The sequence below is a fragment of the Desulfovibrio sp. JC022 genome (assembly GCF_010470665.1).
In the GTDB taxonomy this organism is placed as follows: Bacteria; Desulfobacterota; Desulfovibrionia; order Desulfovibrionales; family Desulfovibrionaceae; genus Maridesulfovibrio.
This window is the reverse complement of the sequence record NZ_VOPZ01000003.1, coordinates 173015-230685: the sequence shown is the minus strand read 5'-3', so window position 1 is coordinate 230685 and position 57671 is coordinate 173015. Positions and strand designations below refer to the sequence as shown.

Sequence of the window (57671 nt, the reverse complement as noted above, 5' to 3'; positions counted from 1 at the left end):
CAAGACGAATTTTCTTTCGAACAACCATGCTCACGTGCCCATTCAACTATCTTTCCGGCACTCAAAATAACCCAAGGAGTACTGCCAAGGTTATCTACAAACTCAGGGTCAACCTCAAAAGAATCCACTTCGAGTTGAATCAAAATATCTGCAATGAATTCTGCATCAACAACAATATGACTCATCTTCTCTGACCTCTGAACAATATCAGAAAAGATATCGTTAACAGTCTTGGCTAAAGACCTGTTAAAAAGAAGCCAAACCGCCTCCTCTAAATTAACAGCAACAACATTTGAGTACATTCCGCTGATTGCATCTTTTATGTCTTTGGGACTCAAACTTGCTGTAGCAGCGGCAATATCAATCACACTCTTTTTCAAAGAAGACAGAAACTGCTCACCTGCTCGACTACGTAAAGAACGAGGGCGACACGCTAGAATCTTCCCATCACTCACTAAAACCATATCTCATCCCAATAGTTTAAGGACTTAATCACCAAATGGATACTCAACACCAAATATCAAATAACAAAACCTACATAAAAAACGCAAGTAAGGATTAGCTCTCCAGTTGCAAAACTACACTAAGTGACAACTCCCCATTTTACTTAGATAAACCCAATTTAGCTGCTTCCGTTTCCCAAATTACAACAGCATTCCATTTTACCACCCACCCCCTACCGAACTTCCCCGACAAGTCTTTTTCTCTTTTAACAGCTCAACAAGCAATCCTCCTTTACGAAAATCAGGATTGATATTAAGTTACGCCATTATTTTATTTACCGGACAACCTTAATAACAATATTTCTGAACCAGTTGCTTCTATGAATCTGACTGATAAGCTGCTTCGAAAAATACAGACCGCATTAATGCTGTCCCTACTTTGCGTCTTCTCCATATCCGTTTCCGCACATGCGCAGAACGGAACAAAGACGCAGGTGAACAACGGCATCCTGACCCTGTCCATGGACGAGGTGGTGCGTCTGACCATCCGCAATAACTCCAATGTTGCCACCAACTATCTGCAACGGGTTACTGAAAAATTCGACCTTGAAAAAGCGGAAGCCAAATTCGAACCGGTTATCAATATCGACGGTTCCTTTAATGCCGAGGCCTTTCAGCGCAATATGCGTATTTCCGACAACGGCACCCAGACCCCGGCCTCAAAATGGAACGCCGGAGCCAAGGCCTCCATTACCCAGAAGATTCCCACCGGCGGAGAGCTTTCCTTTGTCTGGGACAATAATTACTCCGAAAACAGTGCCGGAACTCTGGAATACGACGGGGATTCATCAGTCTCACGCACCCAGACCTACACCCGTGAATCATCTTCCAAATGGCGTATTGAACTGACCCAGCCTCTGCTTAAAGGGGCCGGGATGGATTACAATATGGCCTCCATCCGGCTGGCCCGCATTACTGACAAACTCAATATTCTTACCCTGCGCGACAACCTGAGCACATTAATCAGCAACGGCCTCAACTACTATTTCACCTTCAAGCAGGCCAAAGAAAATCTGGAAATACAGAAACAGGCCCTTGAACGCTCGGAACGACTGCTGGAAGTAAACAAATTCAAACAGAAAATGGGACGCATGTCCGCCAGTGACGTGGTTCAGGCTGAAGCAGATGTGGCTTCGGGCAGGCTCTCCCTTGAAGAAGCTTTGAACAGTCTTGATAAAGCCCGCCGCGACCTGCTCAATCATCTTGAAATGGACCCTGGTCTTGAAATTGACCCGATCGAGGACGATATACAGGATGTGGAACCGGATTATGAACGCTGCATGCAGGTAGCCCTGAAAAACAATCAGGCCTACATGGGCAAAGTCTTTGCGGTCACTCAATCGGACATCAACGCCATGATGACTGAGAACGAACGAGAATGGCAGCTGGACCTCAAGGGCGGATACGAAGAAACACAGACATTAAAAAACACATATTCCGCGTCCACCAGTGAAGATGAACTTTCCGCGGGTATAGAACTGAAGGCTCCTATTAATTTATGGGGGGATGACCAGCTGGAAAGAAAGAAAAAGCTGCTCACTGCCAAGGTCAACAAACGCAAAGCCAGACTTGAGCTTAAAAGGGCTGAGACCGACTTGCAGACCAAAGTGGCCAATGCCGTGCGCGATGTAAAAATGCGCTGGAAAATGATTGGACTGGCTAAGAAAAATACCGAACTCAAAGCTTTGCAGCTGGAAAATGAAAACACCAAGCTCATGGTAGGGCGCACAACTAACTTCGAAGTTGTCTCCTACCAGAACCAGCTTGTGCAGGCCCAGCTCGCGGAAACCTCAAAACATATTTCATATATTCAGGCCCTGCTGACCCTTGATCAGATTCTGGGCACAACCATGGAAACATGGCATGTTAAGTTCAAACATGATGACAAACAATTGGAAGAAGATCTTAATAACGAAATCCGCCCCCTGATGTGGACATGGTGGTAGGGAAAATCATGGACAAAATGCTCATCACCCCTTTCCGGGAAACAATATTCCAAGTCATGAATGACGGGGTCATGATCCTGAACAACAAAGGGATTGTGACCGGGGCCAACCCCTCGGTGGCCAAAATGCTGGGTATTTCCGGGGATGAGCTTGAAGGCATGCCGCTCATGGCTGTAGTCCCCCCGGTGGAAGAAAATGATGAATTCATGCAGGCCCTGCTGGATTCCGTCTACAAAGACTGCATCATCAGCAACCGGGCAACGCCCTATTACAAAGAAGATGGGGAAAAGCTTTACCTCTCGGTCAGTGTTTCCCGCATGCGCGACAAAGACGGCAACATTGGAGGCGCGGTACTGGTCCTGCGCGATGTTACCGAAATTGAAAAGCTGCGGCAGGAAGAACAGCAACTCAATCATGACCTGACCCGGGCCATGCGTGATGCGGATGAATCCAACAAGGCTCTGAAAGCATCGCTCACCCAAGGAAAGAAAATCCGCTTCATGCTCATCATTGCCGTATTCTGTTTTTTCTGCGGCGTGGGCGGCTTCTTCTGGTTCAATCCGACTTTTGTGGAAATACCCGAGACCTTTAAATCAAGTCCTGAGCCAAGTGCTGAAAAAAAATACCAGAGTATTACGGTCACCCCCCGCCCGTTCTCCCGCTCCATCTCCCTTTCCGGGGTTGTGGCTCCACTGGAGGAACTGACCCTTGTGGCTCCGTTTAATGGGATTGTCACCAAAACCGACTTTTTCTACGGGGAACGCATCCCCCGCAACCAGACCATCATAACACTGGATACTTCCGAGATCGCCAGCAAAATGCGTTCTGCATTTACCGAGTACATCAAGTCCCGCAAGAAATTTTACGAGCTGACCAATTGGAAAAAAACCTCCGAAGTCCTAAAAGCCCGGCGGGAACTGGAACAGGCCAGACGGACCCTGAACAGCTCCAAGGCCAAGGCTGATGAGGACAAGATGCTCTATGAAAAAGGCATCATCCCCAAAAACCAGTATGACACCTCGGAACAGGAACTAAAAAACAACGAATCCCGGCTCATTTCCTGTCAGGAAAACTACCGCGATGTACTCAATAAAGGGGACAAGGAATATGTAGAGATTGCCCGCATGGAACTTGCCAATGCTGAGACAAATTACAAAACCCTGAAAGACAAAATGTCCCGGGCCATGGTCACCGCCCCGGTTTCAGGCGTGGCCCTGCGCCCCAATTCCAAAAAAGCCGATGCCAAGGAAGTTACCAGCGGCATGAGTGTGACCGAAGGCCAGCCGCTGCTCTCCATTGCCAGCCTTGAAGGCTTATCCATTTCCGCAAAAGTTGATGAATTGAACATTAACAGCCTGCAACTGGGCCAGCCGGTCACAGTTACCGGGGATGCTTTCCCGGACCACAAACTCAAAGGCGAGATCGCCATGATCTCCTCACAGGCGGGGGGTGAAGGCAAGGTTCCGACCTTCGAGACCACCATCCGTCTGCCCCACCTGCCCAAAGATGTAAGCAAGAACGTGCGCATCGGCATGACCGCCAACATGCAGGTGGAAACATACTCTAACAATAACGCGCTCATGGTCCCCTTTCCGGCCATCAACAGGTCCGGCGGCAGAACCTTCCTGAAAATAAAAGAAAAAGACGGGACCATCCGTGAAGTGGACGTTGAAACCGGATACACCACCATCACCGAGGTGGAAATCCTCTCCGGCATTGAGCCCGGCGCAACAATCCTGCTAAGCACGGAAGACTTCTAATGCTCTGCATCAAGGACGTACATAAATCCTATCTGCTGGGCACCGTTGAAGTGGAAGTCCTCAAAGGGGTGAACCTCAATGTGGCTGAAGGAGAACTTGTAGCCATCCTTGGATCATCTGGCTGCGGTAAATCCACACTCATGAATATTCTGGGATTTCTGGATCAGCCTACATCAGGCGAATACCGCTTTAACGGCAAGCTGGCCGATAAAATGAGCGATGATGAGCTTTCCTCCATCAGGAACCATGAAATCGGCTTTGTCTTCCAGCAATTCCACTTACTGCCCAAGTTGAGCGCCCTTGATAATGTCTGCCTGCCCCTGCTCTACCGGGGAGTACCCAAAAAAGAACGGGAAAAACTCGCCAAAGAAATGCTCACCAAAGTCGGCATGGGTGAACGCGGAACCCACTGTCCCAATGAACTTTCCGGCGGACAGCAGCAAAGGGTGGCCATTGCCCGCGCCCTATGCGGAGGCCCTTCGCTTATTTTGGCAGACGAACCTACCGGGGCACTGGATACAGCCACCGGAAAGGACATCATGGACCTTTTCCTGAGCCTGAACAAAGAAGAAGGGATTACCGTGATCATCATCACTCATGATCCCGGTCTGGCAAAACGATGCAAACGATCCATCCGCATGCGGGACGGCAGACTGGAGGGCGCATGATCTTAGGTGAAAACATCAGGGAATCATTACGCTCCCTTATGGGTGCCAAGCAACGTTCATTGCTGGCCCTGATCGGTATTGTTATCGGCATCGGCTCGGTAATCGCCATGGTTACTGTGGGCCAGATTGTTGAAAACGAGGTTATCCGCCAGTTCAAGGAAATGGGCACTGATGTCTGCTCCGTGCAGCAGGAATACAGCAGCAAAGGCAGCAATCAAGGCTTCAACCTTCAGAACGTACTCAAAATCCCGCAGGGTTGTTCCACAATACGCACTGTCTCGCCCTATGTATCATTTTATAATGATCTAAAATTTTCAGGCCAGCGGACATCCTGTCCCGCACTGGGTGTTACCGAAGAATTCGCACGGCTCTATAAAATCCCCATCAAAGCGGGTAGATTCATTTCCGACCTTGACGGGCATGCAGCCTTCTGCGTTCTCGGCAGCAGTAAAGTAAAATGGCTCAGAGAAAACGGCGAAAAAAATCCCGTGGGCAAGGAAATAATATTTAACGAACGTATCTACACTGTTATCGGCACAGCGGAGGCCGTGCCCATGGGAACGTTCACGCCCTACGAAATAAACGAGGGGATCATGATCCCCATCAAGACCGCCATGCGCAGTCAGGACCGCCCCCAGATCAACACCTTCGGAGCCAGAATGGTGGAAAGCGGCATCAGTGAACAGGCGACTCAGCAACTCAAAAATTATTTCAAACTCACATCTAAAACTGAAATCAGGGTCACCAGCGCGGAAGAACTGGTAGCGCAGATGAAAAAACAAATGCGCATGTTCACCGCCCTGCTGGGGGCCATCGGCTCCATTTCCCTTATTGTCGGCGGTGTGGGAGTCATGAATGTCATGCTGGTTTCGGTATCCGAACGCAAAAAAGAAATTGGCATCCGCCGGGCCATCGGGGCAAGACGAAAGGATATCCAATTCCAGTTTCTGGTAGAATCCATCATCCTCTCTTTCATCGGCGGGCTGGTCGGAACGGCACTGGGAGTCGGAGCCACGGCCATCATCTGCAACTTTGCCAGCTGGTCCTTCTTCGTCTCAGAAGAAGCAGTCATGCTGGGTGTAGGGGTTTCAGCAGCGGTCGGTATCTTTTTCGGTTACTACCCGGCAAGGCAGGCATCAGCTCTAAGCCCAATTGATGCTTTGCGCTCCTGATGACATTATTCAAACCATTCCTAATTAGAAAAAGGGTTTGCAGCATTAGCCGCAAACCCTTTTTCAATTGGATGTGGAGATGGAAATTTTAATACGCCTTACGTTTGTTAATATTCTGTCCAATGACGTTGAAAGTGTTTTCAACCACAAAGATGGCTTCAGGGTCAATATCAAAAACCACCTGCTCAAGGGAACGTAAACGCAGGTTATCGGTAATGGAATAAACCATATCGATGCGCTCACCGGAATAACCGCCCTTGCCGGGAATGATGGTGGCGTGCATCTTTTTGGACCGGGTCAGCTCATGAACAATTATTTCGGCCTTGCGGGAAATAATACGCACGGCTTTGCGCTGGTTGAAAAGCGAAAGCACGTACTCGGTCAACACCGAACTGATAAAAAGCATGAGCAGCGATGCGATGATCTTGTCCGGGGTAAAACGACTCAGGGCAAACCCCATGACAACGGCGTTGACCATAAAATAAAACGGACCGAACCTGATCCCGTAACGCTGGTTGAGAATAACCGCTACAACGTCAAGCCCGCCCCCGCCTCCGTAGGTCCGCAGGATAATTCCGCACCCGGCTCCCATCATGGCACCGGAAGCAATGGCAGCGTACATTTCGTTACGGATTCCAAGGTCAATATGCACATAGGAAGTAAGCACAGTGACCGTAGCCATGGTCAGCAGATTAAGAAAAAAGAATCTGCGGCTTACACCTTTCCAAGCCAGAATGAACAATGGAAGATTCAAAAGAAGATACCACCGGGACAAAGTTAGTTCCGGTGATATCTTCTGCACAACAACAGCAAGACCGTAAAGGGCTCCGGGTACAAAATTATGATGTGCGGCTATGCCGTTGTACCCGATGATAAAAACAAACGCCCCGGCCATGAGCAGGAAAATATTCCAGATCAACGAATCGCTGACCTGCCTGATTTTATTATCCATAGTTTGGTGCCTTACGCCTCATAAAACGGAGGGAGCCACCGTATAATCCAAAAATAATTCCGGATAGAATTATCAGACCGCTGAAGACCTGATTAAGATTTACCGGTTCGTGAATAACGAACCAGGCCACCACAGCACTTGCAGGGGGAAGGGTATAATAAAACAGAGCTGCCTTGGAAGCTCCGATAGCCTCAACAGCCATATTCCAGAACAGGTAGCAAAAAATGGAGGCAAACACAGAAAGGTAAATGAGTGAAACAACGAGGTTGTAGGTAAATTCAGGCATCACAACCTGCCCCCCGGTTTCCCAGAAATACAGGGGAATAATGTACAGGGTACCGAATAGGCAGCAGGACATGAGCAAAGTGGTCTGGCTGATCTTTCCGGCCACTTTATTTACAACAGTGTTGTAAATTGCGGACATCATGGCCGTACAGAGAATTAGCAGATCGCCCTTGGCGAGATGCATGTTCAAAAGGACATCGAGACTACCGTCAGTAACCAACAGGGCAACTCCGAAGGTGCTGACGGCAATCCCGGCATACATGCTCGGCTTGAGCTTTTCCTTCATGAAAAACTGGGCAATCAATGCAGTAAGCAAAGGGGACAAAGTTGAAATAAGGGACATGTTCAACGCTTCGGATGTCTCCCCGGCAATGAAAACAAGGGTATCGTAAAGGGAGATACCGCAAAGGGCGATAACGGAAAGCTCTTTCCAGTAGCGGGCCACCAGATGACGTTCTTCAATAAAAGCTTTGAGACCGAAAGGAAGAAAAACCAGCGTAGCCAGCACCCAGCGCAACAGATTGAGTGTTGCGGGATCAATGGTCCCGGCCAATCCACGGGCAGCAACAAAATTACCGCTCCAGTTAAGAATACCAAGGATAATAAAGAGGTATCCCGCCTTTTCAGTTTTTTTGAATTCACTCCAATTCATAGTCCAGCTCCTAAAATATTATGATGGCCCGCCCGCTTCTAAGCGGGCAGGCCTAAACCTCTTTGTGGGGAAATATGCCGATAGGAAATTTCCATACTTCAAGGATGTCGGTTCAAATATCTCGTTACCGGACAAGCTCTTGGAAAGTGGGACTGGTGACGCTTCTGGCGGAAACCGGACTTCATTGCGTTGAGGAGTCCGGCGGAAAAGATGCTGCAACCAAAGAGATAAATTTTTTGCAGTATCCCGAAGCATAAAGACCGTGGGTCCAACGGTTGCCACCCTTAATGCACCCTGTAGCTTTCCAAGAGCTTTTACTCGATCAAGGCTTATGTCTTGTTTCGATAAAAACCGGTAGCACAATCAATCTGCCCTAAAGCATATGGTGTGCCACTCTATTAACATACTGATATATTTAATCTTTATAGACACTACAGTGTATAAAAGCGAAAGAAGGCGACATTACTGTCGCCTTCTTTCGCTTTTATTGCGTAAAACGCCTTAATTTATGTGATTTTTTAATTTACGACAACATTGTCGCAACGCGCTACAGTTGTCGTATTTTACAGCTAATTAAAGCCCGTATTTTTTAAGCTTTCGCTGCATGGTACGCATATTTAAGCCAAGTTCTGTGGAAGTGGCACCTTTTTTCCAATGATTACGCTCAAGTGCTTTAAGCAAAACATGCCTTTCAAAGGCTTCAACAGATTCAGAAAAAGTTGATCCGGACTCGAACATCTTAACAGCTTCCCCCACATCCGGGCCTGATTCTGGTGCATGTATGCCCAAATCGCTGAAAACCATTTCACCAAAAGTAAGGTAACGCTCCAGCACGTTCTGCAATTCGCGGACATTGCCGGGCCAATGATGATGGTCCATGGCTGCCCGTATTTTACCGGGAATGCGCGGCAGGGAATCTGTCCGGCCCAGATAGCGGGACATAAATTCATTAATGAGCAGCGGTAGATCGTCAATCCTTTCCCGCAGGGGCGGAACATGGATGGGCAAAACATGCAAACGGAAAAAGAAATCCGAACGCATCAACCCCTGCCGGACCAACTCGCTGAGGTCCCGGTTTGTAGCGGCAATGAGCCTGAAATTTGAAGAACGCGGCTCGGTTCCGCCCACCGGGGTATAAAGTCTGCTCTCAAGAGCGCGCAACAACTTGACCTGCAAGGCGAGATCAATCTCCCCCACTTCATCAAGAAACAGGGTCCCCCCGTCAGCAGCAGCCAGATAGCCTTGGCGATCGGAGGTTGCGCCGGAAAAAGCACCTTTCACATGGCCGAAAAATTCACTTTCCATCAGATTGGCCGGGATAGCCCCGCAGTTGACCGGGACATAAGTCCCCTCGGACCCACTCTGTTCATGAATGGTCTGGGCCACCAGATCCTTACCGGTCCCGGTTTCACCGAAGATGATCACATTGGAGTCGCGCTTGGCAGCCTTCATGATCAGCTTGAAAACCTCGCGCATGCCGTTGCTTTTTCCGATGATGCTCCCGAACTTAAAACGATCCTCAAGGGTCCCCCGCAAATTCTGGTTTTCCTGCATGAGTTCGTATTCACGTAATTTCTGGGCACTGACATCAACCATGATCCCTTCAAGAACGGAAGGATTACCATCTTCATCATAAAGGCATTCGCCCTGATCCCAAATCCACTTCTGGCGATCTGAATCAAGACAGACCCGGTAAAGAAGCTTGTAGGATCGATGGTTCAGGATGGCGGCATTCTGCTCTTTACGCATAGAGGAAAGGTCATCCGGATGGGCCAGAGTTTCCATGACATTGGTATGCTGATCTGTAAAAAATTCCGGTGCGACTCCGAAAAGATCACTGCTCCCCTTGCTGACAAAATCGAGTGTCGGATGGTTATTATCGTCAAGTGAACAACGGTAAACCATTCCCGGAAGGTTGTTAAAAAGGCGGGTCAGTTGCAGTTTACTTTCCTGCAACTCTTTCGCTGTTTCTCTGGAAATTTTGATCTGCTCCTCAAAACTGCGGCATTGCTCAAGAAGCTCATCATATGTCGGTTTGCTCATGCTAACCCCTCCACCTACAGGACTGCACGACAGTTGTGTCGTTGTTTTGGCGACACTTATGTCCCAAAGCAGTTTAGTGCAAGTAAAAAAAGCATACACTAATGTACGCAATATAATAATCAAAAAGGCGGCTGACTCTTTAATGAAGTCAGCCGCCTATAACTATTGCGCTTTATGAAGCTTATCCAATCCGTATTCTGAAATACGGTATACGGATACCAGCTCACCACCATCATCCACATAGGACCCTTCCTCATGAAGAAGACCTACGGCTTTCAGGGATTTAAGATGCTCGGCAATGGTACTCACAGAACAATACTTTTCACCGGGATAATAGGCGCTGACCAGTTCATGAATCCCTTTTACATCAAGGGGTTCGCCGTTACCGAAAAGATCGGCAATGTACAGCTTAAGCGGCTTCTGAATCTGCATATTCATATCAATTCTCCTTAGTCCACGTTACGGAGGTTAACCATGTCTTTGGGATTCCCCACAACCATGACCATACCGATGGTGATGATGGCCGCCCCGATAAGCAGGGATGTAGTAATTTCAATCTCGGTAAGCAGGGCACTGAAAAAGATGCCCCACAGGGAATAGGTGATGTTGATGGCCATGGCCCGGCTAACCCCAGTCATGTTCATGGCCCGGTACCAGCAGAGATAGGAAAGGGCACCGGAAAATGCGGCCACCGGAAAAACCCATGAAACTTCGCTGGTCAAAGCAGGCACAATCATGTCCCAGCCTCCGGCAAGGGGCAGGACCACACCGAGGAAGACACATGCGGAAGTAATCTGGCGCACGTTGAGGGCAACAGCGGGATCAAGGAAGTCCATGCTGGAAGTGGCCAGCACGCCTTCAATGCCCCAACCGAAAGTAGCCACCAGCGCGAGCATGATGCCGAGGTAGAATTCAGAACCCACCGCACCTTCAGGCGGGGTGTAGCCGATTACGATACCGCCCACGATACACATGACCAGCCCAACCCAGGCCCTTTTGCAGATGCGTTCTTTAAGAAAAATGGAAGCAAAAACGGAAGCAACAGCCGGATAAAGAGCTGTGATGGGCATCACGTATGCAGCCCCGGCAAATTTAGCTCCCAGAAAGTAACAGGACATAGCCACCGGGCCTCCGAAAAGCGCACCGAGCATGACCAGCCGTGCGGACTTACTGCGCAGGGTCCGGCCCAGTTCCTTCATACGTCCGGTAATAATATTGTAGATAAAAAGCCAGAAAGCGGAAAAGCAATCATGCAGCCCGGCCACGGTCAGCGGGGCCAGCAGCCAGACACTTTCATCGGCAAAAGCGGCAATGCCGAAAGCCATGGCCAGAACAACCCCGTCAAATCCCCAGGTGATCCCGGAAAGCAAGGCCCAGAAAAGGCCTTTTTTTGCAAAACCGAGGTCCTGCTTAAGTTTCAACCCTTCAAGAGTTGCTGCGGTCGCAGTACTCATAAATTCACCCCTCGTTACCGTGGACACACCCCTGAGTTCACGGCAGTTATCTAAATATTACAAGAGGGCCGGAGTACTCCGGCCCTCTTAAACTCTTCGAAACATGCATCCTAGGCTGTCGAGAAAGCGTCAGATGCAAGGCGCGCACCCCACAGGGGTAAGATCTTGTAAGCTCGAAGACTCGCTAACAATTCACTTTACGCAGCAGATGGTGCTTTATAGGCTGGCTGCCTAGGCGCAGTCGTGCTTGTCCCAGGGCTCGCGGTTGTCACGCTGCAGAGCAACTTCCATACGTGCGAGAGCTTCTTTGAGCTTGGTTACTTCCTTGATCTTCATGTTGGGATCTTTGAGAACCTGATAGAGGACGGAGCCGGTGCAGTCTGCGGGAACGAGCAGGTCGGCAACGTAACAGATGGTTGCGATGATATCAGCAGCAGTAGCGGAACGCTCAACTTTGCCTGCTTTTTTGTTGATGCCGAGGCCTGCGAAGTAGAGACCTTCGTTGCAAGCAAGGACGATCAGGGTGCGGCGGTCAGCAGCATCGGAAATCTGTGCAACAGCGGCTTCAAGAGCAGCACCGTCTACATCGCCGAGATCAACAACAGCGTATGCGCCGTCTTCTTCGAATACTTTTGCGATGCCTTCGGGAGCAACAACAGCTGCGCCTTCAATTGCAGAAGCTGCAGCAACAACGCCGTCGTTGTCAAAAGAAGCAACGGTTGCGGTCTTTTTCATGAATTTCTTGAGAGCTGCGCCGTCTGCGTCAACTGCTGCACTGCCACAAGCCACGAGGATTACTTTTTTATCTGCCATTTTATTTTCTCCTAAATTTAAACTTACTTATATTTTAATTACTAAACAGCTACCATGGACAGGTTGTAGTCCACTTCCATGCCTTCCTCGAGAGAGTAGGTAAGCAGGGAACCGTTAAGCATATTGTCTTTTACGGTTTCGAAGATTTCGCGATCCTTTTCTTCAAGGCCCACTTCGAAATTAATTTCCAGTTCGGTGTAGCGGGTACGCATGACTTCGTCTTTATCCTTGGAGGCTTCAGCAGAGCCTTTCATGGATTTTACGACTGCGCCGTTACGCTCAAGGGCGTTGATAAATGTGTTGGAAAAGCAGGCCAGTGCAGCAACACAGAGCATGCGGGAGCCCATGCTTTCCTGATTGCGTTCTTCGGGGGTGATGCTGGAGAAATCCATAATGATTTCAGGAACAGCTTTGGCACCGACCTTAAAAGAATCGCGATTTTCATCGAGACGTTCAAATTCTACTTTGGACATATTCCTTCCCTCAAATTCTTTTAGAAATAGTTGACGGTTTCGAAGTCTTCACACATCTCGGCAACTTCTTCGGCATCAATGACTTCAACGCCATCCACCAGCGCATCTTCATCGATACCGCGCTTCTCGAGATCTTCACGAATACAAACGACTTCGCCGTCTTCGCCGATGAAATCATTGATCATGGAAGTGTGGTAGCCGGGATTTTCAGTCAGACACCAGACGCCTTCTTCAGAGAAGACCAGCTTGCATTCAAAGCCGTTCTGGTGGCAGGCCCATGCGGTGCGGATACCGAGAGCGGAAAGCTCCACACCAAGGGGTTTGGATACGATCAGACATGCGGAATTGATCATGATCTTCCTCCTAGTGACCGATGGACAGCATTACGTCCGAGGTCATGAGATATTTGGTGAAAGAGCCGCCGACATCGCCCCATTTAACTCCGTCAACGTATTCCTTGGATTCAATGCCGCGGGCATGCTCGTTGGTATGGCAGGTGGAAATATCCGCACCTTTTTCAGTCAACCGGGCAATGCGTTCGAAATTCTTTGTCGGTTCAATGTGATCAACAAGTCTGGGTGCGATATGCAAATCGCCTTCGATGGGCACTTCCTGTTTAGAAATATTTACGGCATTGCCGAAAAGATACATCTGGACTTTGTGACCTTTTTCAAGAGCCGCTTCTGCGAGATTTGTTGCAAACTGGGCGTCTTCGTTCTCAGCGGAACCGGACATAAGCATGATAGTCAGGGTCTTGGACATCTCACATTCTCCTTAAAGCGATACGACTTTTTCATCACTGCCCAGCAGCAGGTCGACCATTTCGCCGTAATCCACCACTTCACAGTTGTCGCTGAGTTCGATGTTGCGTCCATCCACGGCATCTTTAGCCACGTAAATGTCTTCCACATCCATATCTTCGAGTTTTTCTTCCCAGTGGGCAGTGCCGAAGGTTACGGCATCACCGACCAGAAGCAGGGCCTTGTCCTCATCGCCACCGACAAGCGCGATGCGCTCAAGGACTCTCTCTTCAGGCTTGTTTACGAAAAAGAGCATTATGCTGTTCTCCATTTATTTTACCCGCACCTTGCTCAGCAAAGTCACGGGCTGTTTTAAGATAATGAACCACCTTCTTCCGGGGTCCGTGCCGAACGGGCCGAAGTTCCGTTGACTCCGGGCCCCGCTGGCGGTGTGGTTTATTACTAGGAGGCTAAACCACACCGCTTAAGCGGAATCAGGTGTGAATGACCCATGGGGGGTCAAATATTATTTATCTTCGAAGATCTGGTAGCAGATTGCACCTTCGGTATCTGCGGGAACCGGGTTGCCGGTTGCGTGGCAGAAAGTAGGTACAACGTCGGCCAGCCAGCGGGGACGGTCGTAAACATAACCCTGCTTAACGCCGGGGCCACGCCACATCATGACGTTCTTCAGGGAACCGCATCCGGATTCACCGGTGGGGAACCCGTAGCCGTGCTCAGCCATGTATTCAGGCTTGAGAACGTATACAACGTCACCGGCCTGCTCGCCGCCCATGCCGAAGACTTTCGCGTCTTCTTTGGGGATGGCGCACATAACCGGACGCTCACCGGTTTCGGGGTGTTTGTAGTCGTAGAGAGCATCAATGATTTCGTTACGTACTTTTTCGTAATCTTCGTCCTCAACAATACCGCCGGGGTACTTGGATTTGAGGTTTACGTAGACGAACATGTAACGCTGGGGCACAGCCTTGGATTTCTCAGGGATGAGTTCGTAGTTGAAGCCTTCGGACTCATCAAAGAAGTTACCGTCGCCTTCACGAGCTTCATAAGCGGTCAGGCCGGCCTGTTTCAGTGCTTCTGCTGTGTTGAGGATCGGTCCGATAGGTGTTGCACCGTGGTCGGAGATCAGGCAGGTCAGCGTATCTTCGGGCATAGCTTCCATCATGATGCCGAGGTATTTGTCCTCGATCTGGTAGATGGCACGCTCAAGGTTCATGGCATGTTCGCGAACTGCTTCGTCATCGCTGTCCATCTGGTCGAGGAAACCGTGGTAGAACCAGTCGATGAGGTGGGTATGCATGTAGACCAGATCCCAATCCGGGTTATCCTTCATGAGGGTAGTCAGGACTTCGGTGAGCCATTCGGAATGGAACTGAGCAAGTTCAATGATGGTTTCATCATCGATGATACCGTTAGCGTGACCGACAAAACCCATGTCATTGGCGAGGATGTTTTTGGTGAAGTCTACGTTCTTGAGAGCGTCTGCGGGTGCGCAGTAGCCCTTGGTTCCGTTGATACCGGAAATGTAGAGTTTGAAATCATCACCGTCATCGGAGAGTTCCATCAGCTTGCAGCGGAAGTAACCGGGCTCGATGCGACCGTCAGATTCAATGGGGAACTGATGCTCAACAACATCACTCCACTCTTTCAACTTGATGGTGAAGAATGCTTTAGAGAAATCTTTTTCAGGACAAAGTGCGAAGATGTCATAACCGTCATCATCGGATTCCCAGGTCAGGCCGTACCAGGTCTGAGGCTTGAGGGGATCCATGGCATGGCCGAATTCCATGGGAATGACCATTTCCAGAGGTTCCTGATCTTCAACTTCTTCAGGGATGTTTTTCCAGCCTTCAGCTTCTTCGAAACGGGCCTGAACGCCGATGGGGTAAAAATCGGTAGCTACGCAGGATTCAGCACAGAGCCATTCCTTGTGTTCGTAACCTTCGATCTGCCAGCGGTGCTCAGCAGCGGAAAGGCCTTCACCCTGAACCATGATGCCGTTTTCCATTTTGGAAGGCCAGGAGGTGGGGTAGTTGACAACAATAGACTTTTTACCGGCCTTATCCCATGCATCCCAGATAGTCTGGGCTGTCAGCATTTCGGAACCGAAAGCCTGAACGCACTTGGAGAAGTGAAGGGACTCACCTTCGTTGTAATAGTAGTAGTCCTCTACGCCGTGAGTGCGGGGGAACGCGCCGGTGCAGATGGTAGCCCAGGAAGGAGGGGTAACTGTGGGCATGTTATACCCTTCAGTCATATAAGACCCTTCAGCCTTGAACTTTTTAAAGTTGGGCAGTGCGCCTTCCTCGATAAGAGCTTCGAGTCTCTTGGGGATTGCGCAGTCAAATCCGAGCAGTGCTACTCTTTTAGCTTGGTCTGCCATTTTCTTTCTCCTTTTATTTCAACTACTTATGATTTTTCTCTTGCGCAAGGGGAGACCCCTGAGAGGTTACTCCGTCAGGACTCGAGGGGGCCTTCCCTTTGCTACGCGAGGTTGTTTATTTCTTTGGTGTGCAGCACATTAGAAGTGCATTGTCATCCTTGACCATCTTAAACCATGCAGCCACGGCAAATCCGATGGGGATAAGCATAAGCGCGCCGGCAAAGTTCGCAAAGATCTTAACCGGTCCAAGACCGCCCATGGTGATTGCCGCCAGTGCTAGACCAGCCTGAACAGCAGCCCAGTAGAAGCGGTGACCTCTGGTGGGTTCGTGTCCGGGAACCAGTTTGGTGGTTGCTGCGCAGGAGATGATGTATGCGCAGGAGTCAACACTGGTTGCCAGGAAGATGGTAGAGAACACGCAGTAACCGATGAGTACAACGGAACCTGCGGGCAGGGTGCTGAGAACCGCAACCAGAGCTGCGGGACCGCCGCTGGCCTTGAGTACGCCAACAGCATCAACAACACCATTAAGCTGAGCCCACATGGTGTAACCGCCGAATACGGCATGGATCATGTAAGAACCGGCGATACCACCGGCCAGCCCCATACCGACAACATTTCTTACAGTACGTCCGCGAGAGATACGGGCGATGAACAAGCCCATGAAAGGACCGTAGGAAGCCATCCACAGGGCATAGAAGATTGTCCAGTCCTGCGGGAAGGAGCCGTCGGTGTAAGGATCGGTCCAGAAAATCATGGACCAGAAGTTACCCACCATATTCCCGAAGGAGTTGGTGAAGTTGTCCATAATAAATACGGTAGGTCCTGCAACGAGGCAGAAGAAAACCATGGAAAGGGCGATGACAACGTTGGTGTCGGAAAGGATCTTAATACCTTTCTTCAGACCCATGGAGACACTGGCGGTGAAGATAACAGCACTCACGGCAAGAATGCACATTTCCATGGTGAAGCTCGGCTCGATGCCGAGAGTCTTAGCCAGCGCATGGTTAACAATAGGAACGGAAACGCCCATAACCGCGGCATTGGAGAACATGAGACCGATGATGAAGAACACCTCGATTCCCTTGCCGATGCCGCCGTTGACTTTTTCGCCGAGAACAGGCTCTGCAGCGGCACTGATACGCAGAACAGGCTTCTTGCGCTTGTAGAACATGTAGCAGATGGGCAGTGCAGTAACCATATACCAGGGCCAGGTTACGGGGCCCCAGTGCAGCAGGACGTAGGACATGGCCCACTCAAAAGACTCCCTGCTCAGGGGTTCTGCGAATTTTGGAGGATAAGCCAGGTTGAACAGAGGCTCAACAATGGACCAGAACATAACCGCACCGGCAACACCGGAGCAGAACATCATGGCGATCCATGAGAAGTTATTGAATTCAGGCTTCTCATCCTCTTCTCCGAACTTGATGTTGCCGTAGCTGGAGAACATGAAGAAAGCGCAGAGGAACATCATACCTACGGTAACCCACAGGTAGATGGTACCAGTGTTGCTGGCAAAAGCGCCATACGCAGCCTTGAGAACTTTTTCACTTGTTTCGGTAAACAAAATGGAGCACGCGATAATTGCGAACAGCACCAGCGTTGCCGGAACAAGAATTTTTAAATCCGGACGAAGGTCCGCCCCTTCGTTCTTACTACTTGTAGCCATACTTCCTCCCTTAAGTCAGTACGCTTGCAACTCTTTTATATAACTAACTTTTAACTAAAGAGCATATGTTGATTGTGCTATTTTGCAACTGCCGGTCATCCGGCAATCACCCCTTGGTGCATGAGATTCATGCTAATGCGTCTGCAGCCGCATTGTGTTCGCTTTGAGCAATAAACGGGCCAAAATAGTAAGGACTCACCAAAACCTACGCACAGCTTGTGAAAGTTAGCGCAATAGCACAGTTTTACATTTCCAGCTGTATGCGACGATAGTGTCGCAAAAAACAGCAATACGGACAAATCCCCCGGATTATCAAGGGTCGAGACGCTTTGCGACAACATTGTCGCCATGACACAAAAAGTGTCACTTATTATTGATTCCCCGCAGAAATCATACTCCACAAGTCTATTTCCAGTCTATGATAAGTAACAAAGTAACAAGAGCAGTCTTATTTGCATGCAGACTTCCTCAAAAAGCATTGTGATATACGGATGCAGCATACATATTTATTCTCCCCGGTTGATCTTTTCCATTCTGTGCCGTAAAAATTAAAATTAATTGTAAGCCATCTCTATATCGGCAAATGCCCACAGCATACCAACCAATTTATCCAAACAATAATATCAGGAGATACAAAATGCTGCACGAAAAAGACAAAATAAGGGAAGCACTTATGGATGATGTATATGCTTCATCCGATATGGCCCAGACCATGCCCAAATATAAATTCCCTCAACAGGAGCATCTTCCAAGGGATGTATATCAGGTAGTTCATGATGAGTTGATGCTCGATGGTAACTCCCGCCAGAATCTGGCGACCTTCTGCTCCACATGGGTAGACCCTGAAGTCCACCAGCTCATGGACGAGTGTCTGGACAAAAACATGATCGACAAGGACGAATATCCCCAGACAGCGGAACTGGAAAGCCGCTGCGTGCATATGCTGGCCGATCTCTGGAATTCCCCGGATGCGGCAAACACCCTCGGCTGCTCCACCACCGGATCATCCGAAGCCGCCATGCTCGGCGGTATGGCCATGAAATGGCGTTGGCGTGAAAAAATGAAAGCGCAGGGAAAATCCACAGATAAACCGAACATGATCTGCGGACCGGTACAAATCTGCTGGCACAAATTCGCCAAGTACTGGGATATTGAATTACGCGAAATTCCCATGGAAAAAGACCGTTTAATCATGAGCCCCGAAGAGGTGATCAAACGGTGTGACGAAAACACCATCGGCGTGGTTCCCACTCTCGGGGTGACCTTCACCTGCGACTACGAACCGGTCAAAGAAGTATGCGAAGCACTGGATAAACTTCAGGATGAAACCGGACTGGATATCCCCGTCCATGTTGACGGAGCAAGCGGCGGATTCCTTGCCCCGTTCTGCGACCCGGACCTTGAATGGGATTTCAGGCTTGAACGGGTAAAGTCCATTAACACTTCCGGCCACAAGTTCGGCCTTTCCCCGTTGGGCGTAGGCTGGATCATCTGGCGCGACCGGGAACACCTCCCGGACGACCTTATTTTCTGGGTCAATTATCTGGGCGGCAACATGCCCTCCTTCGCCCTGAACTTCTCCAGACCCGGCGGCCAGATTGTGGCCCAGTATTACAACTTTTTGCGTCTGGGCAGGGAAGGTTACCGTAAAATTCATCAAGCCTGCTACGACACCGCCGCCTATATTGCAGATGAAATCGAAAAGCTGGGCGTATTCGACATCGTATACAACGGCAGAGGCGGCATTCCCGCAGTATCATGGTCACTAAAAGAATCAGTAACAGGATTCAACTGCTACGACCTTTCAGACAAACTGCGCTCCAGAGGCTGGCAGGTTCCGGCCTATTCCATGCCCGCCCACCGCGAAGATCTCGTGCTGATGCGTATTCTGGTCCGTCACGGAGTCAGCCGGGACATTGGATCTCTGCTCATTGAAGACATGAAAAGATGTCTGGATTACTTTGAGAAGAATCCGGTAGCCAATTCCCTTGGAGCTGAATACGGTGGGTATTCGCATAGTTCTTCCAAATAAATAATTAATCCCGGACAATCTCAGGTTTATTCTGAGATTGTCCGGGATCTTTATCCTTCATCGAAATAATGGGGGGTCAACTATCTTTTACCCCGTTCAGCACACTCAATAATCCCTTCTTAAAAAGCATGGATACTTCCCTGCTCTCCTTGGCAGAAGGGTCCTCCAGCTTGAATATTTCCAGCGCAGATATCTGCATCCCCACATAGTAGGCAAGAGAACCCTTTGAAGCCCCATGACCATGAATATCCAGCCTCGTCAGGTGTTTCTTGAGGGCGTAGTATACGACTTCATCAGCTTGAAGCAGAACCTTACCCACATCACGGTTACGACCTCCCTCGGTCAGCAATTCAAGGTAGAACTGCAATTCCCCGTGATCCTCAGACCCCAGAATCGCCGAGATGGTGAAATCAACCAACTCCTCAACTGAGCCGAAATTTTCCAAGGCTTCGGCGTACTCCTGTGCCTGTTCCAACTCCCGCTGTGCAAAATGAAGAATCATCTCGTCCTTTGAACGGAAGTAATGGTAAACTGTGCCGGGGCTTAACCCCGCTTCCTTGCAGATATCTGCCATACTGGATTGGTGAAACCCCTTAACAGCAAAGCACTTTCCGGCCGCCTTGAGAATTTGTCCCCTGCGTTTGATTGTTCCTTCCCGATCTACTTTTCTGGCCATTGCCACCTCATTTATCGAATGGTTGTTCGAATTTTATTGACACGGCTTCCGTAGCTATGTCAAACGAACCCCATACAATTCATCGAACAATCATTCTAATAATATTGATATCAGCCGTTCTTAAAGAACAGCTGCAAACCAAAGAGATAGATATGCCGTCCCTTAAAAAAACAAGCCTGTATCTTTTAGCTGCCATGGCAATTGTTGCCGTCATCTTCGTCTGGCTTTGGCGCTTGGATGAACTGGACGCCATTGCAAAGTCAAAAAACACAGAACAGACCCCGCTACGTATAAATGCCCACACTATTTCCAGCGGCCCTGTATTCCAAAGGATCATGGCCGAAGGACGCGCGCAGGCGGTGCGCAAATTATCGCTCCAATTTGAAGAACCCGGCAAGGTTGTCTTCATCGGTCAAGACAGAGACGGAAGTCCGCTCCGGGAAGGCTCTGCGGTATACGGACCGGGTCAAGGCAGCTCTGGACAGCAACTCGCCCGCATTGACTCCCGTGACAAACATTCGGACGTATCACAAAGCAGAGCCAATCACCTCGCGGCCCAGCGGGAACTGGATGCACTGCGGGCCACCCTGAAACAAGCGGAAGAAACCCTTGCGGAAGCACGGCAGGATCACCAACGCAAAAAGAAACTTTACGAGCAAAAATTCCTGGCCCAAAACGTATACGAACAGTCCAGATACAGTTCTACAAAAGCAGAAGCCGCTTTAGCTGCGGCTAAGTTGAGAATCGGTTCCGCACAAGCACGACTGAACCGTTCCCGCGCTGAATTAGGTAAAGTAAGCCGTTCGCCGGAAAAGCTGGAATTACGCGCTCCATTTAATGGAATCATCGCCAGAATAAACATCAAGGCCGGTGATTATTTCCAGCCTGAAAACGTAAAACATTCAACCCATGCGGATCTTGAGGCCACTGCACCCATGACCATCATTGATCCCGGAGAAATGGAAATAATACTCAACCTGCCGGAAAAACAGGGCCGTCGCGTTCGCATAGGCCAGCCGACAGACATTGCCATGGGCTTTGAAGGATGGCCTCCGGGCATGACCTATGAAACCGCACCGAAACGGCAAGGCAAAATCTGGTCGGTCAGCCCGCAGGTCGATGGAAAAAGAAGAGCTATCAGGGTTAAAGCACGACTGAAACAACAAGAGCATTTCATACAGGACGGCATGTTCGTCACCTGCTGGATAATGGTAAACAAAAAAGAAAACAGCCTGCGCATCCCGCTAAGTTCACTGCTCTATGACGGAAACCAGCCCTATGCTTTTGTCTGCAAGGACGGTTTTGCCCAAAGAAGAAACCTGACCATAGGACTGCGGGATACTCGTTTTGCTGAAATTCTGAACGGCCTTAAAGCGGGAGAGCTGGTCGTTTCCAGCGGACGCAAAAAAGTCGTGAACGGTGCACCAGTTACTATCATTGCCCCCTCCCAATCCATGGAGAACAGCAATGAATAACGCTAAACACAACCCTATCTTTTCCTTTTTCTTTCTGCGCAAAGTCCCGGCCATCATCTGGGGATTGATTCTTATCGGCTTTGGGCTGGTAGCCTACCACTCCATGAATAAAGAGGGCCTGCCTGATCTGGAAGTACCTACCTTTTATGTCACCACCGACTGGGAGGGAGCCAACTCTGCCATGGTGGAAAAATCCGTCACCCAGAAAATCGAAAAGGAGCTGCGCGGACTCAAAGGAGTAAAACGGGTCCGTTCCACCTCTATCTACAGCACTTCGCTCATCATTGTAACTTTCGAAGCGGACTGTTCCATTAGAGAAAGCCAGCAGCTTTTACGTCAGCGCATAAATACAGCCAGAAATGAACTGCCCAAAAGTGCCAAAGAACCTAAGATTGAATTTTCCACAGTTAACGATATTCCCATCACCACCATCGCCCTTTCCGGGAATGTCAGCCTTTCCGTTCTTGAGGATCTGGGAGTCTCGTTACGGCGCAGACTGCGCCAGATTCCGGGCATTCGGAAAATCGGAAAAATCGGCATCCGTAAAGAAGTCATCCATATCCAACTCCATCCCGCCAAACTGAAGAAATACGGAATACCCGCCTCATTGGTCCGCAACAAGGTCGCCCGGAACGGCATGGATGCCCCGTGGGGAAAATTTGAAAACAAGGATCTGAAATTTTCACTCCGTATGGACGGTGCATATAATGACCTTGAAGATCTCAAAACACTGTTCATCGGCAAACGTTTCGGCGGCGGTGTCGTGCGTCTGGATGATATTGCCACCGTACGTAAAAGCCATATGAGAGGAGCCAAACAAGCTTCCTTAAGCTGGGAAAGCGGCGAATTCGAGCCGGTAGTAGGATTGTCTGTCCTGAAATCACCCGGATATGACACTATTGATCTTGTCACACTGGTAAAAAAAGAACTGTCTAAAGCTGAAAGTGAAAACATCTGGCCCGAAGGAGTCCACTGGCGACTTACAGGCAATCAGGCTGAAATGATTGAAACCGAACTGGAAAGGGGATTCACCAACGGCTGGCAAGCCATGCTGGCTGTTTTTTGTGTACTTCTCGTGCTGCTGACATGGCGAGAAGCAACAGTGGCGGCCTTGTCCGTACCTCTGACCCTGCTTGGTACGGTCGCTATCCTTTGGGCCATGGGCTACACTTTCAACCTGCTGGTCATCATCGGAATGATCATCGCGCTGGGGCTGCTGGTAGACGATTTCATCCTTATCATGGAAGGCATGCACGATGCCCTTTTCCTGAAGAAAATGAACTTCACCGCAGCAGTAAAATACACCATATCCACCTATGCAGTTCCTTCGCTTTCCGGGTCAGTCACCACAATTTTAGTTTTTACCCCATTAGCCATGATTCCCGGAATTGACGGAAAATTCATGCGTATAATCCCGGTAACAGCGGCTGTGTGCCTCATTGTCTCATTCATTGTTTCCATCATTATCGGGCCACCGCTTTTACGCCCCTTTCTCGGTAAAAGCGGTAACCATGAACCGGGATTCATAGACAAACTATCACATAATCTTGAAACAAAGCTCTCCGGATGGCTGGGCCGCAATGTCATTCCTAGCAGAAAGCGGGCTGCTCTCTGGATCGGCGGAGCCTTGGGACTGTTCTGCCTGAGCATCGTGGCAACTGCCGGGATGCGCAGTACCCTTTATAACAACGAAGACGGGCGCACCATCGGTGTAAGCGTGGAACTGGCCCGAGACACTCCCATTGAAGAAACCTCCAAGGTGGCTGAAAAACTCAGCCCGATCCTGCAAAAAAAAACATACATCCAAAATATCATGCGCGTGGTGGGAGGCAAGGATGCCTACTCCAAATCATCAGATTTCGACCATATGCGGGGGGAAGACACTCCATACATAATGGGCTTCGCCTGCTACCTGATCCCCGGTAAAGACAGGGAGCGCATTGCCTTCGAATACGTATCCGAACTTAAGCAAGAGTTTGAGGAAGCACTCAAGGACCAGCCCGGAGCAAAAGTTTATATAAATGCCCAGCGTGGCGGACCGGAAAACGGAGATCCAATTCAAATTCAAGTTGTCGGCACAGATTTCGTAACTTTGCGGGATATATCCCAAAACATCAAAGATGAACTCAACTCCATTTCAGGAGTCTACGATGTGCGCGACAATTTAGGCCCGGCCCGTACCGAACTGCGCTATACGCCCATGCGGGAGGCTCTGGCCCATCACGAATTAACTGCCGATGAACTCGCAGCTCAAATGATGGTTTATATGGAAAATGAGAAGGTCGCAGACTATCAGCGGCCCGGAACTCAAGATGATCTTGAAGTCCGCATAGGCACATGGTGGCCCAGCCAGAACGGAAAAATGGCAGGTCCCAAAAGCTGGCATGAGCTTGAAGGTCTTAGCATAATTGACGGCGAGGGGGATTCCATACCCCTTGAAAGCGTAACCAATCCGCGTATGACGACGACTACGCCACTTATCCTCCATGCGGACGGAGTACGGGCGGTCACCGTATTAGCCAAAAACAAGGACATATTCTTGCCGGAAGTTATCCAAATTATGACCCCGGTCCTCAAAAGGATGCAACAGAACTGGCCACAGGGATATTCTTATACCGTTATCGGAGAAGAGGAAGCTGACACAACCTACGCCAATATGTTCAAAGCCCTCTGCGGAGCAATCATCCTTGTTTTTGCTATCCTTGCCCTGCTCTTTGATTCACTGCTCTATCCGCTCATCATTCTAAGTACGGTTCTGTTCTCGCAAGTGGGAGTCTTTTTCGGGTTCATGCTCTTCGGCCTTCCCTTCTCCTTTTCCGCAGCCATCGGCATTGTGGCTCTGGTGGGTATCGTGGTCAACGACGCCATCATTGTTGTGGAAACCATCCGCAACTACATCAAGGAGGGAGTCCCGCTTTTTGAAGCCGCCAGAAGAGGTGCCGCAGACAGACTGCGCCCCATCACCAGTACCACCATCACAAACTTTGCCGGACTGACCCCGCTGGCCCTGTCCGATCCCGGCTGGGCACCCATCTGCCAGGCCATTATATTCGGCGAAATCACAGCCACAGTGGGGGCAGTGATACTCATCCCGGCCTTGTTTGTTGTTCTAACCCGCAAGAAAAAATGTGCGGAATCCATGCGCAAAGTTACAGCCTGATAGATGTGCTCTCAATCAAAATAAATCCCCCCAGCCGAACTAGTTCGGCTGGGGGGATTTTGTAACACCATTTACATTTGATTCAGACAATCTTCGCAGGCTTCACCCTCTTGAGCTTCAGCTGTTGTCCTTTTGGTCGTTTTTTCCAGAATAAGATCAACCTTCTTTTCGAATCTCTCCGCCGGAAGGTAGCCACGCACGACAACCCCATTAATAAGGAATGTAGGGGTAGCATTTATCTTGAACGCTCTGGCCTCTTTTTCATCAGCCAGCAGATACTCCTGCACCTGCATTGAATTGATACTTTTCTGGAGCAGGTCATGATCAACGCCGGCTTCATCAATAATCTTAGCTAGAACAGCACCGGAATTATCTTCATATAGTTCTTTCTGATGTCCAAAAACGAGATCATGAAATTTATAAGCCTTCTCCTTATCAAACAGGGCTATGGCCTCAAAAAAAAGAGCCAACTTACGGGATTTTTCATTCATAGGCAGGTGTTTGAAAACAAGCCTGTACTTTTCAGGTTGTTCTATAGCCAGCTTGCTGACCACACTTGCCGCCTTACTGCAATAAGGGCATAGAAAATCAGAATATTCTACGATGGTTACCGGGGCATCAACATTGCCAAGCATCGGTCTACCGGCCCAAATCCGAGGTTTGAATGAATTTTGTATCTCCGCTTCAAGCCGGGCTGCACGCTTAAGTTTCTCCCGCTCACTTATGCCCTGCTCAAGAATTACCAGCATATCCATTTTTTTCTCACGCAAGGCATCAAGTACAATCTGGGGATTTTCGCGAATGGCCTCGGCAATCTGCTCCTTTAGCATCTGTTTATTAACGCAACCGGAAAACATGACAGCAACCGACAAAATCAACATAATTCGCTTCAACATAGACTCCTCTCCAGCGATTTAATAAAAAAATTTCATACGGCCATAGGAAATTTCACTTTTGTATTCTGCAAATATCACCCCGCCATAAGCTGCATCTGAAATACCGGCAGCAGTATTGCCATAACAATGAAACCGACCACCGCGCCCATCACCAGAATCATAACCGGCTCCAGAAGTGAGGTGAGATTCTTGACCAGCTGATCCACCTCACGTTCGTAATGTTCAGCAATTTTTCCGAGCATAGTGTCTAGGGAACCGGACTCCTCGCCCATGGAGATCATTTCTGTGACATATGCCGGGATGACGCCGCTCTCCTTAAGCGGAGTCGCCAGCTTGCTGCCCTCGCGGACCTCGGCGGTCGCCTTTTCCACAACTTTTGAGACAGCCACATTTCCGGTTACTCCGGCACTGGACTGAAGCGCGGACAGAAATGGAACACCGGAACCGATCAGGGTTCCCAAAGTACGGCACCAGCGGGCCATGCTGACCTGTATGACAATGGGACCGAGGGCTGGGAGCTTGAGTTTGGCGGTATCAATACGCATACGCCCTGCGGGGGTGGAACCTATCTTTTTCCATGCAGGGATGACGACCACCAGAAACAAAGGAAACAACCACCATGTCTGCTGCAAAGTGTCCGAAATACCGATGAGCACACGGGTGGCAACGGGAAGCTTCTGGCCCATACTGGAAAACATCTGGGCAAATCTTGGAACCACGAGCAGCATCATGGTGATGATCGCCCCCACCATGGCAATGAACATGATGGCCGGGTAAATCATGGCCCCGGAAACCTTGGAACGCAGGTCCTCCTGAGCCTCACGCATAAAGGCCAGCCTATCCATAGCCTTATCCAGCATACCGCCTGTCTCTCCCGCTGCCACAAGTGAAACATAAAGCGTATCAAAATGTTTAGGATATTCGGACAAGGCCCGCGACAGGGGCATACCCTCGCGTACACGGGAATTGATAGTGCCTATGACCTCTCCCAGCACAGTGCCTGCGTTCTGGTCCTGTAAAAATGAAAGAGCCCGCACAAGCGGAAGGCTTGATCCCAACAGGGTGGCAAACTGGCGGGTAAAAGAGGTGACCTGCTTGTAACTGATACGCTTACCGAAGAGGGACTGGCTCTTTACGCTTCCTTTTTGTTCTTCCTCCGGACCGCCGTCCTTACGTTCCACCCGCAGCACTCTGGCTCCCTGCCCGGAAAGTTCACGCTGCACAGCTGTGACATCAGCAGCTTCCATCTCCCCCGAAAGTTGCTTGCCGTCTTTGAGAGCCGTATAAGTAAACGTTGCCATGAGTGCTCCAATTACAAAATTTAACTAATTATCCTGAGCCATACGATAGACTTCCTCTTCCGTGGTCAGCCCCCTTGCCGCCTTGGCAAGGCCATCCTGAAGCAGGGTGCGCATGCCTTCCTGCTGTGCCTTGGCCCCGATGTCAGCAGCACTGGCCTGATTCTGGATAAGCGTCTGGATGGCTGGAGTATTGATCAGCAACTCGAATATTCCGAGCCTGCCCTTGTAACCGGAACCATCACATTCCTCACAGCCCACAGCCTGCCACTTGCCGTCCGCTCCCTGTTTTTTGCAATTAGTGCACAGCCTGCGCAGGAGCCGCTGGGCCATTGCCCCGGCCAAAGTGGGAGCGGCAAGATAGGGAGCAATGCCCATCTCCACAAGGCGGGTGATGGCTGTAGGGGCATCATTGGTATGCAGAGTGGAAAGCACAAGGTGACCTGTCAGGGAGGATTGGATCGCAATTTCAGCGGTCTCCAAATCACGGATTTCCCCGACCATAATCACATCCGGGTCCTGACGCAGAATGCTCCTCAGAGCTGCCGCAAAAGTCAGCCCGACTTTGGGATTGACCTGAATCTGGTCTATACCGCGCAGCTGGTATTCAACCGGATCTTCCGTGGTGATTATTTTTAATTCCGGGGACTTGATGTAATTCAATGATGCATAGAGCGTGGTGGTTTTCCCGGACCCGGTCGGCCCGGTCACGAGTATTGCACCGTGGGGTCGATGGACAAGTTTTTTCCACATCTCGAGCATGTCCGGCTCAAAGCCCACATCCGCGATATCCACCTTGATGGATGACTTGTCCAAAATACGCATGACCACACCTTCTCCGAACACGGTGGGTGTGGATGCCACGCGGATATCATAATCAGACTGCTCCATCTTCAGCCGGATACGACCGTCCTGGGGAATTCGACGTTCGGCAATATCCAGATTAGACATAATCTTGATCCGGGAAATGATGGCCGCCTGATATTTTCTGGGCACGGTATTGACCACGTGCAGGATGCCGTCCACACGAAAGCGTATTTCCAGACCGTCCTCATAAGGCGAAATATGGATATCCGAAGCTCCCTGAGCAATGGCGTCTCGAAAGGAATTATTGACCAGCCGGATAACAGGCGCGGCCTGAGCCATATCCCGCAGATCCTCCACATCATCCATGGAATCAAGGTCATCATCCAGACTGGTGAAGACCCCCTCCATGCCTTCGCCGGAGTAGGCCCGTTCAAGGGCATCCACAAGATTATCCGCCGGAGCGAGAACCATGTGGATATCCATTTCCAAAGCCTGCTCCATTTCGGACACTGCTGTTCCCATAAAAGGTGTTGCAACAGCCATACGAACCACCCCGTCCTGTTCCTTTGCCAAAGGAAGCAGCAGATGGCTCTTTGCAAAACTCTCAGGCACAAGCTGCACCAGTCCCGGCTCGGCAAGATAGGTTTTGTCGAGTTCCATCCACTCCAGACCGAGAAACTCCGCCGTACTCCTGAGCGCGTCCTGTTCAGACTCCCCGGCCTGCCTGATACGCTGCCACCAGCCCCTGACCCTGTCGGGAGAGGACAGGTCATAAGGTGTTGCCGGAAGGAGTTTCATTTCTTTTTCCTGCATATCTCTTTCCGGGGCTAGAGGTCGAAAATAAGGCCGAATTCATCCACAGCCATAGGACTCTGAGCCTTGCGCAGTCCGCTCATCTCATCTGCCTCATCCGGCGTGGCGATCACGTATGGAGTCAGGAATAACAGGAGTTCCGACTTGGTCATCTTATCATCCTGAGTACCGAACAAAGGACCGAGTACGGGCATATCTTTCAAGTAAGGTGCACCTTTCTTGTTCAAGTCACCGTTGACGCTCATAAGTCCACCGATAACCAGAGTCTGGGCATCCTTGACCAGCACGGTTGTGGAGGCCGCGCGGTCAGTAGATTTCCACTGATCCGGATCAGTCTCATCGGTGACCAGACTGGATAGGGTCTGATCAATCTTGAGGGTCACGTCCCTATTTTCGGCAATTGTAGGAGTGATATCAAGCTGCATGCCGAATTTGCGGTGATCGTAAGTCTTGATCACATTCTGCTGAGAAGTCATGGAAGACTGGGTCAGCTTGAGGATGGGAATTTCCGTTCCCACAGAAATACTCGCTTTCTGATTATCAAGAGCCAAGATATGCGGCGCGGAAACCACGCGGGCATTATCATCCGAAGCGAAAAAATTCATCATCGCTTGAAAATTGTCACCGTTGACGATGGAAAAATTAAGAGCTTCCTTTGTTCCACCAAGCATGGCAGAGGTAAAAGCTTCCCCGAAATCCAAGGACCCACCGGCAGATGTCCCTTGCGAATTGACATTGAACATCCACTCAAAACCGAGCTTGGTTTCATCGGTCAGAGTCACTTCCACAAGATAAGCCTTGATCGAGACCTGCATGGTACGGACATCAAGTTTGGCTACGATTTTGGAAATATCCGTATGCACACTTTCCGGGGCAAGCACGATCAGGGAGTTCGTCTCCTCCATGGCAAGAATCTGAACCTTGCTCTGATCAGCCTTGGCCACCTTTTCCGTATAAAGCTTGGTCAGCATCGGAGCCACGGTCTTGGCTTCAATGTATTGCAGGGAGTAGGTTTTGGAAGAAGGCAGGGAGCCGGGTTTGTCTATGTGGCTGATCAATTCCTTAATCTTGTTCACATTGGCAGCAGTATCTGTAAACACGATGTAATTGTTAGACTTTCCAGAAAAAATTGACCCTTCAGGTGACAGAATCTGCCGAAAATCAGCGATCACGTCAGCTGCTTTCAGATACTTAAGCATGATTACTTCAGTAACCATCTGATCGCCGCCCACAGTGATGGAATCTACATTCAGCCCTTCATGTACAGCCATGCTTTTGGAGACGACCTTGTAGTAGCCGCTCTGCTGCACAAGGGTATAACCTTTCATGTCCAACACGGAATACAGCAACCGCAAAGCTTCAAACTTAGTCACGGGCTTCGGGGAAATAACTGTTACCGGCCCCTTGAGTTGAGGATTCGGAATAAATGTCTTGCCCATAAGATGCGAATAAAATTCCAGCACGGCCATAATATCCGTCTGCCTGAAATTGATCTCGATCCGATTTTTCCCAGCAGGTGCGGCATGAGCAACATGTCCCGGCCCCCCGGTCACAGGAACGGAAAAGGCGCATATCATCGCCAGAATGACAAACCATCGTATGCAGTGGGCAGCTCTCATCATGGATTCTCTCATCTTATATTTTCCTGAATGTTAACCTGTTTCCCTTTCCGTGAAAATCAGGGAATCAGAATATCCACATTCATGGGGTTTCCTTTACGAATGATTGTCAGAAACACGTCCTTACCGATTTTATTTTTCAATATCTCATTGACCTGCGGTATCGAACCCACGGGCCTGCCGGAAACAGCCAGCAGCAAATCCCCGCGCAGCAGACCTGTATCCTTACGCACGACACGGGCCACTTTCAGTCCGCGACCCGACTGGATTCCCATGTCTTTCCGTTCCATTTCAGTCAGAGGAATGAGGAACACCCCCCAACCCTTGATATTTACGTTGACGCCTTTCCCCCCTGCACCCGAAGGAACTGAAAGCGCATAGGAACTTCCGCTTCCTTCAGAGATACCGGCCTCACTCATCAAACTTTCAGTCTGCGCTTCCCACGCGGTAGTCATGGGCAAGGTGACGTTCTGATCATTTCGGGCCAAAATCACATGGTTTGAAGCGATTTCCACAAGTATGCTTTCCCTGACCACCTGCCCCAGAGTAACCAATGTGCTTGCGCCGCTGTTGATTCCACTGATGATTGCATAGGACTTGCCCGCACCCGGCATAGTCGCCATAAGGGAAAGCCCGGAAACATTGGGGCCGGGAGGCAAATCAGGAGCTGTTCGCTTGTAGGAACGATGCACCAGATGAAGCTGGCCGTACTGGAAGATATGACGCCGCTTAGTGGTAAAAAAAGAATAATGGGGATAGGCCAGCGGATCGGACGGCGGATGCTCGCGAGTGGCATCCACATAATTCACCGCTTTGGGATGCGGTGCGGGAAGGGAAAGAATGAGCACTGCACCGACTAATGTCAGGGCCGCGACAATAAGCGCGATCCTGAAAAATGCGTCCGCCGCGTTTTTATGCAGATATCTTTCCATGCCCATGGTCAGCCCCCTGCCCCGTGGGTACCGTTTGCATGCGACGTACAATTGTACACCTTGCGAACATATTGCCAGTCAATGATGTCGGCCTTGGGAACTACCACATCATATCCAAGCTCCTCCTTGAAAAATGTCTCATATTTGCTGAAATACTCATCCAGAGGATTATTCACTTCCGGCCCGACGCAAGAATAATCCCTCACCTGAGCAGGAGTCAGAAACCGCACACTCTTCAGGATCTTCTTGATGGTTCCCTGTGAAACCCCTTGAGGACTATTGGCACTCAGGTATTGCACGGCCTCGTCCGGGTGCTGCCCCCACCAGTGCACTGCCCGCGCAAAACCGTTTATGAGGGTTTCAACTGCCTTTTCATTACCGGGCAGGGCATCTTCACGCAGGACCAGAAACTGCAAGGTCCAGTTGTCCACATCCTCCGGACCTGCCACAGGTCTGGCGATGCGCAGTTTCTGCAATCTCCCTACATAGGGTTCGAAGGTCACACCCGCTTCAATGAGTCCGGCTTCCAGACTTTGGGCCACTATGTCACGGGCCATATTGCTCACCGTTACGTCCGAGAGCGACATGCCGTTCTTCTTGAGAACTTCATACAGAAAATAGTGCGCAGCCCCTCCTGTCTCCAGAAAGACCGTCTTCCCGCGCAAATCCTTCACGGATTTAACAGGCGAATTCCCCGCCACCATCAGAGCATCTCCGGCCTTAAACTGCGCCAATGGAGCCACTATGCGCAGGTCCACACCTCTGGTGAGAAGCTGGACAAGTTCCAAAGCATGGGTGGCGGTCCCATCGATTTCGCCGGCGTACAATTTCTCAAAATTAGTTTTTTCATGCTCAGAAAAATAACACTCAATGCGCGTGCCGTTTGAATGGAGCCATCCATTGTGCCGGGCTATCTCAAAAGGAGCGTATCCGATCCATGGCGGCATGGAGAGCACTAGTTTCACTGCGTGTTCCGCCATCTTGGAATCAACCCCGGCAGGAATGGAATACTTGCTGATCACCAAACCGCCCTGCATAGTGCCGCTCTTACCGGTCAGCGATATTTCCGAAACAACAAAAACCTGCGGCGAAGTTTCCAGATAATAAATAAACTTCTCAATAGCAGTGAACGGACCGCTGAAGGTCACATCCATGGGCTGGCTGGACAGAAACCCATCCTTTTTTTTCGCTAAGGGACGGATTTCCTTAATGGTAATCCCGGTAATAGAAGCATAATCTCTGATTTCATTATAAATATCAGAAGCTCCCCAATCCCTGCGATCCACAAGTTCCAACTGGCGTTTAAGGGATTCATATTCACCCTTGACCTGACGCAGCTTTGCCTCCCGGTCCGGCAAAACCATGGCCTTGGGCGTATTGAATTGAATTTTATTCTTCAGGTCGGCCTGCTCCTGCACCGTGGCTTCATACATATCGCCGAGAGGAGCCAGAATACCTATATATAAAACAACAGAGACCAGAAATATTATGCATATGCCCAAAGCACGGCGGTCTCGCGGATCAAGTTTGTTCCAAGAGGCAAGGAGAATGTTCATTGCGTTTCCCCCTGCTTATTTTTAGGCTTGAAAAAACTTTGCCAAGCTGGAAAATCAAGCTCCACCACAAACCGGAACCCCTGCCCCTGTTCCAACTTGCTCATGGAAGCGAGTACCGCATTGCTGAAAATCTGTGCACTGCTCAGATTCTCCAGCAGGGCCATAAGGCTGATTTCATTTTTAGCCTCCCCTTGCAGGGTAATCTTACCGGACTGATCAAGACGCATGGTATTCAACTTAACCTGAGCCGGAACCGAATCACCAAGATCACGGAACACATGTGAAACAAAGGGCTTCTGTACCGTATATCTAAGAATCTCCCTGTTGCGTCTGACATACTCCCGCACCTCCATGGTCACCACATCCGTACGTTTTGCCAGAAACAAAACCTTATGTGCCTCCTGCTTAAGAACATCGGCATCCTGAGTATTCAAATGAATCACGGAAAAGAAAAGCAACAGGCAACCAGCAATGGCCCCCGCAAAGGCCAACCCCGGCCGCAAGTAGTCTTTCGGAGCAAGGGGAATGCGCTCCCACTCTTCAAGACTTTCATGAAAAGAACCTTTCACATGGTTCATGCGCAACAAAGACAAAAGATCTTCATAGGAACGGACTTTTTCCACAGGAATTCCGGGCAGCCCATTTGTGATTACTTCAGTGAAACCATCCGGCTCCCCGCCACCGGGAGGAATCCAGACCACAACCTTTTCCGGCTTCGGCTTTCCTTCCGCCTCAAGTTCCGCAAGAACCACACCCAGCGCACTTGCCAATGACGGTCCCCCATCCGGTACCACCTGCCAGATCACGGGAACTTTCTTGTGGATGCAACACAGACGTGTTTCCTCTTTTTCGCGAGACACGAGCAGGGTCGGCCCGGAAACTTTCAAGTCGAATTCAGGCAGCACTATGGTCGTAACCTGAAATCCCATGCCCTTTGCTGTTTCCAGACATTCATGAAGATACTCGTTGGATAGCCAGCCAAGGGTAGCGGTCAAACCATTTTCCCCGCCATAACAGCGGATCTCCCGGCCTCCTGTTTCAGGGGAACGGAACAAACGTTGACCGGATTCCATATCCAGAGCTGCCACTGCGTCCTTCTGCTCTTTGTCCGGGATCGGGGTTCGGCACAAGGCGAGCATGGCTGAAGGGAGAACCATGAAGCAGGGACGAGGGTGATTTGTTTCAGGTAATTGCGGCAGGGGAAGCCACTGCTTGCCTTTGGAAGAATATTCAAACGAAGCTGCGCAATGCCCATGCACGTCAAACACCAGTCCAATCCGGGACTTATTCCCGAAAGAAGGGGTCAGAGGCATAATTTTGAGCAACTTCTTAAAATTCATACTGCAACCCCGTTCATATCCGCGGCAGGGACTCGGACTCCCAGCGGGTGAAATGCAATTGATCTTTGTCCACGCTGACTCTGGCGGTGATTCGTTCCACAAACTTTCCGGGCGCGAATCCGGCCAGACAGGTCATGGTAAAATTCTTGGACTGCACGGTCAGAAAAGGTGTCAAATGAGAACTCTGCGCGGTAGCACCCAACGTACTGAGCGCGGCACTAACCGATGCAAACCCTTTCCACCCCGAAAGACGATAGGCGAGCAAAGTCTGCACCTGCCCGGTCGTAAAGCCCACTGCATGAAGCACTTCCTTCCCGGCAGTATTAATATTCACCTTCCCCGAGGAAAAACAGGTCAGATAGCGCGCAATACCTGCCTTCCCGCCACCATCACGACCAGAAGGACCATACAAAATTTCCCGCGTCATTCCTTTCACTTGAAGCAGCTCGTCCAGACTTCGAATCGGTCCGTCCACCAGCCCCTTAGCCATTGCCACGGACGAGGGAGCCCCCTTGGTGCTGTTGCCCCGCTTTTTGGTCAGTAAAAGAGTGATATTAGCGGCCAGCACATTAGAGACAGTAGGGAAGCCCTGTAACTGATCCATGGTGGCGACATTGATGTTCAGGCGCGACTCTTCATCAATTAATCCGTATTGCAGCAGCTCAGCTTTCTTGTTTTTTTTCGTAACACCTGCATCAGATCGGACAATGGAGTAATACCCCGGCCCGAACTTAATATCTTTATACAATGAATCCCCGGAAAACCACTTGTCCGTAATGCTGTGCACGGGGTCACGGGCATGCTTCCTGATGATGCCCGCCGCTCTGTGAACACCTCCTCGCGCCAGATTGTAAGCCCGGCGATCCTGACTGCTCCAGCTTTCCACTTTTGTTTCGCATAAAGCCTCATAAGAAAAAGAAGCCGCCATAATACCGAGAATGGCCATAACCCACAGCGTAATCACCAGAGCAAAACCCTGTTGAACTGAAGCCTGTGTTTGTCCGGTTACATTCTCACGCATCCTTTTAGCCTGCCTTCTGCTGCGGTGTTACTTCCAGTAAAATCTGTGAACGATAAACAGCCCGCCTAGACACCCCTTCCTTAAAATCCAAAACTAATCCGATCATTCCCGGACCGACTTTAGAAGCAGTATTCAACTCTCCGGTAGCCCCCCCGCCATGCCCCCTGCTGGTGAGTTTGAAACGGATTTCAACTACCCCGGAACAAAGCTCCATCTTTGACAGGGGTTTACCTTTTTCCGGTTTCCCCTTTTTATCCTTGCGTTGTTCCCGCCAAAGTATGTTTTCTTTAAAAACATACTGCACCCAAATCCGTTTTCCTTTCTCATCCAGAATAGGAAACTGGCATTTCGTTTTCTTGCAGATAATATCCGAAGCCGCGCACAAAGGGTCCAGATTACGAACATCCCTGCCGAGTATGCTGAACGCATAGGAGGCAGATCGCATGGGGGTGAGTATTGCCTGCGCCCCTTTTTCCACCCGCGTTGCTGTGACGAAAATAGAATAAACCGCAGTCAGCACCACTGCCCCCACGGTGATCGCCACCAGCAGCTCAAGCAGGGTGAACCCGCTTTCATCAGTAGTTGGTGATGTCCGCGTTATCACCGGTTCCTCCGGGCTTGCCGTCCTTGCCGTAACTGAGCAAATCAAAATCCGGGCTATGCTTGCCGGGAGATGTATATACGTAAGGATTATTCCACGGATCCTTTGGGATAGTATTCTTGCTCATGTACGGGCCATGCCAGTTCTCCGGAACAGGCGGCGTAGTGGGCGTTTTCACCAATGCATTAAGCCCCTGCTGACTTGTGGGGAAATCTCCTGTGTCCAGTTGGTAACTTTGCAGGGCCATGGAAAAATCCTCGATCTGCGCCTTGGCCGCTGCAACCTTGGCTTCATCGGTCTTACCGAAGAATCTTGGGGCCACAATAGCCGCAAGCACACCGATAATCACAATTACCACCAGCATTTCAATAAGTGTGAAACCGTGTTTTTCATTCTGCATCATTATGTCCCTCAGCTAGTAGTGTTGACCGCCTTTTTGACCCGAACGTCAGCAGGCAGATGGATTCCCAACTTGATGAGCTTACCATTTCTATACAGAGTCAGCGCAACATTATCCCCCGGCCGCTTGCGTTGCATGATGAAGGTTGAATCCCGCATCCCCTGCACCGGAACCCCGTCGATTTCCAAAAGCACATCTCCGGGCTGTACACCGCTCTTGTGTGCCGGGCTGTCCGCTTTACAATCCATTACAAGAAGCGCACGATCCTGATCCTCACTGGTCTTCTCCTGCGCTTCCTCCTCAATAACATGCATTTCCTTTTGGATAACCTTCAGCTTAAGGCCCATCAAAGGTCTTGATCTGGACTGGTAACCGATATCGATGGGGTCCGCTTTGAGCTGACACCCGACCAGAAAAACACCCAGCAGAAAAAAAAGCAGAATCCGGGAAAAGCACATCTGCAAACGTTTATCTTGTTTCATTTTTTCGTATCCTTTGTCTGGGTTTTGCTCTGCACAGGCAGGGTCTGCTTAACCTGAGCAGTCTCCAGAACATATTCATGCTCCCTGCCTTCGGTGAAGAACAGCACCGTGACCTTGACCCGGCTCACACCGTCGTAATCACTATCTTTTTTAGCAACTATCTTCCATCTGCCATGGGGCAGGGTTTCGCAAGAACCGGAGGTAGACCCCGGTTTGAGATTATCCTGATTCAGAAAAGAGGCCAGCCGCATTTCCGCTTCCAGACCGGCCCGTTCATACCCCTCCACCTGAGACAGGGATGCGGTAGCCTGTGAATAAACACCTGCCACTGCAACCAATCCGATGGACAAAATGGCCATGGCAACCATGACTTCCATCAAAGAAAAACCGGAATTGCAGGATTTAGCGCGCATACACACCCCCGTCAGCCCCGGCTACGATCAGGTGCATAATCTCCTGCTTCTCGGAAACCAACTTGATCCGGGCAGGAGTCGCCGTTCCACGCGGGTAAAAAATAATACGCATCTCATAACCGGGAACAGATTTACCAAGAAGCTCCATACCTTCCACAGCCACCTTTGCAGGCAGCGAGGTCAGGCTCAGAATCTCGCCCTTGTCCCCGCTCAAAAGTTTCAATTCTCCGCTTTCACTGTTGATAACCACGACATGCTGTTTACCTGTATCAGCCGCCCTGAAGCGGGCCGAAGTGGCAATGGCCCCCAAATCGGAAGCGGCAGCACGCAGGGTGTTGCCCATGAGTTGTTCACTGAGACGCGGCAGAAGAACAGCCATAACAATGGACATGATAACCATGACCACAATGAGCTCCAGCAGGGTAAAACCATTTTGCCCGGACTCATTCTTCAAGTATTTTTGAGGCTGAAAATCCATGTCCGCTTCCCGGTTTATTTGGAATCAGGCGCAACTCTACGTTTCAGGATATACCCGACATCAGGTGAATACGTGACAAGTTCCCAACCATCTTTTCCGTATGGAGCGAGGTCGGGTTCGTAAGGATCAAGTTTGGATTTTCCCAGAATATTGGGAGTGAGAATCTTGTATTCCCATTTGGCATTGGCAAGTCCGTCCAGCTTGGCCTCGATTCTTGATAAATCGTCATGCAAAGCCTGTAAGGGAGCAAGCAACTCACTGAGATTCTCGCCGGTGCCGGCAGTTGTGTCGGTCTTGGAGGATTGAGCCAGACACGGCCCTGTCATCAGACACATCAGGATGATGGCAAACAGTCCGACAATAAATGCATAACTAAAAAAGTATAATTTAAGTCCACGTATACAATTCAATGCGACCTCCCTTTATGAGACTCCTAATATAGGTATAAGAGATTAAACATTTTTTGTCCACGGACATCTAAAATTAATGAACTACTTTCCTCAATTACAATAACACCCGCCCCCTGACACAGACAGTAGAAGCATACAAAACCACTTCTACAGCTTGACACAAGCAAGTTGGTATAGTTTTATAGTAGTGTTGTATTTCTTCAAATTTACTACAATCCATATGAGGGGGGCCGCATGAAAAGGAATGGCACTAAAACAAACAGCGCAATCCTAACTACCTGTTTTATTGTGCTTTGCTGCATTACCAATACAGTTTGGGCCGACAGCAGCCAATACCTCTGTCAGGATTCCGGGGACAGCAGTTGCACGGGTATCACCATGGCCATAGGCCCTTGCGGCACGCAAAACTGGACCAACACGATTACCTATTCCGTCGGCAACGGAACTTCCGCCCAAGAAGTATTTTCAGTGGATAACAAGAACGCCGGTGCAGTTACAAAATACATGAAGCAGGGTGTGCTCTGGAAAGTGGATATGGAAAACGATCATTTCAATCAAAAGCTCACCACATATATCAAAATTACCCCTTCCGGCTGGGAATATGCGAATGGGTGCAACAAAACTTCTCTTGAGCCCGGCTGTGAGGCAGCCATGCTCTTTCCCCCTCCTGGAATGAACCTCAGCCCGGGTTGCCAGATGACCAAGTATACCCCTCCCCCGCCGCCACCGCCACCGACAGCCAAATGCGGAGACAACACCAAAACTACGACCTGGAAAAAACGCATCACCATCCATAACAACTGCATGGATAGCGCATATGTTGTGCTCACTCCGCCCACAGCCGGAGACAAGCAGCATTACTACAATGCTTACCTTTGGAACAAAACGGCAGAAAAAGCCGGAATGGAAGAAATGTATGCGAATCCCCAAAACAGAACATCTGCCCTGTTGTTTCGCAAGATGATCACTTTCGGGGAAAGCATGGATATTCCGGTTCCTGACGGGGGTATTGCTTCAGCCAACTTCGGAGTATTGCTCGGCTGCGACACACCGCCTTCCGGCGTCGGCTGGCCCGGAGATTGTGTCATCGGAGGAGTGCCGGGAATGGCAAGTTCCGGCGTGGGAACCGTTTTTGAATATTCAGCAGGATGCGCATACACAGGAGCAGACAGAACCAAATGCACTGTAAATCCCTCTGACGGCACCTGCATGGGAGCGACAGATTACTTTGACCTGAGCATGGTTTCAGGATTCAACGTGCCTATGTCCATGGAAATAACTGACAACGGAAACGATTGTAACTTCACGGAAATGTACGCTGTGGCGGACCTGTACGACTGCCCCAAGGAAGACCAGACAACCATCGCTGGCAACTCAACTCTGTACACGAACAAGCAACTCAACGCCGGCATCGGCCTTCAAGTCTCAAACAACAATAGAGGCCGGGCAGGCTGCATGGCCCCGGAACAATGGCTTGAACCTCCCGGAGGTCAGGATCCCTATAAAAACACCGACACAACGGCAGCCAGCGGTGGAATAACCACATCTCCCCCCAATATCTCAGACTGGTATGCCTGCAACGTCATGAAAGCAAAAGGTGCAGACAAAGATCCGCAAACCTGCCTCACTCCGGGCTGCGGGGGCCCGCAATGCGCGGTCGGCCCACTTGGCACTCCCGGACAGTATGACATGGTCTCCCTGTCAAAGGGCAAAGGCAAACCTTACACCAACTACGTGAAATACCTGAAAGCCGTCGGCTCGGATGCCTATGCATGGCAATTCAACGATGATGCCTCAACCGCTATCTGCCAAAAGGCAGGGGCAACCATAAAAGTCACACTCTGTCCCGGCCCCTCTGAACAACAGCCATACAAAAAACAGAAATGGTCATTCTCCAATAACAAATGTCAGGCAGATCCAGCCAATGGATCATACCCAACTCTCCTCGCCTGCATGAAGGCGAACTTTGACTACTCCTGCCAACCGGAAGAAGTAAAAAAACTAAATGCCAAGACAGGGGAAGCAGTCACAGCCCAGCTCAACTACTGCAAACCCGTGCCCAAAGGTCAGGGCGTACCTTACGATGTATGCACGAAAAACAACTCACAATATTGCCAGCAAACAGGAAAGACACCCCCCAATACGGAGAAAGTAAAAAAGCCGAATAAACCTCAATAGCTTCAACCTACGTGGTTGATGAGTATGACAAAGATTACTCATCAACCACGTTCATTTTAGTAATTTTCCAAGGAGTAAGGAGTTTTTATGCACAACGAAAATAAAGGGATTGCTTTACCGTTACTATTATGGACATGTTCTTTTCTTGCCATACTCCTCATGGGAGCTGGGCCTTCCACTACCCAAGCGGCGGAAGAGGTCTCAACAACACTAAAAACAGCCAGCTCAATTGAAGGAAACTGCACTGGCAATGCAACTGACTGCGTCAACTTTTACATCTCACCTGCGCAAAACTGCAAAACAGTGTCAAAGGTGGCAAATAAAACTTTTTACGACAATATGACTACATCGTTCAGCATGTTGAAAGAAGACGGGACCTTCGGCCCCACTTACTCTGTAAAAACCGGCCCTAAGTCCGTGCATATGACCACCGGCACAACCTGGAGGGTAAACACCCTCAACCAGTCATTTCCCGGATCACCTTATACATGCATGATACAAATTGTCGGCGGAGATAAAGGCTGGGATTATGCTCAAGGCTGCTCTGTAGCTTCCACTTCGGAAAACTGCACAGGATGTGCACACATGTCCACTCCAAGCCAAAAGGATGGTGTGACCAATTTTGTAATGATCAATTCAGGTTGTGTTGAGGGCAACCCGGCAATAGCCAGCTACGGACATGCATATCTTTTGGACTACAAAAACAACAATTTTTTATTCAGAGGACCACACCCAACAGTGCAGAAAAACGGCAAATGGGTATTTGACCAGAAAGGGGTGTTGGCAGCTTTGAATTCAAGGTCCATGGCGCAGCTGGGCAAGCCCTTGCCCGACTCCTACGTTTTTGTTGATATCAGCCTGATCAACGACACTGGTGAAGGCCCCATGCTTAAAGCGGAATACACACATTTCAACGGAACATCTTCAACTATTACCCCTAACTCCTTTCAACCAGCCAACGGCAGCGTTCCGCTTGCCGGAACCAATTCTACCGGGCAATTCCTCTGGTGGCAGATGCTCACTGAAGGCAATGGCGGCGGCAGCGCCAGTAAACTACCGGGATTGATTACTTACATCAGCACAAAAATGAACAAAAAGAATAAAATCCCCCATGTTCTATATTTCCATTGCAGCGCAGGTGAGGACAGAACAGGTGAAGTGGCTATCTCCTACCTGATAAACAACAGGATGTCGGACAATGTTAATGCGGCCTATGTATACGGAACAACCATTTTCTCAGACCCGACTAACAACAAACTGGGCCGCACAACTAAAAACCCTGCAACCTTAGATGACAGCCACCCTGTCACAACCTACTTTAAGGGGGTCCAATGGTATTGCAGCCAGAACTCAAGCCTGAGCTGCGATTTCTCGGATACAACCACCGTTCCCGGAGATCAAAAGGGAACCTGCCTGTATCCTTGGAGCAGAGACAAAGAGCCAAATGCCTGCGTCTGGGCAGGACAGAATTAACAAAGAAAAGCCCTGCAAATCATCAAGATTTGCAGGGCTTTCTTTGTTTAATTGAACAGTTGGCGCACTTCAGGGAGAGGGGCTTCGCGGAGAATGGTTTGAAGTTTAGTGATATTCTCCTGAGCTCTGTCATTGGCTTGAGGGCTGACTAGGTTCAATAATTTTACCGCCCTATAATGGTAGTCTGGAATTTCCTCTTTTGGAATCATAAGGCTTACGTTGATTTCTAAATATGGAGTTGATTGTACTAATACTTTGAGTGCGTTGATAATGCGATTCGCTTCATTTGCTGACAGTGAGAATTTATTGTCTTGGAGTGCATAGGTCAGTTCGTCCATACAGTATTTCAAATGGGGTAGCCGCAGCATTGTAATAATGCTCAACAGGTCTTCCCTTAATTGCCTTGGGCAGTCTTGCTGTGTCCAATCAGATGTGCAATATAGAATTATTGCTTTAACCGCTTCTTTCGCAGCTGTTTCGTTGTTACTTAATATGCCAGCTTCCAGCCATTCATATGCGTCATCCTTATACGAAGTGTCTAAATGACAGCGAAGAAGCATTAAACGTAGAGGAAAAAGTTCTTTCTCGTCACATGTGTCAATAATATCGGTAAGCCATTCGATTAGTTTATTCTGTTCTGCAAAATGGGAAATTTGTCCACAGATAATCTCTGTAAGCACGATTTGTATATGCGATAAGTCAATCCGTAGTTGATCCTTGGGGTCATGTATAAATGATGGCTGTTCAGAAGTGAGGGCGTTTATTTGGCCCTTTAAAGAATTGTCCCACCATTCACCGAGTTTTGCTACGATAGTTTCCGCTTCTTCTAGAGTCCAACTTAGCTCTGTTCCTGGTCTTATTACACCGCTTAAGAATGCATTTGTAGAAGCTGCCACATCATCGCGTAGAAGGAATTTTTTTAGTAGTTCTTTTTTTTCATTGATGTTTTGCAGAGGTAATTTAAGTAACGTGCTTGAAGGGTAGCCTAGACCTACTATTTTAGGAATTGCTGAGTCTTCAGCTCCCGTAAAGAATATGTCTTCGAATTCTTGTTTGTTTTCTTCTGTAGTGATTTTTTTGTTATTAAGCCACTGGATCCTATACAGGATTATCATGTTGATGTGCTGGTCCTCAGCATCAAATTCATTGCATAACTTTGAAAAGAGACTTGACCATTCTTCTCTATCTCGATTGGGGGTGTAGGTTGATGGAACGACATAAGTTACTTCTGGGTACCTCGTGGCGAAATCTCCTGTTGGAATATCTTCCATATTGGAACTAAGTTGTTCTATTACAATTTCATCTATCTCTTCATCCGGGATTATCTCCAAGACTCGTTCAGCGAAGCGGCTAAATGTAGAATATATTTGCCAATTATTTTTTATGTTTTCATTTTTCCATAATTTTTTTAACAGATTGGCTGCGTCTCCATAAAGACCTGTTGTGATCCGTAAGGCAACTCTAGACAGAAGCTCAAGACTAAATTCAAATCTTTGAGTGTTGTGTATGATTTTACAGTCATTCGTGTCTGACTCCAAAATTTCTGTCATGAATTTAGATATAGACGTAAAAATTCTATCTGCATAATTTTCGGGAATAAGGGCAACAGAGTATCTGGAGAAATATGGACTTTCAGGTTTGAGCACTTCACTTGTACCTACTCGGATGCAAAGCCCTGTGTGCCTATGTATGAAACCATTGCGCTGTAAAGACTTAGCAACAGTCAGTAAAGTAGAAGCGGTCTGGGTTGAATTGATCCAAGATATTCGTATGGCAGGTGTACAGGATACTTTTTCGGCGAGTCTGACATATTGCACTGCGGGGCGTAAGTCACCCCACAAACGATATGACGAAAGTGTGTTAGACTGCCGTTCATCAAACAGGTCAAAATGATGTCTTGAGACTTCGTGGTCAGGATAAAGTCTCATTCTCTCTGAAATTTGTGATTCTAAAATATTCAGTTCATCGTCTGGGCTGTATATAACTTTCAACTCTTCCAGTCGTTCGGACCACTGTTCTTTACGCGAGGTGTTTGCTGACTGGCTTGGCTGAGTTGCTTCTAAATGTTTATTGATTCTTTCCAACCTTTGCACATGGTAGGTTGCCCATGCTTCACGGGATAGGTTTGCTGGTTGGGTGTCAACGACTTTTCCAATTGACCTGATCTTATTAAGCCCCTTGTGGGCGGCTTTCAGTGCTGTTTTTATTTCGCCCAGTTCTCCTAACAGTTCTGCTTTTATAATGTTCCAGAAAGGGTCTCCTCGATCCGTATTCCAATCCATGCATATGGATCGTGCTTCACTAAGGTTTAATAATTGAAGGTGGTAAAGGATTTCCTGATGTTTTGTGAATGCCCGGTCATCACGCGGTAGGGATAGTGCGGTAACATCTTGAAGTAGTCCTTCGAATTTTTCATCAGATTCTTCTCTGTAGTACTGGAGTAGGCTAAGCTTTATTTGTGTGAGGGCAGAGTGAAGATATTTAGTTATTTGTTTGTGGCCGATAATTGGCTCAAATTCACCAAGATGTTCTGGGGCGTAGTCCTCGAGAATTGTGTTTTCCAAAATTGTCTTGGCTGTGGAAGCAAGTTTGTCGTCAAAAGGCGTTAGTGAGATATCTAGGTTCCAGCACAATTCGGAAAACGCAGCAATTAAAATTGGGTTAGGGTTTTCGTTGTCTTTTATTTGCCCACATATAAAGAGAATCCATTCGTTGGTTAGGTGTAATAAGGGCCCCCTGTTTCTGGCTGGAGCTACTATCCATCCGGGGTAGTTTTTTCGATTTGATATCCATAAAGTTAGATGTTTTTTAAGGCCGTTAATGTTAACAGGGTGGGTATTGGACGAAGGTCTTTGGAAGGGCCATTTTTTAGGTTGCTTTTCTAGCGATCTTTCCAGTTCGGATATGAATCTGATATAGTTATCCTTTCTGTATTCCTCCTCATAGTCGATATTTACAGGAGTAATATTTCTTTGTTGAAAAAGAGTCTTTTGGGCTTGGGATAGTGGACGGTCATGGATGAAATATAGTTTGGGAGCATGTTTTTGGAGACGATCTCTTACCCAGCCTGTCCATGCCAGAAAGTTTGGATCATCACCGGAAAAGCCAATCAGACAGAATATGTTTTCAAGCATTGATTGCTGGACAAAGTTGACAAAAGGAGCACCCTTATCAGGGTAAGTTCTGTAGTCTTCTTCTGTAATGACAAAAGGCCGGATAGATGGGAAAGTTCCATGCAGCTTTATTATTCTTTGGCAGAGTTCACGTCTGGAGCGAGGTATGTCTTCTATGCAGGAAACTATTTCGTAATTGTTCTTGTAGAGTTGTGCAGCAGTGCGTTCGAGAAGAGTGTCGTAATTTGTGGTGAACACTTCATTCCAAGAAAGAGAGAGTAGTCGTTCATGTGCATCAGATGGGTGTACGATGTCATCTGGGACAGATTTTTTAATAATATTTTCAAGTGCTGTTCTCCCGTGTGCGGCTTCGTATTCTTCTGCAATTCGGAGGATGCCGCTTACAGCACAGGCTCTTTTATATGCTTCATCCTGCTCTTTCTCAGGATACAGTCCATCAATGAGGTTTTCAACAAGTTCTCCCCATGTGGGCATCTTATCGCCATTGATTGCATTTCTACTAAACCCGGAACCGATCATGACTGAGGCATGTCTTTTTTCTAATGCCTCTTTAATTTTTTGGATATGTATTTGGTCTTGCATAGTTGTTGCTGCTTATGTTGCGGTTTTGTTATATCTTCCAGCACAACTGAAACGGATTGTTTTGTCAAGATTGGTAGTCGTTTAATGTTGTAGACGAGCCGTATAAATCACAAAAGCCCTGCCGGAAACATCCGGCAGGGCTTTTAATTCAACTTTAAAACCTATCCACTAATCATTCACAAGCATGAGTGAGATTTCAGGAATGTAGGTTACTGCGAGCAGTACGGCGATCATGAGACCAAGGATGGGCAGGACCTGCCTTGATACGTCGCCGAGTTTGACCTTGGCAACGGAGGAGGCCACGAAGAGGTTGACCCCTACCGGAGGCGTTACGAATCCGATGGCGAGGTTAACAACCATGATGATACCGAAGTGGACCGGATCAACTCCGACCTTGGTAACGATGGGCAGCAGGATCGGAACCAGAATTACGATGGCAGCCAGAGCTTCCATGAAGGTACCGATGATCAGCAGCAGCACGTTGATCAAGAGCAGGATTACGATCTTGCTGTTGGTCATGCCGAGGATGAAACCTGCGATCTTTGCGGGAACCTGCTCAACGGTCATGATGTAACCGAAGATGGTTGCCATAGCCATAAGGATGATGACAATGGCGGAGGTGGAGCAGACTTCCATGAAGGAATCCACAATGTTGTGTCGGTTGAGGCCCTTATAAATAAAGATACCGACAATGAGACCGTAAAAGGCCGCAACTGCAGCAGCTTCAGTGGGAGTCATCAGACCGCCGTAGATACCGCCGAGAACGATGACCGGAACCATGAGCGCCAGTTTCGCGTCCCAGAAGGCCTTGGCGATGGATTTAACGGAGCGTTCCTTCTCTTCACCCATCCAGCCATTTCTCTTGGAGACCCAGTAGCTGAAAGCCATGAGTACAAGACCGGTCAGTACACCGGGAAGGATACCTGCGATAAACAGTTTACCGATGGATGCCTGAGACGCAACACCGTAAATAACAAACGGGTTGGAGGGGGGAATCATAACCCCGATGGCACCCGCAGCGGCAACAACAGCACAGGCAAAGTATTTATCGTAACCGCGCTCGATCATTGCCGGGATGGTCAGGGAACCGATAGCCGCAACAGTCGCGGGACCGGAACCGGAAATGGCGGCAAAGAACATGCAGGTTGCGATGGTTGCCAGTGCCATACCGCCGGGCAGAGGCCCGAGCAGTTCGTCTGCGAGGTTTAAGAGTCTTTCGGACAGTCCGCCGGAGCCCATGAAGATACCCGCTGCAATAAAGAAGGGAATCGCCATGATGGGGAAACTATCGATTGAGGTAAAGGAAATCTGCGCAACATAATCGATGGGCAGGGAACCGGAGCTGAGCAGGGTTACCAGAGATGCAAGGCCGAGGCTGATGCCGATGGGCACGCCGATGACCAGAAAGAGCAGGAAGTAACCGAACAGTACGGTGGTGGCTCCGAAATCAATACCCAGCAGAACCGGGATGAAGATGAGTGCGGTGATTACAGCTGCCGCAATACCATGCATGATGCTGGATCTTTTGATTTCCTTGTAGGTATCCTGAACAAGACGCAGCACCATGAGGCTGAAGCCGATGGGCAGAATCATGTAAGGAATGTAGTACGGAATCTGAAGTGCTGGTGCGATCTGCGGGGAACGCATCTGCATGCTGATCATATCCATACCCATGACGGCTACAACAACACCCAGAACGAGAAAACAGAGGTTGTTGACCATCCAGAAAATGTGCTGCCATTTCTGGGACAGACGGTCGAAAACAATGTCCACACGGATGTTTTCGCGTTTTTTAATTGCCAGCGGCGCGGCAAGGTAAGAAATCCAGACAAAGATGAAACGGGCCAGCTCTTCAGTCCAGACAGCGGAGCCGGCGTCTTCAACCAGATTGGTTACGATGTAACGGTAAAAGGTCTGGAAGGTAATGATGAGGATGATGGAAAGCAGCCCGATGAAAAGGAACGGCTTTTCAAAGTCATCATTAAGCATCTGTAGAAACCCGCGGCGGGTTTTTTCCTGTGAAGGGGCTCCCACCGCAGTGGGAGCCATATTGGTTGCCATGATAATCTACCCTTTTTTTGAAATAGTCTGAAAGAGGCCTAGTTCTTCTGAACTTCTTTCATCATTTCGAACAGCTCTGCGGGAATAGTGTCAGTGAACATATCCCAGACAGGGCGGGTGCGCTTCTTGTATTCTGCCAGCTCTGCTTCGGTGAGCTTGTGAACCTTGATGCCCTGATCGATGAACTTCTGTTCAGCCTTGGCTTCGAGTTCGGCAGTGATACCGCGCTGGTAAGTAAGGGCTTCCTGCGCTGCTTCGTTGATGACTTTCTGGTTCTCAGGGGAGAGTTTTTTCCAGAAGTCGAGGTTCATCATCAGGATGTGCATGCAGTAGTTGTGACGGGAGTCAACAGCGAATTTGATAACTTCATCGTGCTTGGCATCGCAAAGCAGGGAGAAGGTGTTACCTTCAGCATCAACAGTACCCTGCTGCATGGCGGTGTAGGTCTCACCCCAAGCAATGGGAGTGGGGTTCATGCCGAGAGCGTTTGCAACTTCGATTTCAACGGGAGAAGCGGTTACACGTACTTTGAGTTTCTTGAGAGTGTCAGCAGTGGAAATGGGACGGTTGGTGGTAACAAAGTTACGGTAGCCGTATTCGCTGAACATGATGGGCTTCAGGTTGATGGCTTCGGAGACACCGTTGAAGTATTCACCGAGCTTGCCGCTATCAAGGGAAGCGTAAATTTTGGGCTGGTCTTTGATGTCGGTAATGTAGGGCAGGTCAAAGATCATGAACTTGGGTGAGAAGTTCGCCATGTTCGGGGAGGAACTGGATGCCATTTCAAGGGAACCGCGCTGTACGGATTCCATAGCTACGCGGTCACTGCCGAGCATGCAGCTGCCGTAGAGTTCAACTTTAATTTTGCCGGCAGATTTCTTTTCGACCAGTTCTTTGAACTTTTCATAGCCGAGGGTAACGTTGTTACCGGGAGCCATGGGATGTGCAAGACGGATTTTGATTACGTCGCTGTCTTTGGAGCCGCCGACTTTACAACCGGTCAGTGCGAGCAGCATGCAGGAAAGAAGAACAGTCACTTTGAACATTTTTTTTGAAAACATCACATATCCCCCCATAGGACATAAATAGTTTTGGTTAACACAAATCTGGCTTTGCCATTTTTTTCACATTGAGCAATTGCTGTGCCATGAGTGCCCGCTCCTTTTCTTTTACAGGTGTATCAAATAGGGGAAAATAGCGGAGGAAGCGCGTTACCTGTTCTTAACATACGAAGTCTAAGGGTATAGCTGCGGGCGAAGGTGAAAAAGTTCACATCCAGATCTGGTGGGATTGGGATAACGGGAGAGTCGGGTTTTGTAAACCTCTGTTGCAAAACAGCAACAGGAATAAAAAGCTGTGGATGGCTTCTGGTGATTTTTACTTGAATTACTGAGGGATACTGCGTAGAGGTTGCAGAAATGCACCGAGTTGCAAACCTGCACACCGATTGTAAACATCTAAAATCAAAAGAAAAACCCCCGGAAAATTAATTTCCCGGGGGTAACTGCTCACGCAGTTGCAGGTAGTGAGGTCCTTAAAAGAAAATCTTAAAGGCCGAGAACTTTAGCTGCGTTTTTGTACATGACGTTCTCGTAAACGTCTTTTTCAAAGGGCAGGTTGGCGTACTTTTCAAGCTGCTCACGGTAGTCGATGAAAGGGTGTGCGGAAGCGAACATAAGCTTGTCACCGATGATGGTGTTGGCTGCCTGCACGTAAGCTTCAGCCTGAGGCCAGAGTTCGTATTCGGAAATTTCCATGAAAACGTTTTTATTGCGCTGAGTTACAATGATTGCTTCGTTGACCCAGGGGTAGCCGCCATGGCTTATGATGATCTTCAGTTCCGGGAAGTCGCGGGCAACGAAATCGATGTAGCGAGGCGCAACGTGGTCGATGACCGCGCCGGGAACAAAGCTTGCGGTTCCGGTGGTGAAAATGATGGGAATCTCGAGCTCGCAGCACTTGGAGTAAACCGGGTAGTACTTGGCGTCGTTGGGGTAAATCTTGGCGAGATACGGGTCAACAGCAGCACCGCGGATGGAATCATTTTCAGTTACCGCTTTCTGGAGATCACGGATTGCGTCCATGCCTTTATGCGGGTCGATGCCCCAGTAACCGATGAATTTTTCGGGGCATTTTTGACAAAAATCAAGCAGCGCACCGTTGCCGTTAGCCATGGAAGCGTAGGTGGTTTCGCAGTCACGACCGGTGATTACAGCTTTGACCACATTGTTTTCGTCGAGGCCCTTGATGATGTCTTCAAACGGCTCAGGCTTCTGCTTGTGGAATTCAATTGCTTCACAGAGATCCTTGAACATTGCGCTGTTGGCAATGCCGTTGATTACTTCGGGGGTATTGGGTCTGAATCTGAAATCGATAACGTTCATTTGGTTACTCCTTAAAAAGTATTAGTGCGAAATTATGTAACCGCCTTTGAGCAAGCATGATGCCAATCAAAAATGCTGGCAGAAAAATTGCTAATAGAAACCACATACAATTAACCATACAAAGCGGCGAAGCCCAAATAAGAGTTTTGGAAGAGTCCAGAGAAACTTTTTCCAAAAAGTTTCTTTGGTCCCCGAAGGGCCGCCGGAGGCATTCTTGGAAGACTTATTTATATACGTAGGGGCTTGGTTTATTGCCGGGGTGGTCAATCATATTGCGGGCCTTGGCGCGGCCATGGTTGCCATGCCTATTGTGGTTCCGTTTATTCCCATGAGCGTGGCGGTCCCCAGTTCCACTTTAATTGTGCTCAGTCTGAATCTGCAACTGGGTTGGAATTTCAGGAAATATATCAGCTGGATCGATTTGCGCTTTATCTTTCTCGGCGGAATTGTCGGGACGATAGCCGGGGTATATTTGATCAGTTCACTACCCAACGAAACTTTGAAAATGCTCATGGCAATCTTTTTGATCTGCTATGCGGCCTATGCCCTGTTCCTTGAAAAAGGCGGACCGGGGGGTATTAATTCCCGTTGGGGTATGCTGGCTGGCAGCCTGTCCACATTTTTCGGTTCGGCCTTTGGATTCAACGGTCCACCACTTGCTGTTTACACCGCCATGTCCGGCTGGACTGCTGATGCTGCCAAGGGCACGCTGGGGGCCTGTTTTATCCTGACCGGATTCGCCATACTTTCCGGGCAGATGGCTGCGGGCTTGCAAAACACGCAAACTCTGGCCTATTTTCTGGCTGCCTGCCCTGCTGCTTTGCTAGGTGGCTGGGTGGGTATCCGCTGCTCCCGTAATTTCAGGAAAGAGACCAGCCGCAAGGTCCTGCTTGCTCTGATTCTCTTTGCGGGCAGCTCCATTCTTTATTCCTGCATGTAATTAAAGGAAGACTCTGCTATGAAACATGAAGACGTTTATCCCAAAAGAATTTCCCCGAAATATAAGTACGTTATTTCGAATTATCTCTGTCACGTCTTCGATACCATGAGCGACGGCTTGTATATCTCCAACAAGGATGGGGAGACACTTGCCGTAAATACCATGTACGAGAATCTTACCGGGCTGGAAGCAAGTGACCTGCTGGGGCGTAATGTGCGTGATCTGGTCAAGGATGGCACATTTGATGTGGCTCTGAACTCCGAAGTGGTTAAGACCAAAAATAGTGCTACCACAGTGCAGATGACCGGCAAGGGGCGCAAGGTGGTGCTCACCGCTCATCCCATCTTTGATTATGATGAGGATGTAGAGCTCGTCGTCACCTACGTGCGTGATATTGCGCTTATTTCCCAGCTTAAGGATCAGGTCGCGGCTCAGCGACAGCTTATTGATAAGTACCAGCATGGCATTAATCAAAAGCCTGAAACCCTTTATCTTGCCCCGCAGAGCAAGGTTATGAAGGATCTTTTTGCGCAGGTGCAGCGGGTCGCCAAGACCGACGCCACGGTCCTTTACCTCGGGGAAACCGGGGTAGGTAAAGATGTCATGGCCCGCGAGATGCACGATCATAGCAAGCGTAAGAGCAATTCATTTTTCAAAGTCGACTGTACCTGCATCCCGGAAAATCTGATTGAATCAGAACTGTTCGGTTACGCGCCCGGAGCATTTTCCGGTGCTGATTCCAAGGGCAAGCTTGGCCTGTTTGAAATGGCCGACAAAGGGACCCTCTTTCTCGATGAAATCGGGGAATTGCCCATGCCCATGCAGGGCAAGCTGTTGCGGGTTTTGCAGGACGGTGAAATTCAGAGGGTCGGGGCAACAAAAGCGCGTAAAATTGATGTACGGGTTATTGCCGCCACCAACCGCAACCTTGAAGAAGAGGTCAAGAACGGAAATTTCCGCAGCGACCTTTTTTATCGTTTGCAGGTAGCGGTCATCAACATTCCGCCCTTGCGTGATCGGGGCGAGGATCTGCACGCTATTCTCGGATTTTTCCTCAAGCAGTTCAATACCCGCTACAAAAGACAGGTCCGCCTTTCCGCCTATGCAGAAGAGGTCATGCTCAACTACCGCTGGCCCGGTAATATCCGTGAGCTGGAAAACCTGATCCACAGTCTGGTTGTGACCTGCGATAACAACCTGATCCAGATTGAAAATCTGCCCACTGCCATGATCGAGAAAAGTGCGGTTTCCAAAGCTTCCAACGGTCTTGAGCTGAACATAGACGGATACGGGGGCAAGGATCTCAAGGAAATCATGGCTGAGTTCGAAACGCAGGTTTTATTGAATGCGGTGAAGATTCATGGTTCCATCCCCAAAGCAGCCAAGGCCTTGAATGTGAACCGGACTACGGTTTTTAGGAAGTTGAAGAAGGCCGGGGTTGAGATGGACGGGAAGTAGGTTTTTAGTCTTTCGTGAAGATGAATTAAGGGCTTGCGAGTGATCGCAAGCCCTTTTGTTTTTGTGCTGTGTGATGCTTCTTTCTCTGTCCGTCATCTATAAGGCACTTCATGGCTTAATCCTGTAATGGTCAAGGTGCTGAAGCTCTCGGAGTGTTTCTGCTTTGATTGTGTTGGAGAGTTGGGTGCTGATGGAAAGTTTGGGCTGACTTCGTGTTTCTATTTTGATATTAGAGATATTGCAGTTATTTACAATTCGTTGGTTAAGTTTGCTGTAAATTTAAATATTATGCATTTAGGGATAAACTTTAATGAATGTTAGTCTTGAGGTTCTTGGTTCTTTTGAAAAAGTGGTAGGTCATGTCGCATGGCCAATAACATTTTTAGTGACAGTCGTTTTGGTTAAGAATGATTTTTTTGCTCTTCTTAATAAAATTAAGACAGCTAAGTATAAAGATATTCAATTGGACTTGCATGATGAGTTTCAGGAAATAAAAAGTGATGCAGACAAGGCTGGTATTACCGTTCGTTACCCCATATCACCATTGTTGGAAAAATATGAAGAGGCTATAAACAAGTCTCCTGAGTGGGTTTTTATTGAATCATGGAATGAAATTGAAAATATATTGTCTGATGCGGCTAAAAAACTACTTGGATCATCAGAGAGAAGAATTCCTAGTCATCAAATATTAAATGAATTGGAGAGTCGGTCTGTAATTGGAAATGATTTATCCGTGTTGGTGAAAAAATTGCTAAATTTAAGAAATAAAGTTGTACATAAGAATATGCAAGATCCGGGATATACTCATGGAGAAATAATCGAATGGTTAGGTCTTTCTCAAAGTGTTAAAGATCGTTTACAACAAAGAATTGATGCTGTGTTCAAGTAAGATAAAACTTAAGTACTCAATAGTCCTCCAAAAGAACCCAATAAAATCATCCTATGATTAATCCGCAAGCCCTTTGTCTTTTATAAGTGATAAATTTCGGCACTGCATTGACAGCTTTATCAGCTCTGCTAAAGTCTGGTAGTATTCTTACTCTAAACTCAAGGCGGGCCCCTTTATGGACAATGCGACTCAAAATGCAACGCAAGCTGTTGAAGTAGAACACTCTACTCTGTTCGACTGGTTTGATCATATTAAAGAGCTGGGACTTGATGTCTGGCAAAACGGCATACCGGGCGTGAGCCTGATCAATATCGGACAGGCTGTCGGGGTTTTTCTTTTTTTCATCCTTCTGCGTCGGTTTATCACAAAATTTACCATGAACCGTTTGCAGAACATTTTGGAGAAGCATGAAACCCAAGGCGGGGGCAGTGTCCTTAAAGCCCTTGCGGAACCTATCCGTTTTATTCCGGTGGTGCTGGGGCTGTTTTTTGCGGATCAATGTCTGGATTTTCCACTTCCTGTGGAAAAATTTACAAATACCATTGTTAAGGCATTAATCCTGTTCGTAATTTTCTGGTCAGCTTTTAATCTTGTTTCCGTGGCTACCAAAATTTTCCGTAAACTCGAGAAGGTGCTGACTCCATCTCTTGTGGACTGGCTGATCAAGCTGGTTAAGTTTCTCGTTGTCCTTATGGGTGTGGCGAGCATCCTTGAGCTTTTCGGTATCGATATCGGGCCCATCCTCACAGGTCTTGGACTTTTCAGTGTGGCAGTTGCTCTGGGGGCCAAGGACCTTTTTCAGAATATTATTGCCGGAATTTCCATCATTGCCGAAAGCCGCTTTGATGTGGGTGACTGGGTCACTGTTGACGGCAAGGTTGATGGAACAGTTGAGTTTATCGGGTTCCGTTCCACTCGCATCCGCCGTTTTGATAAGGCCCCTGTTTATGTCCCGAACTCGACTCTTTCTGATAACTGCCTGATCAACTTCACCAAGATGACCCACAGGCGTGTTCTCTGGAATATCGGTGTGGAATACCGCACAACAACCGAGCAGCTGAAGCTTATTCAAGAGCGGGTCATGGAATATATTCTGGGCAGTGATGATTACGCTCACCCACCGGAAGTTTCAACCTTCATGCGCGTGGTCCAGTTCGGAGATTCGTCCATCGATTTCCAGCTCTACGCATTCACCAAGACCACCGACTGGCTGGCATGGCTGAAGATAAGGGAAGACCTTGCATACCGCATCAAAGAGATCGTCGAGGTCGAAGCCGGAACCGGATTCGCGTTCCCTTCGCAGTCTATTTATATCGAGACTGTACCGGGAGTTGTTGCGGAGAATTTTGTAAGGCCGGAGGATGAATAGATTCCAGTACTGCGTAGCTCCGGTACAAGATTACAATTAACCCAAGAATCCCCCCGCAGAAATTAATTTCTGCGGGGGGATTCTTATAAGCAACCAGTAACTTAAAAAATGCCCCGCGTAACAAATGTTATGCGGGGCATTTTGGTATGCCGACCTTTAAGTCTGCTGGTTATGCATTCTTAAATTTGAAAAGTACTCTGCACGGAATGTTCCCGGCAACAGGGAACGTGAAGGGATAGTTCCGGGAACATTCCGTGGTGGTGCAGAGTGGAAAAGCTAACCCGTTTTTATAACCGGAGATGACGGCCTGCCGATTTAAAAACGGGAACGGACGCGAGCCAAAGATGATTCAATTGCACTCAAATCCACAAACCACAGCGCATCCGTTCCCATTAAACCACGGGTTAAAAATTATTGTACTTGTCCACCAGAATCTTGATTTTGGCGAAAATTTCATCGTCCAGCTTTTTTGCTGCATCAAGAGGGAATTCACGGCCTAAGTTATCGTACTTGGGCTGACCCAAGCGGTGGTATTCCAGTGCCTCGTATTCACACTTTTCACCGGGAAGCTCGGAGACGAAATTGATGATCTCCATGACATCCTTTTCGGTGTCATTGAAACCGGGGATAATGGGGGTACGGACTCTGATTTTGGTCTTGGGAAAGTGCTCGCGGATTTTTTTCAGATTATTAAGGATAGCCTTGTTGGAGTGGCCGGTGAATTCCTTGTGCTTGTCACTGTTCATGGACTTAATGTCGAACATGAGGGTGTTCACATAGGGCATGCAGGATTCGATTGCCTCCCAGGTGGCCGCGCCGCAGGTTTCAACTGCGGTGTTGATATGGCGGCGGCGTGCTTCGCGCAGCAGAGCAAGAGCGTAGTCGGGCTGGGCAAAAGGTTCGCCGCCGGAGAGGGTCATGCCTCCGCCGGAACGGGCGTAGAACATTTCATCTTCTTCAACGCGTTTGAGTACTTTATCCACAGTCTGTTCTTCACCGTAAATAATGATGGCATCATTAGGGCAAATCTTGGCGAGATGGAGTTCGTTTTTAGCAAGATCGTGAGCGAGATCAATTTTCTCATCTTCACCGAAAGTAATCGCGCCGGAGGCACAATGGTCTACGCAACGGGTGCACTTATCGATGCCCAGACACTTGTTGCGGTTGTAGGCCAGCTCTGGCTGGAAATTCTGTGATTCAGGGTTGGAACACCAAGCGCAACGCAGGGGGCACCCCTTGAGAAATACGAGAGTCCTGATGCCGGGGCCGTCGTGAACGGAATATTTCTGGACGCTGAAAACTATGCCTGTCTGTTTTTTATCAAGAAGAGAACTCATTGTGTGTCTGCCTTATATAGCCCGAGGTTGCCTCTCCGACGGACATGGAAAATTAGGAAATATTTTAGAACCTTGATTATAATACTCTCTGCCATCACAAGTGGCGAAGCCTACTAAAAAGTTTTGGGATTCTTAAACCCTTTTCCCAAAAGGGTTTAAGCCGCCGGAGGCAAAGTGCTTCAAAAAAAGTCGGCGGGCTGAGGAGGATCAGCCCGCCGACCGGACTCACGATGAGGCCTTAAAGGGTGTTGATTATCTTTAAGACTACTAGATGGTTTCGTGTGCGGTTCTTCTGATCAGGTCATCCTGAAGGTCTTTGGACAGGTCGCAGAAGTATGCGGAGTAACCGGCGATACGTACGATCAGGTCGCGGTACTGCTCGGGGTTTTCCTGTGCTTTCTTCAGGGTGTCTGCATTAACCACGTTGAACTGGATGTGCCAGAGACGCAGGTCGCAATAGGTACGGATGAAGTCTACCAACTTCTTGGTGCCTTCTTCGCCTTCAACGCACTTGGGTGTGAACTTGATGTTTACCAGACGTGCAGCACGTTCACGGTAGTTGAAGTTCTTGGTGGTGTAGTTGGAGAGCATTACTGCGGTAGGACCGTTTTTGTCTGCACCGTGGGATGCGGAAGAACCGTCGGACAGCGGAGTGAATGCGTAACGTCCGTTAGGAGTCGCGGATACAACTTTACCGAAAGGTACGTGGGAAGTGAAAGGCACGTAACGAACGTCGAGGTGTACGCCGAGTTCCATCTGGTATTTCTTAGCAAAGCTTACGCAGAGTTCATCCAGTTCTTTGGCAATGGAATCCGGGTAAGGATCGTTGTTACCGAAGCAGGGGATATTCTGGAGCATTGCGCGAACGTCTTCATGACCTTCGAAGTTTGACTTACAAGCTTCGATAACCTGTTCCATGGTCAGAGCTTTGTCTTCGAAGACAAGCTTCTTGATGGCAACGAGGGAGTCAACAACAGTACCGAGGCCCATGAATTCGAAGTAACCGAGGTCGATTCCGCCGGGTACGTCGGGCTGGTGCAGATCGGTGCAGCTTTCCATGCACAGGTCGTGCATTGCGGAACCGAAAGGTGTTGCGAAGTGGTTTTTACGCAGACGGATAACGTTAGCCTGCTGAACAAAGGCGTTCTTCAGGAAGTTGTTATGCTGTGCTTTGTAAGCATCGTAGAACTCGTCCCAAGTTTTGAAAGAACAAGGATCACCGGTTTCGATGGAGAGCTGCTTGTCGCCGTATTTCTGCATCTTTCCGTTGTAAAGAACCATCTCAACCGCTGCAGCGAAGTTGATGTAGGGGTTACCGGAAGTGTAGGTGTCGCGATTGGGCATTCTGATTTCTGCGCAACCGGATACAGCGTAGTCGTAAATTTCTTCGAACTTTGCGCCCTTGGAGAGGTGCAGGGGAATTACTTCTTCATCGTTGATCAGTTTCGGGAAACCGGAACCTTCTTTGATGGTTTCAGCAACTTCAGCAAGGAAACGCTCGGGGGAACGTGCGTGGATACGTGCAGCGAGGTCGGGGTAGTGATGCGGGAACTCACGTTTGGAACGCAGGAACAGGTAGGTGAGATCGTTGGTTGCATCAACGCCGTCTTTGGTCTGGCCACCGACGGTGACTGCTTCCCAGTGTGCGTAGCCTTCGTTGAATGCGCCGCCCTGAGGGGAGATGTAGAGGTCGATGAACTGAGCCATGCCTACATACATGCATTCGATGAATTCGATAGCCTGATCGTCGGTGAGGATACCGGCTTCTACATCCTGCTCGTAGTAGGGGTAGAGGTACTGGTCCATGCGGCCGTTGGAGATGATGGTACCGGTCTTCTGCTCGAGACGGGAGAACATCTGGGTGAACCACTGAGACTGTACAGCTTCGTGAAAGTTGGTAGCAGGCTGTTCGGGAACCTTGCG

At 49.0% G+C, this 57671-nt stretch carries 48 protein-coding genes (2 of these 48 running past the window's edge); 14 read left to right on the top strand and 34 right to left on the bottom strand.

Annotated features, from left to right (window positions below; translation table 11 throughout):
- Positions 1-464: the start of a pentapeptide repeat-containing protein gene (locus FMS18_RS06240; protein WP_163292886.1), read on the bottom strand. The gene continues 2638 nt to the left of window position 1, outside the view; the window shows 464 of its 3102 coding nt (coding positions 1-464); the start codon lies at positions 462-464; its stop codon lies off the left edge, out of view.
- Between the two features lie 359 nt (positions 465-823).
- Here FMS18_RS06240 and FMS18_RS06235 point away from each other — a divergent pair, with 359 nt between their 5' ends.
- From FMS18_RS06235 to FMS18_RS06220, 4 genes are read left to right on the top strand one after another with little or no spacing between them, the layout of a single operon-like run.
- Positions 824-2449 carry a TolC family protein gene (locus FMS18_RS06235; protein WP_163292885.1) on the top strand — a complete coding sequence of 542 codons (1626 nt, stop codon included), beginning with the start codon at positions 824-826 and terminating at the stop codon, positions 2447-2449.
- On the top strand, positions 2440-4209 hold the full coding sequence (locus FMS18_RS06230) for a PAS domain S-box protein (protein ID WP_163292884.1): 1770 nt from the start codon (positions 2440-2442) through the stop codon (positions 4207-4209). The genes FMS18_RS06235 and FMS18_RS06230 overlap by 10 nt, the downstream gene beginning before the upstream one ends.
- On the top strand, positions 4209-4877 hold the full coding sequence (locus FMS18_RS06225) for an ABC transporter ATP-binding protein (protein ID WP_163292883.1): 669 nt from the start codon (positions 4209-4211) through the stop codon (positions 4875-4877). The genes FMS18_RS06230 and FMS18_RS06225 overlap by 1 nt, the downstream gene beginning before the upstream one ends.
- Positions 4874-6049, top strand: coding sequence for an ABC transporter permease (locus tag FMS18_RS06220; protein WP_163292882.1), 1176 nt, complete (start codon positions 4874-4876; stop codon positions 6047-6049). The genes FMS18_RS06225 and FMS18_RS06220 overlap by 4 nt, the downstream gene beginning before the upstream one ends.
- An 88-nt stretch (positions 6050-6137) precedes the next feature.
- Here the strand turns inward: FMS18_RS06220 and FMS18_RS06215 are convergent, their stop codons facing one another.
- Together FMS18_RS06215 and FMS18_RS06210 are read right to left on the bottom strand one after the other, a co-directional pair.
- Positions 6138-7001 (bottom strand): YitT family protein, encoded by an 864-nt coding sequence (locus FMS18_RS06215; RefSeq protein WP_163292881.1) that lies wholly within the window; start codon positions 6999-7001, stop codon positions 6138-6140.
- Positions 6994-7938, bottom strand: coding sequence for a DMT family transporter (locus FMS18_RS06210; protein WP_163292880.1), 945 nt, complete (start codon positions 7936-7938; stop codon positions 6994-6996). The genes FMS18_RS06215 and FMS18_RS06210 overlap by 8 nt, the downstream gene beginning before the upstream one ends.
- 74 nt (positions 7939-8012) lie before the next feature.
- On the opposite strand from FMS18_RS06210, the gene FMS18_RS06205 reads away from it, so the two are divergent.
- Positions 8013-8195 carry a hypothetical protein gene (locus FMS18_RS06205; RefSeq protein ID WP_163292879.1) on the top strand — a complete coding sequence of 61 codons (183 nt, stop codon included), beginning with the start codon at positions 8013-8015 and terminating at the stop codon, positions 8193-8195.
- 316 nt (positions 8196-8511) lie between these two features.
- Here the strand turns inward: FMS18_RS06205 and FMS18_RS06200 are convergent, their stop codons facing one another.
- The 10 genes from FMS18_RS06200 to FMS18_RS06155 form a co-directional block, all read right to left on the bottom strand.
- Positions 8512-9981, bottom strand: a complete 1470-nt coding sequence (locus FMS18_RS06200) for a sigma-54-dependent Fis family transcriptional regulator (RefSeq protein WP_163292878.1) — start codon at positions 9979-9981, stop codon at positions 8512-8514.
- Positions 9982-10143: 162 nt separating this feature from the next.
- Entirely contained in the window at positions 10144-10419 is a 276-nt protein-coding gene (locus FMS18_RS06195) for a hypothetical protein (protein ID WP_163292877.1), read from the bottom strand.
- Positions 10420-10430: 11 nt separating this feature from the next.
- Positions 10431-11435 (bottom strand): DMT family transporter, encoded by a 1005-nt coding sequence (locus FMS18_RS06190; RefSeq protein ID WP_163292876.1) that lies wholly within the window; start codon positions 11433-11435, stop codon positions 10431-10433.
- A 231-nt stretch (positions 11436-11666) separates the two neighbouring features.
- The gene (locus FMS18_RS06185; protein WP_163292875.1) at positions 11667-12248 is read right to left on the bottom strand and encodes a hypothetical protein; all 582 of its coding nucleotides are present in this window, start codon (positions 12246-12248) and stop codon (positions 11667-11669) included.
- Positions 12249-12289: 41 nt separating this feature from the next.
- Positions 12290-12721 carry an OsmC family protein gene (locus FMS18_RS06180; RefSeq protein ID WP_163292874.1) on the bottom strand — a complete coding sequence of 144 codons (432 nt, stop codon included), beginning with the start codon at positions 12719-12721 and terminating at the stop codon, positions 12290-12292.
- 20 nt (positions 12722-12741) lie between these two features.
- Positions 12742-13074, bottom strand: coding sequence for a DsrH/TusB family sulfur metabolism protein (locus FMS18_RS06175; protein WP_163292873.1), 333 nt, complete (start codon positions 13072-13074; stop codon positions 12742-12744).
- Between the two features lie 10 nt (positions 13075-13084).
- Complete coding sequence (locus FMS18_RS06170) at positions 13085-13483, bottom strand: DsrE family protein (RefSeq protein ID WP_163292872.1); 399 nt, start codon at positions 13481-13483, stop codon at positions 13085-13087.
- Positions 13484-13495: 12 nt separating this feature from the next.
- Positions 13496-13792 carry a DsrH/TusB family sulfur relay protein gene (locus FMS18_RS06165; RefSeq protein WP_239060958.1) on the bottom strand — a complete coding sequence of 99 codons (297 nt, stop codon included), beginning with the start codon at positions 13790-13792 and terminating at the stop codon, positions 13496-13498.
- A 195-nt stretch (positions 13793-13987) separates the two neighbouring features.
- Positions 13988-15865, bottom strand: coding sequence for an alkaline phosphatase family protein (locus FMS18_RS06160; RefSeq protein WP_163292871.1), 1878 nt, complete (start codon positions 15863-15865; stop codon positions 13988-13990).
- Positions 15866-15980: 115 nt separating this feature from the next.
- Positions 15981-17534, bottom strand: a complete 1554-nt coding sequence (locus FMS18_RS06155) for a BCCT family transporter (RefSeq protein WP_163292870.1) — start codon at positions 17532-17534, stop codon at positions 15981-15983.
- A 637-nt stretch (positions 17535-18171) separates the two neighbouring features.
- On the opposite strand from FMS18_RS06155, the gene FMS18_RS06150 reads away from it, so the two are divergent.
- Positions 18172-19566 (top strand): glutamate decarboxylase, encoded by a 1395-nt coding sequence (locus tag FMS18_RS06150; RefSeq protein WP_163292869.1) that lies wholly within the window; start codon positions 18172-18174, stop codon positions 19564-19566.
- A 76-nt stretch (positions 19567-19642) separates the two neighbouring features.
- On the opposite strand, the gene FMS18_RS06145 is transcribed toward FMS18_RS06150, so the two are convergent.
- Positions 19643-20242: a TetR/AcrR family transcriptional regulator gene (locus FMS18_RS06145; RefSeq protein WP_163292868.1), complete on the bottom strand. Its 600-nt coding sequence runs from the start codon at positions 20240-20242 to the stop codon at positions 19643-19645.
- Positions 20243-20394: 152 nt separating this feature from the next.
- Here FMS18_RS06145 and FMS18_RS06140 point away from each other — a divergent pair, with 152 nt between their 5' ends.
- Together FMS18_RS06140 and FMS18_RS06135 are read left to right on the top strand one after the other, a co-directional pair.
- Positions 20395-21717, top strand: coding sequence for an efflux RND transporter periplasmic adaptor subunit (locus tag FMS18_RS06140; RefSeq protein ID WP_163292867.1), 1323 nt, complete (start codon positions 20395-20397; stop codon positions 21715-21717).
- Positions 21710-24877 (top strand): efflux RND transporter permease subunit, encoded by a 3168-nt coding sequence (locus tag FMS18_RS06135; RefSeq protein WP_163292866.1) that lies wholly within the window; start codon positions 21710-21712, stop codon positions 24875-24877. Before FMS18_RS06140 ends, FMS18_RS06135 begins: the two co-directional genes overlap by 8 nt.
- A gap of 71 nt (positions 24878-24948) precedes the next feature.
- Here FMS18_RS06135 and FMS18_RS06130 read toward each other — a convergent pair whose 3' ends face one another.
- The 14 genes from FMS18_RS06130 to FMS18_RS06065 form a co-directional block, all read right to left on the bottom strand.
- On the bottom strand, positions 24949-25773 hold the full coding sequence (locus FMS18_RS06130) for a thioredoxin domain-containing protein (RefSeq protein ID WP_163292865.1): 825 nt from the start codon (positions 25771-25773) through the stop codon (positions 24949-24951).
- A 74-nt stretch (positions 25774-25847) separates the two neighbouring features.
- Positions 25848-27074: a type II secretion system F family protein gene (locus tag FMS18_RS06125; RefSeq protein ID WP_163292864.1), complete on the bottom strand. Its 1227-nt coding sequence runs from the start codon at positions 27072-27074 to the stop codon at positions 25848-25850.
- A 24-nt stretch (positions 27075-27098) separates the two neighbouring features.
- Positions 27099-28691, bottom strand: coding sequence for a GspE/PulE family protein (locus FMS18_RS06120; protein WP_163292863.1), 1593 nt, complete (start codon positions 28689-28691; stop codon positions 27099-27101).
- A 14-nt stretch (positions 28692-28705) separates the two neighbouring features.
- On the bottom strand, positions 28706-30325 hold the full coding sequence (locus tag FMS18_RS06115) for a secretin N-terminal domain-containing protein (RefSeq protein WP_163292862.1): 1620 nt from the start codon (positions 30323-30325) through the stop codon (positions 28706-28708).
- A 44-nt stretch (positions 30326-30369) separates the two neighbouring features.
- Positions 30370-31248 carry a PDZ domain-containing protein gene (locus FMS18_RS06110; protein ID WP_163292861.1) on the bottom strand — a complete coding sequence of 293 codons (879 nt, stop codon included), beginning with the start codon at positions 31246-31248 and terminating at the stop codon, positions 30370-30372.
- Positions 31249-31250: 2 nt separating this feature from the next.
- Positions 31251-32798: a type 4a pilus biogenesis protein PilO gene (pilO, locus tag FMS18_RS06105; protein ID WP_163292860.1), complete on the bottom strand. Its 1548-nt coding sequence runs from the start codon at positions 32796-32798 to the stop codon at positions 31251-31253.
- Positions 32795-34138, bottom strand: a complete 1344-nt coding sequence (locus FMS18_RS06100; RefSeq protein WP_163292859.1) for a PilN domain-containing protein — start codon at positions 34136-34138, stop codon at positions 32795-32797. Before FMS18_RS06100 ends, pilO begins: the two co-directional genes overlap by 4 nt.
- 13 nt (positions 34139-34151) lie before the next feature.
- Complete coding sequence (locus tag FMS18_RS06095) at positions 34152-35159, bottom strand: general secretion pathway protein GspK (RefSeq protein ID WP_163292858.1); 1008 nt, start codon at positions 35157-35159, stop codon at positions 34152-34154.
- Positions 35160-35163: 4 nt separating this feature from the next.
- On the bottom strand, positions 35164-35763 hold the full coding sequence (locus FMS18_RS06090; protein ID WP_163292857.1) for a prepilin-type N-terminal cleavage/methylation domain-containing protein: 600 nt from the start codon (positions 35761-35763) through the stop codon (positions 35164-35166).
- Positions 35735-36163 (bottom strand): type II secretion system major pseudopilin GspG, encoded by a 429-nt coding sequence (gene gspG, locus FMS18_RS06085; protein ID WP_239060956.1) that lies wholly within the window; start codon positions 36161-36163, stop codon positions 35735-35737. Before gspG ends, FMS18_RS06090 begins: the two co-directional genes overlap by 29 nt.
- 8 nt (positions 36164-36171) lie before the next feature.
- Positions 36172-36642 (bottom strand): PDZ domain-containing protein, encoded by a 471-nt coding sequence (locus tag FMS18_RS06080; protein WP_163292856.1) that lies wholly within the window; start codon positions 36640-36642, stop codon positions 36172-36174.
- Positions 36639-37055, bottom strand: coding sequence for a prepilin-type N-terminal cleavage/methylation domain-containing protein (locus tag FMS18_RS06075; RefSeq protein WP_163292855.1), 417 nt, complete (start codon positions 37053-37055; stop codon positions 36639-36641). Before FMS18_RS06075 ends, FMS18_RS06080 begins: the two co-directional genes overlap by 4 nt.
- Complete coding sequence (locus FMS18_RS06070; RefSeq protein WP_163292854.1) at positions 37045-37533, bottom strand: prepilin-type N-terminal cleavage/methylation domain-containing protein; 489 nt, start codon at positions 37531-37533, stop codon at positions 37045-37047. Before FMS18_RS06070 ends, FMS18_RS06075 begins: the two co-directional genes overlap by 11 nt.
- 14 nt (positions 37534-37547) lie before the next feature.
- Positions 37548-37943, bottom strand: a complete 396-nt coding sequence (locus FMS18_RS06065; RefSeq protein ID WP_163292853.1) for a hypothetical protein — start codon at positions 37941-37943, stop codon at positions 37548-37550.
- A 234-nt stretch (positions 37944-38177) separates the two neighbouring features.
- Between FMS18_RS06065 and FMS18_RS06060 the strand changes: the two genes are divergently transcribed.
- Both FMS18_RS06060 and FMS18_RS06055 read left to right on the top strand, forming a co-directional pair.
- On the top strand, positions 38178-40121 hold the full coding sequence (locus tag FMS18_RS06060) for a hypothetical protein (RefSeq protein WP_163292852.1): 1944 nt from the start codon (positions 38178-38180) through the stop codon (positions 40119-40121).
- Between the two features lie 312 nt (positions 40122-40433).
- The gene (locus FMS18_RS06055) at positions 40434-41594 is read left to right on the top strand and encodes a hypothetical protein (RefSeq protein ID WP_163292851.1); all 1161 of its coding nucleotides are present in this window, start codon (positions 40434-40436) and stop codon (positions 41592-41594) included.
- A gap of 47 nt (positions 41595-41641) precedes the next feature.
- On the opposite strand, the gene FMS18_RS06050 is transcribed toward FMS18_RS06055, so the two are convergent.
- From FMS18_RS06050 to FMS18_RS06035, 4 genes are all read right to left on the bottom strand, one after another.
- The gene (locus FMS18_RS06050; RefSeq protein ID WP_163292850.1) at positions 41642-45310 is read right to left on the bottom strand and encodes an SIR2 family protein; all 3669 of its coding nucleotides are present in this window, start codon (positions 45308-45310) and stop codon (positions 41642-41644) included.
- A 168-nt stretch (positions 45311-45478) separates the two neighbouring features.
- Positions 45479-47371 (bottom strand): TRAP transporter large permease subunit, encoded by a 1893-nt coding sequence (locus FMS18_RS06045; RefSeq protein WP_239060955.1) that lies wholly within the window; start codon positions 47369-47371, stop codon positions 45479-45481.
- 38 nt (positions 47372-47409) lie between these two features.
- Positions 47410-48387 (bottom strand): TRAP transporter substrate-binding protein, encoded by a 978-nt coding sequence (locus tag FMS18_RS06040; RefSeq protein WP_239060972.1) that lies wholly within the window; start codon positions 48385-48387, stop codon positions 47410-47412.
- Between the two features lie 531 nt (positions 48388-48918).
- Positions 48919-49755: an amidohydrolase family protein gene (locus tag FMS18_RS06035; protein WP_163292849.1), complete on the bottom strand. Its 837-nt coding sequence runs from the start codon at positions 49753-49755 to the stop codon at positions 48919-48921.
- Positions 49756-49969: 214 nt separating this feature from the next.
- Here FMS18_RS06035 and FMS18_RS06030 point away from each other — a divergent pair, with 214 nt between their 5' ends.
- From FMS18_RS06030 to FMS18_RS06015, 4 genes are all read left to right on the top strand, one after another.
- Positions 49970-50695, top strand: coding sequence for a sulfite exporter TauE/SafE family protein (locus FMS18_RS06030; RefSeq protein ID WP_163292848.1), 726 nt, complete (start codon positions 49970-49972; stop codon positions 50693-50695).
- 18 nt (positions 50696-50713) lie between these two features.
- Complete coding sequence (locus tag FMS18_RS06025; RefSeq protein WP_163292847.1) at positions 50714-52153, top strand: sigma-54-dependent Fis family transcriptional regulator; 1440 nt, start codon at positions 50714-50716, stop codon at positions 52151-52153.
- A 310-nt stretch (positions 52154-52463) separates the two neighbouring features.
- On the top strand, positions 52464-53042 hold the full coding sequence (locus tag FMS18_RS06020; RefSeq protein WP_163292846.1) for a hypothetical protein: 579 nt from the start codon (positions 52464-52466) through the stop codon (positions 53040-53042).
- A gap of 175 nt (positions 53043-53217) precedes the next feature.
- Positions 53218-54411 (top strand): mechanosensitive ion channel family protein, encoded by a 1194-nt coding sequence (locus FMS18_RS06015; RefSeq protein ID WP_163292845.1) that lies wholly within the window; start codon positions 53218-53220, stop codon positions 54409-54411.
- A gap of 404 nt (positions 54412-54815) precedes the next feature.
- On the opposite strand, the gene FMS18_RS06010 is transcribed toward FMS18_RS06015, so the two are convergent.
- Together FMS18_RS06010 and FMS18_RS06005 are read right to left on the bottom strand one after the other, a co-directional pair.
- On the bottom strand, positions 54816-55748 hold the full coding sequence (locus FMS18_RS06010; RefSeq protein WP_163292844.1) for a glycyl-radical enzyme activating protein: 933 nt from the start codon (positions 55746-55748) through the stop codon (positions 54816-54818).
- Positions 55749-56015: 267 nt separating this feature from the next.
- Positions 56016-57671: the 3' portion of a glycyl radical protein gene (locus tag FMS18_RS06005; RefSeq protein ID WP_163292843.1), read on the bottom strand. The gene runs 825 nt beyond the window's last position; 1656 of the gene's 2481 nt are visible here — the last part of the coding sequence; its start codon lies beyond the right edge, outside the window; it ends in the stop codon at positions 56016-56018.

Excerpts from the sequence above, each read along its gene's own strand:
- FMS18_RS06235 (WP_163292885.1), top strand. The coding sequence starts at position 824 with ATGAATCTGACTGATAAGCTGCTTCGAAAAATACAGACCGCATTAATG.
- FMS18_RS06230 (WP_163292884.1), top strand. The coding sequence starts at position 2,440 with ATGGTGGTAGGGAAAATCATGGACAAAATGCTCATCACCCCTTTCCGG.
- FMS18_RS06225 (WP_163292883.1), top strand. The coding sequence starts at position 4,209 with ATGCTCTGCATCAAGGACGTACATAAATCCTATCTGCTGGGCACCGTT.
- FMS18_RS06220 (WP_163292882.1), top strand. The coding sequence starts at position 4,874 with ATGATCTTAGGTGAAAACATCAGGGAATCATTACGCTCCCTTATGGGT.
- FMS18_RS06215 (WP_163292881.1), bottom strand. The coding sequence starts at position 7,001 with ATGGATAATAAAATCAGGCAGGTCAGCGATTCGTTGATCTGGAATATT.
- FMS18_RS06210 (WP_163292880.1), bottom strand. The coding sequence starts at position 7,938 with ATGAATTGGAGTGAATTCAAAAAAACTGAAAAGGCGGGATACCTCTTT.
- FMS18_RS06205 (WP_163292879.1), top strand. The coding sequence starts at position 8,013 with ATGCCGATAGGAAATTTCCATACTTCAAGGATGTCGGTTCAAATATCT.
- FMS18_RS06200 (WP_163292878.1), bottom strand. The coding sequence starts at position 9,981 with ATGAGCAAACCGACATATGATGAGCTTCTTGAGCAATGCCGCAGTTTT.
- FMS18_RS06195 (WP_163292877.1), bottom strand. The coding sequence starts at position 10,419 with ATGAATATGCAGATTCAGAAGCCGCTTAAGCTGTACATTGCCGATCTT.
- FMS18_RS06190 (WP_163292876.1), bottom strand. The coding sequence starts at position 11,435 with ATGAGTACTGCGACCGCAGCAACTCTTGAAGGGTTGAAACTTAAGCAG.
- FMS18_RS06185 (WP_163292875.1), bottom strand. The coding sequence starts at position 12,248 with ATGGCAGATAAAAAAGTAATCCTCGTGGCTTGTGGCAGTGCAGCAGTT.
- FMS18_RS06180 (WP_163292874.1), bottom strand. The coding sequence starts at position 12,721 with ATGTCCAAAGTAGAATTTGAACGTCTCGATGAAAATCGCGATTCTTTT.
- FMS18_RS06175 (WP_163292873.1), bottom strand. The coding sequence starts at position 13,074 with ATGATCAATTCCGCATGTCTGATCGTATCCAAACCCCTTGGTGTGGAG.
- FMS18_RS06170 (WP_163292872.1), bottom strand. The coding sequence starts at position 13,483 with ATGTCCAAGACCCTGACTATCATGCTTATGTCCGGTTCCGCTGAGAAC.
- FMS18_RS06165 (WP_239060958.1), bottom strand. The coding sequence starts at position 13,792 with ATGGAGAACAGCATAATGCTCTTTTTCGTAAACAAGCCTGAAGAGAGA.
- FMS18_RS06160 (WP_163292871.1), bottom strand. The coding sequence starts at position 15,865 with ATGGCAGACCAAGCTAAAAGAGTAGCACTGCTCGGATTTGACTGCGCA.
- FMS18_RS06155 (WP_163292870.1), bottom strand. The coding sequence starts at position 17,534 with ATGGCTACAAGTAGTAAGAACGAAGGGGCGGACCTTCGTCCGGATTTA.
- FMS18_RS06150 (WP_163292869.1), top strand. The coding sequence starts at position 18,172 with ATGCTGCACGAAAAAGACAAAATAAGGGAAGCACTTATGGATGATGTA.
- FMS18_RS06145 (WP_163292868.1), bottom strand. The coding sequence starts at position 20,242 with ATGGCCAGAAAAGTAGATCGGGAAGGAACAATCAAACGCAGGGGACAA.
- FMS18_RS06140 (WP_163292867.1), top strand. The coding sequence starts at position 20,395 with ATGCCGTCCCTTAAAAAAACAAGCCTGTATCTTTTAGCTGCCATGGCA.
- FMS18_RS06135 (WP_163292866.1), top strand. The coding sequence starts at position 21,710 with ATGAATAACGCTAAACACAACCCTATCTTTTCCTTTTTCTTTCTGCGC.
- FMS18_RS06130 (WP_163292865.1), bottom strand. The coding sequence starts at position 25,773 with ATGTTGAAGCGAATTATGTTGATTTTGTCGGTTGCTGTCATGTTTTCC.
- FMS18_RS06125 (WP_163292864.1), bottom strand. The coding sequence starts at position 27,074 with ATGGCAACGTTTACTTATACGGCTCTCAAAGACGGCAAGCAACTTTCG.
- FMS18_RS06120 (WP_163292863.1), bottom strand. The coding sequence starts at position 28,691 with ATGCAGGAAAAAGAAATGAAACTCCTTCCGGCAACACCTTATGACCTG.
- FMS18_RS06115 (WP_163292862.1), bottom strand. The coding sequence starts at position 30,325 with ATGAGAGAATCCATGATGAGAGCTGCCCACTGCATACGATGGTTTGTC.
- FMS18_RS06110 (WP_163292861.1), bottom strand. The coding sequence starts at position 31,248 with ATGGGCATGGAAAGATATCTGCATAAAAACGCGGCGGACGCATTTTTC.
- pilO (WP_163292860.1), bottom strand. The coding sequence starts at position 32,798 with ATGAACATTCTCCTTGCCTCTTGGAACAAACTTGATCCGCGAGACCGC.
- FMS18_RS06100 (WP_163292859.1), bottom strand. The coding sequence starts at position 34,138 with ATGAATTTTAAGAAGTTGCTCAAAATTATGCCTCTGACCCCTTCTTTC.
- FMS18_RS06095 (WP_163292858.1), bottom strand. The coding sequence starts at position 35,159 with ATGCGTGAGAATGTAACCGGACAAACACAGGCTTCAGTTCAACAGGGT.
- gspG (WP_239060956.1), bottom strand. The coding sequence starts at position 36,163 with ATGATGCAGAATGAAAAACACGGTTTCACACTTATTGAAATGCTGGTG.
- FMS18_RS06080 (WP_163292856.1), bottom strand. The coding sequence starts at position 36,642 with ATGAAACAAGATAAACGTTTGCAGATGTGCTTTTCCCGGATTCTGCTT.
- FMS18_RS06075 (WP_163292855.1), bottom strand. The coding sequence starts at position 37,055 with ATGCGCGCTAAATCCTGCAATTCCGGTTTTTCTTTGATGGAAGTCATG.
- FMS18_RS06070 (WP_163292854.1), bottom strand. The coding sequence starts at position 37,533 with ATGGATTTTCAGCCTCAAAAATACTTGAAGAATGAGTCCGGGCAAAAT.
- FMS18_RS06060 (WP_163292852.1), top strand. The coding sequence starts at position 38,178 with ATGAAAAGGAATGGCACTAAAACAAACAGCGCAATCCTAACTACCTGT.
- FMS18_RS06050 (WP_163292850.1), bottom strand. The coding sequence starts at position 45,310 with ATGCAAGACCAAATACATATCCAAAAAATTAAAGAGGCATTAGAAAAA.
- FMS18_RS06045 (WP_239060955.1), bottom strand. The coding sequence starts at position 47,371 with ATGGCAACCAATATGGCTCCCACTGCGGTGGGAGCCCCTTCACAGGAA.
- FMS18_RS06040 (WP_239060972.1), bottom strand. The coding sequence starts at position 48,387 with ATGCTGCTCGCACTGACCGGTTGTAAAGTCGGCGGCTCCAAAGACAGC.
- FMS18_RS06035 (WP_163292849.1), bottom strand. The coding sequence starts at position 49,755 with ATGAACGTTATCGATTTCAGATTCAGACCCAATACCCCCGAAGTAATC.
- FMS18_RS06025 (WP_163292847.1), top strand. The coding sequence starts at position 50,714 with ATGAAACATGAAGACGTTTATCCCAAAAGAATTTCCCCGAAATATAAG.
- FMS18_RS06020 (WP_163292846.1), top strand. The coding sequence starts at position 52,464 with ATGAATGTTAGTCTTGAGGTTCTTGGTTCTTTTGAAAAAGTGGTAGGT.
- FMS18_RS06015 (WP_163292845.1), top strand. The coding sequence starts at position 53,218 with ATGGACAATGCGACTCAAAATGCAACGCAAGCTGTTGAAGTAGAACAC.
- FMS18_RS06010 (WP_163292844.1), bottom strand. The coding sequence starts at position 55,748 with ATGAGTTCTCTTCTTGATAAAAAACAGACAGGCATAGTTTTCAGCGTC.